This window comes from Streptomyces sp. NPDC039480 (genome assembly GCF_055597165.1).
This window is the reverse complement of record NZ_JBVITX010000004.1, coordinates 425,697-482,244: the sequence shown is the minus strand read 5'-3', so window position 1 is coordinate 482,244 and position 56,548 is coordinate 425,697. Positions and strand designations below refer to the sequence as shown.

Annotated in this window: 51 protein-coding genes (2 of these 51 only partly in view); 26 read left to right on the top strand and 25 right to left on the bottom strand. The window is 71.9% G+C overall.

Annotation, left to right across the window (positions count from 1 at the left end):
• Positions 1-782, top strand: partial view of an SDR family oxidoreductase gene (locus ACZ56E_RS16050; protein ID WP_471214569.1) — the 3' portion only. Its footprint begins 73 nt before the window's first position; 782 of the gene's 855 nt are visible here — the last part of the coding sequence; its start codon lies beyond the left edge, outside the window; its stop codon occupies positions 780-782.
• 50 nt (positions 783-832) lie between these two features.
• Here the strand turns inward: ACZ56E_RS16050 and ACZ56E_RS16045 are convergent, their stop codons facing one another.
• Positions 833-2,017, bottom strand: coding sequence for a YihY/virulence factor BrkB family protein (locus ACZ56E_RS16045; protein WP_468602310.1), 1,185 nt, complete (start codon positions 2,015-2,017; stop codon positions 833-835).
• Between the two features lie 17 nt (positions 2,018-2,034).
• On the opposite strand from ACZ56E_RS16045, the gene ACZ56E_RS16040 reads away from it, so the two are divergent.
• From ACZ56E_RS16040 to ACZ56E_RS15965, 16 genes are all read left to right on the top strand, one after another.
• Positions 2,035-3,669 carry an acyl-CoA dehydrogenase family protein gene (locus ACZ56E_RS16040; RefSeq protein WP_468602312.1) on the top strand — a complete coding sequence of 545 codons (1,635 nt, stop codon included), beginning with the start codon at positions 2,035-2,037 and terminating at the stop codon, positions 3,667-3,669.
• A gap of 312 nt (positions 3,670-3,981) precedes the next feature.
• Positions 3,982-5,280, top strand: a complete 1,299-nt coding sequence (locus ACZ56E_RS16035) for a GAF domain-containing protein (RefSeq protein ID WP_471214566.1) — start codon at positions 3,982-3,984, stop codon at positions 5,278-5,280.
• A gap of 23 nt (positions 5,281-5,303) precedes the next feature.
• Positions 5,304-5,891: a GNAT family N-acetyltransferase gene (locus ACZ56E_RS16030; RefSeq protein WP_468602316.1), complete on the top strand. Its 588-nt coding sequence runs from the start codon at positions 5,304-5,306 to the stop codon at positions 5,889-5,891.
• A 116-nt stretch (positions 5,892-6,007) separates the two neighbouring features.
• Positions 6,008-6,091, top strand: coding sequence for a putative leader peptide (locus ACZ56E_RS16025; RefSeq protein WP_317850486.1), 84 nt, complete (start codon positions 6,008-6,010; stop codon positions 6,089-6,091).
• 147 nt (positions 6,092-6,238) lie between these two features.
• Positions 6,239-7,936, top strand: coding sequence for a nitrite/sulfite reductase (locus tag ACZ56E_RS16020; protein WP_471214563.1), 1,698 nt, complete (start codon positions 6,239-6,241; stop codon positions 7,934-7,936).
• Positions 7,933-8,112, top strand: a complete 180-nt coding sequence (locus tag ACZ56E_RS16015) for a hypothetical protein (protein ID WP_362999064.1) — start codon at positions 7,933-7,935, stop codon at positions 8,110-8,112. Before ACZ56E_RS16020 ends, ACZ56E_RS16015 begins: the two co-directional genes overlap by 4 nt.
• Positions 8,109-8,822, top strand: a complete 714-nt coding sequence (locus tag ACZ56E_RS16010) for a phosphoadenylyl-sulfate reductase (protein WP_471214561.1) — start codon at positions 8,109-8,111, stop codon at positions 8,820-8,822. Before ACZ56E_RS16015 ends, ACZ56E_RS16010 begins: the two co-directional genes overlap by 4 nt.
• Complete coding sequence (gene cysC / locus ACZ56E_RS16005; protein WP_471214559.1) at positions 8,822-9,403, top strand: adenylyl-sulfate kinase; 582 nt, start codon at positions 8,822-8,824, stop codon at positions 9,401-9,403. The genes ACZ56E_RS16010 and cysC overlap by 1 nt, the downstream gene beginning before the upstream one ends.
• 91 nt (positions 9,404-9,494) lie before the next feature.
• Positions 9,495-10,433: a sulfate adenylyltransferase subunit CysD gene (gene cysD, locus ACZ56E_RS16000; RefSeq protein ID WP_471214558.1), complete on the top strand. Its 939-nt coding sequence runs from the start codon at positions 9,495-9,497 to the stop codon at positions 10,431-10,433.
• Positions 10,434-10,435: 2 nt separating this feature from the next.
• On the top strand, positions 10,436-11,809 hold the full coding sequence (locus tag ACZ56E_RS15995; protein ID WP_468602326.1) for a sulfate adenylyltransferase subunit 1: 1,374 nt from the start codon (positions 10,436-10,438) through the stop codon (positions 11,807-11,809).
• A 238-nt stretch (positions 11,810-12,047) separates the two neighbouring features.
• Positions 12,048-13,151: an aliphatic sulfonate ABC transporter substrate-binding protein gene (locus tag ACZ56E_RS15990; RefSeq protein ID WP_471214556.1), complete on the top strand. Its 1,104-nt coding sequence runs from the start codon at positions 12,048-12,050 to the stop codon at positions 13,149-13,151.
• 36 nt (positions 13,152-13,187) lie between these two features.
• Positions 13,188-13,979: an ABC transporter ATP-binding protein gene (locus ACZ56E_RS15985; RefSeq protein ID WP_468085356.1), complete on the top strand. Its 792-nt coding sequence runs from the start codon at positions 13,188-13,190 to the stop codon at positions 13,977-13,979.
• Positions 13,966-14,874, top strand: coding sequence for an ABC transporter permease (locus tag ACZ56E_RS15980; RefSeq protein ID WP_471214555.1), 909 nt, complete (start codon positions 13,966-13,968; stop codon positions 14,872-14,874). The genes ACZ56E_RS15985 and ACZ56E_RS15980 overlap by 14 nt, the downstream gene beginning before the upstream one ends.
• A complete protein-coding gene (locus tag ACZ56E_RS15975; protein ID WP_471214829.1) occupies positions 14,871-15,644 on the top strand; it encodes a sirohydrochlorin chelatase in 774 nt (257 codons plus the stop codon). Before ACZ56E_RS15980 ends, ACZ56E_RS15975 begins: the two co-directional genes overlap by 4 nt.
• A gap of 11 nt (positions 15,645-15,655) precedes the next feature.
• Complete coding sequence (locus tag ACZ56E_RS15970; protein WP_471214554.1) at positions 15,656-16,513, top strand: SCO6745 family protein; 858 nt, start codon at positions 15,656-15,658, stop codon at positions 16,511-16,513.
• Between the two features lie 55 nt (positions 16,514-16,568).
• Positions 16,569-17,084: a GNAT family N-acetyltransferase gene (locus ACZ56E_RS15965; RefSeq protein ID WP_471214553.1), complete on the top strand. Its 516-nt coding sequence runs from the start codon at positions 16,569-16,571 to the stop codon at positions 17,082-17,084.
• An 18-nt stretch (positions 17,085-17,102) separates the two neighbouring features.
• Here ACZ56E_RS15965 and ACZ56E_RS15960 read toward each other — a convergent pair whose 3' ends face one another.
• The 7 genes from ACZ56E_RS15960 to ACZ56E_RS15930 all read right to left on the bottom strand — a co-directional run bounded on the left by ACZ56E_RS15960 (position 17,103) and on the right by ACZ56E_RS15930 (position 23,156).
• A complete protein-coding gene (locus tag ACZ56E_RS15960) occupies positions 17,103-17,705 on the bottom strand; it encodes a mycothiol-dependent nitroreductase Rv2466c family protein (protein WP_471214551.1) in 603 nt (200 codons plus the stop codon).
• A gap of 78 nt (positions 17,706-17,783) precedes the next feature.
• Positions 17,784-18,152, bottom strand: coding sequence for a nuclear transport factor 2 family protein (locus ACZ56E_RS15955; RefSeq protein ID WP_471214550.1), 369 nt, complete (start codon positions 18,150-18,152; stop codon positions 17,784-17,786).
• On the bottom strand, positions 18,145-18,693 hold the full coding sequence (locus ACZ56E_RS15950) for a DUF1697 domain-containing protein (protein WP_471214827.1): 549 nt from the start codon (positions 18,691-18,693) through the stop codon (positions 18,145-18,147). The genes ACZ56E_RS15955 and ACZ56E_RS15950 overlap by 8 nt, the downstream gene beginning before the upstream one ends.
• Positions 18,694-18,769: 76 nt before the next feature.
• Positions 18,770-19,978 carry a S8 family peptidase gene (locus tag ACZ56E_RS15945; protein WP_471214548.1) on the bottom strand — a complete coding sequence of 403 codons (1,209 nt, stop codon included), beginning with the start codon at positions 19,976-19,978 and terminating at the stop codon, positions 18,770-18,772.
• A 285-nt stretch (positions 19,979-20,263) separates the two neighbouring features.
• Positions 20,264-21,256, bottom strand: coding sequence for a CDP-alcohol phosphatidyltransferase family protein (locus ACZ56E_RS15940; RefSeq protein WP_471214546.1), 993 nt, complete (start codon positions 21,254-21,256; stop codon positions 20,264-20,266).
• A 209-nt stretch (positions 21,257-21,465) separates the two neighbouring features.
• Positions 21,466-22,683: a macrolide-inactivating glycosyltransferase gene (mgt, locus tag ACZ56E_RS15935; RefSeq protein ID WP_471214544.1), complete on the bottom strand. Its 1,218-nt coding sequence runs from the start codon at positions 22,681-22,683 to the stop codon at positions 21,466-21,468.
• Between the two features lie 71 nt (positions 22,684-22,754).
• A complete protein-coding gene (locus tag ACZ56E_RS15930) occupies positions 22,755-23,156 on the bottom strand; it encodes a MarR family winged helix-turn-helix transcriptional regulator (protein ID WP_471214825.1) in 402 nt (133 codons plus the stop codon).
• 182 nt (positions 23,157-23,338) lie between these two features.
• Here ACZ56E_RS15930 and ACZ56E_RS15925 point away from each other — a divergent pair, with 182 nt between their 5' ends.
• The gene (locus ACZ56E_RS15925) at positions 23,339-24,397 is read left to right on the top strand and encodes a hypothetical protein (RefSeq protein ID WP_471214542.1); all 1,059 of its coding nucleotides are present in this window, start codon (positions 23,339-23,341) and stop codon (positions 24,395-24,397) included.
• A gap of 75 nt (positions 24,398-24,472) precedes the next feature.
• Here ACZ56E_RS15925 and ACZ56E_RS15920 read toward each other — a convergent pair whose 3' ends face one another.
• Together ACZ56E_RS15920 and ACZ56E_RS15915 are read right to left on the bottom strand one after the other, a co-directional pair.
• Positions 24,473-26,128, bottom strand: coding sequence for an alpha/beta hydrolase (locus ACZ56E_RS15920; RefSeq protein ID WP_471214541.1), 1,656 nt, complete (start codon positions 26,126-26,128; stop codon positions 24,473-24,475).
• 35 nt (positions 26,129-26,163) lie between these two features.
• A complete protein-coding gene (locus ACZ56E_RS15915; protein ID WP_471214540.1) occupies positions 26,164-28,494 on the bottom strand; it encodes an MMPL family transporter in 2,331 nt (776 codons plus the stop codon).
• A 214-nt stretch (positions 28,495-28,708) separates the two neighbouring features.
• On the opposite strand from ACZ56E_RS15915, the gene ACZ56E_RS15910 reads away from it, so the two are divergent.
• Positions 28,709-30,031, top strand: a complete 1,323-nt coding sequence (locus ACZ56E_RS15910) for a sensor histidine kinase (protein ID WP_471214538.1) — start codon at positions 28,709-28,711, stop codon at positions 30,029-30,031.
• Entirely contained in the window at positions 30,028-30,768 is a 741-nt protein-coding gene (locus ACZ56E_RS15905; protein WP_471214537.1) for a response regulator, read from the top strand. Before ACZ56E_RS15910 ends, ACZ56E_RS15905 begins: the two co-directional genes overlap by 4 nt.
• A 42-nt stretch (positions 30,769-30,810) precedes the next feature.
• On the opposite strand, the gene ACZ56E_RS15900 is transcribed toward ACZ56E_RS15905, so the two are convergent.
• Genes ACZ56E_RS15900 through ACZ56E_RS15890 form a run of 3 tightly spaced genes read right to left on the bottom strand, consistent with a single transcriptional unit; the run spans position 30,811 to position 33,865 of the window.
• Complete coding sequence (locus ACZ56E_RS15900) at positions 30,811-32,112, bottom strand: ABC transporter substrate-binding protein (protein WP_471214535.1); 1,302 nt, start codon at positions 32,110-32,112, stop codon at positions 30,811-30,813.
• Complete coding sequence (locus ACZ56E_RS15895) at positions 32,109-32,945, bottom strand: carbohydrate ABC transporter permease (protein ID WP_471214534.1); 837 nt, start codon at positions 32,943-32,945, stop codon at positions 32,109-32,111. Before ACZ56E_RS15895 ends, ACZ56E_RS15900 begins: the two co-directional genes overlap by 4 nt.
• Complete coding sequence (locus tag ACZ56E_RS15890) at positions 32,942-33,865, bottom strand: carbohydrate ABC transporter permease (protein ID WP_471214533.1); 924 nt, start codon at positions 33,863-33,865, stop codon at positions 32,942-32,944. The genes ACZ56E_RS15895 and ACZ56E_RS15890 overlap by 4 nt, the downstream gene beginning before the upstream one ends.
• Positions 33,866-34,036: 171 nt before the next feature.
• On the opposite strand from ACZ56E_RS15890, the gene ACZ56E_RS15885 reads away from it, so the two are divergent.
• Entirely contained in the window at positions 34,037-34,900 is an 864-nt protein-coding gene (locus ACZ56E_RS15885; protein ID WP_471214531.1) for a phosphotransferase enzyme family protein, read from the top strand.
• 4 nt (positions 34,901-34,904) lie between these two features.
• Here the strand turns inward: ACZ56E_RS15885 and ACZ56E_RS15880 are convergent, their stop codons facing one another.
• The 4 genes from ACZ56E_RS15880 to ACZ56E_RS15865 all read right to left on the bottom strand — a co-directional run bounded on the left by ACZ56E_RS15880 (position 34,905) and on the right by ACZ56E_RS15865 (position 39,235).
• Positions 34,905-35,615, bottom strand: coding sequence for an exonuclease domain-containing protein (locus tag ACZ56E_RS15880; protein ID WP_471214529.1), 711 nt, complete (start codon positions 35,613-35,615; stop codon positions 34,905-34,907).
• Positions 35,616-35,717: 102 nt separating this feature from the next.
• On the bottom strand, positions 35,718-36,959 hold the full coding sequence (locus ACZ56E_RS15875; protein WP_468602365.1) for an SAV2148 family HEPN domain-containing protein: 1,242 nt from the start codon (positions 36,957-36,959) through the stop codon (positions 35,718-35,720).
• A gap of 101 nt (positions 36,960-37,060) precedes the next feature.
• Positions 37,061-38,383, bottom strand: coding sequence for a copper amine oxidase (locus tag ACZ56E_RS15870; RefSeq protein WP_471214528.1), 1,323 nt, complete (start codon positions 38,381-38,383; stop codon positions 37,061-37,063).
• Between the two features lie 63 nt (positions 38,384-38,446).
• The gene (locus ACZ56E_RS15865; RefSeq protein WP_468602369.1) at positions 38,447-39,235 is read right to left on the bottom strand and encodes a Tat pathway signal sequence domain protein; all 789 of its coding nucleotides are present in this window, start codon (positions 39,233-39,235) and stop codon (positions 38,447-38,449) included.
• 157 nt (positions 39,236-39,392) lie between these two features.
• Here ACZ56E_RS15865 and glgX point away from each other — a divergent pair, with 157 nt between their 5' ends.
• Positions 39,393-41,501, top strand: coding sequence for a glycogen debranching protein GlgX (gene glgX / locus ACZ56E_RS15860; RefSeq protein WP_468602371.1), 2,109 nt, complete (start codon positions 39,393-39,395; stop codon positions 41,499-41,501).
• On the opposite strand, the gene ACZ56E_RS15855 is transcribed toward glgX, so the two are convergent.
• Positions 41,476-42,753, bottom strand: a complete 1,278-nt coding sequence (locus tag ACZ56E_RS15855) for an MFS transporter (RefSeq protein ID WP_471214526.1) — start codon at positions 42,751-42,753, stop codon at positions 41,476-41,478. The two genes, glgX and ACZ56E_RS15855, sit on opposite strands and share 26 nt — an antisense overlap.
• Before the next feature lie 90 nt (positions 42,754-42,843).
• On the opposite strand from ACZ56E_RS15855, the gene treY reads away from it, so the two are divergent.
• Complete coding sequence (treY, locus tag ACZ56E_RS15850) at positions 42,844-45,429, top strand: malto-oligosyltrehalose synthase (RefSeq protein ID WP_471214823.1); 2,586 nt, start codon at positions 42,844-42,846, stop codon at positions 45,427-45,429.
• On the opposite strand, the gene ACZ56E_RS15845 is transcribed toward treY, so the two are convergent.
• Both ACZ56E_RS15845 and ACZ56E_RS15840 read right to left on the bottom strand, forming a co-directional pair.
• Complete coding sequence (locus tag ACZ56E_RS15845; protein WP_471214525.1) at positions 45,365-46,498, bottom strand: cytochrome P450; 1,134 nt, start codon at positions 46,496-46,498, stop codon at positions 45,365-45,367. The genes treY and ACZ56E_RS15845 overlap by 65 nt on opposite strands.
• 118 nt (positions 46,499-46,616) lie before the next feature.
• Positions 46,617-47,177 (bottom strand): DUF1707 and FHA domain-containing protein, encoded by a 561-nt coding sequence (locus ACZ56E_RS15840; protein WP_362999032.1) that lies wholly within the window; start codon positions 47,175-47,177, stop codon positions 46,617-46,619.
• Positions 47,178-47,321: 144 nt separating this feature from the next.
• Between ACZ56E_RS15840 and treZ the strand changes: the two genes are divergently transcribed.
• The gene (gene treZ, locus ACZ56E_RS15835) at positions 47,322-49,067 is read left to right on the top strand and encodes a malto-oligosyltrehalose trehalohydrolase (RefSeq protein ID WP_471214524.1); all 1,746 of its coding nucleotides are present in this window, start codon (positions 47,322-47,324) and stop codon (positions 49,065-49,067) included.
• Between the two features lie 70 nt (positions 49,068-49,137).
• Positions 49,138-50,151, top strand: a complete 1,014-nt coding sequence (locus ACZ56E_RS15830; RefSeq protein ID WP_471214523.1) for an aldo/keto reductase — start codon at positions 49,138-49,140, stop codon at positions 50,149-50,151.
• Positions 50,152-50,199: 48 nt separating this feature from the next.
• Here the strand turns inward: ACZ56E_RS15830 and ACZ56E_RS15825 are convergent, their stop codons facing one another.
• From ACZ56E_RS15825 to ACZ56E_RS15815, 3 genes are all read right to left on the bottom strand, one after another.
• Positions 50,200-51,324 carry a M24 family metallopeptidase gene (locus tag ACZ56E_RS15825; protein ID WP_471214522.1) on the bottom strand — a complete coding sequence of 375 codons (1,125 nt, stop codon included), beginning with the start codon at positions 51,322-51,324 and terminating at the stop codon, positions 50,200-50,202.
• Between the two features lie 139 nt (positions 51,325-51,463).
• Positions 51,464-51,943 (bottom strand): PDZ domain-containing protein, encoded by a 480-nt coding sequence (locus ACZ56E_RS15820; RefSeq protein WP_471214520.1) that lies wholly within the window; start codon positions 51,941-51,943, stop codon positions 51,464-51,466.
• A 368-nt stretch (positions 51,944-52,311) separates the two neighbouring features.
• On the bottom strand, positions 52,312-53,181 hold the full coding sequence (locus tag ACZ56E_RS15815) for a LysR family transcriptional regulator (RefSeq protein ID WP_471214519.1): 870 nt from the start codon (positions 53,179-53,181) through the stop codon (positions 52,312-52,314).
• A 95-nt stretch (positions 53,182-53,276) separates the two neighbouring features.
• On the opposite strand from ACZ56E_RS15815, the gene ACZ56E_RS15810 reads away from it, so the two are divergent.
• On the top strand, positions 53,277-54,026 hold the full coding sequence (locus ACZ56E_RS15810) for a CTP synthase C-terminal region-related (seleno)protein (RefSeq protein WP_471214517.1): 750 nt from the start codon (positions 53,277-53,279) through the stop codon (positions 54,024-54,026).
• A 27-nt stretch (positions 54,027-54,053) separates the two neighbouring features.
• Here ACZ56E_RS15810 and phsA read toward each other — a convergent pair whose 3' ends face one another.
• Both phsA and cyc2 read right to left on the bottom strand, forming a co-directional pair.
• Positions 54,054-55,973, bottom strand: coding sequence for an O-aminophenol oxidase PhsA (gene phsA, locus ACZ56E_RS15805; RefSeq protein WP_471214515.1), 1,920 nt, complete (start codon positions 55,971-55,973; stop codon positions 54,054-54,056).
• 58 nt (positions 55,974-56,031) lie between these two features.
• Positions 56,032-56,548 carry the end of a germacradienol/geosmin synthase Cyc2 gene (cyc2, locus tag ACZ56E_RS15800; protein ID WP_471214513.1) on the bottom strand. It continues 1,718 nt past the right edge of the window, so the window shows 517 of its 2,235 coding nt (coding positions 1,719-2,235); the start codon falls outside the window, past its right edge — the gene reads right to left on this strand; its stop codon occupies positions 56,032-56,034.

Below are 56,548 nucleotides of genomic sequence, written 5' to 3'. Positions count from 1 at the left end.
GCCGCCGGGTGGTGGAGTCCGCCGAGGCCGCGGGCCTGACGGTACGGGCGGCTTCGCGGTCCGGCGCGGTCCGGTTCGACTGGGCGGACCGGTCGACGTGGGCGGACGCGCTGCGGGGCGCGGACGCGGCGCACCTCGCGTATCTGCCGGACGTCGGGGCGCCGGGTGCGGCCGACGCGGTCGGCGCGTTCGCCCGGCAGGCGGTCGACCTCGGCGTACGGCGGCTCACGCTGCTCTCGGCGCGGGGCGAGGCGCAGGCGCACGCGACGGAGCGGGCGGTGCGGGACGCGGGGGCGGAGTGGACGGTGGTGCGGGCCAGTTGGTTCGCGCAGAACCTCAGCGAGGGCCCGCTGCTCGACGGGATGCGGGGCGGGGAGCTGGTCTTCCCGGCCGGCGAGGTGCTGGAACCCTTCATCGACACCCGGGACGTCGCGGACGTGGTGGTGGCCGCGCTGACCGGCGGCGACCGGTTCACGGGCCGGACGCTCGACCTCACCGGGCCCCGGCTCCTGTCGTTCCGGCAGGCGGTCGCGGAGGTCGCGGCGGCGGCCGGGCGGGACATCGCCTATGTGCCGGTGTCCGCCCATGCGTACGGGGCGGCCCTCGCCGGGTTCGGGGTGCCCGCCGAGGAAGTGGAGTTCCTGGTCGAGCTGTTCGAGACGAACCTCGACGGCCGCAACGCGCAGCTCTCCGAGGGGGTGCGGGAGGCACTGGGCCGGGCGCCCAGGGACTTCGCCGACTTCGCCCGCGAGTGCGCGGGGGCCGGGACCTGGACGTCTTGAGCCCCGGCTCCCGGGGTGGGGTTCCGGGGCACTGCCCCGGACCCCGCTCCTCAATCGCCGGGAGGGCTCTCGTCCGAGCCGCCCGCCCCCGGCCGCTTCGCGTGCTTCCCCTGCTTCGCCGGCGTCCGCAGCCGCGACGTGACGTCGTCCGGCGGCAGGAAGCGCGACCAGCGTTCGGGGAACTCGGACGGCATCTCGGCGTCGTCCGCGTCGTCGGGGTCCTCGCCGTACCCCGCCGCCTCGCGCGCGGCCGCGCGGGCCACCACCTCCGCGGCCTGCGCCTCCCTTATGCGGTCGTTGGCGGCGCGGGCCACGGCCGTGGCGACGGACGGCCAGACCCGGTCGATCGCCGCGTTGACCGCGGCGCCGACCAGGACCGCGAACGCCGAGACACCGATCCACAGCAGCACGGCCACCGGGGCCGCGAGCGAGCCGTAGATGGTCGGGCCCTCCACCGTGCTGGTGAGGTAGATGCGGAGCAGGAAGCTGCCGAGCACCCACATGGCGAGCGCGATCAGCGCACCCGGCATGTCCTCCACCCACGGCGAACGCACCGGCACGGACACGTGGTAGAGCGTCGTCAGGAAGATCACGGAGAGGATGACGACGACGGGCCAGTAGAGGATCTGGACCACCGTCGTGGAACCGGGCAGGAGTTTCACCACCGCGTCCGGGCCCGCCACCATCAGCGGCAGCGCGACCGAGCCGATGAGCAGCGCCACCAGGAACAGGCCGAAGGCGAGTATCCGGGTCTTGACGATGCCGCGCACGCCGTCGAGGCCGTACATCACGGTGATGGTGTCGATGAAGACGTTGACGGCGCGCGAGCCGGACCACAGGGCGAAGAGGAAGCCGATGGAGATGACGTCGGGTCTGCTGACCCGCATCACGTCGTCCAGTATCGGTTCCGCGATCTGGTGGACGCCCCGGTCGGACAGGATCGTGCGGGACGCCTCCAGGATGTTGTTCTGGACGCTGGCGATGGTGTCCGCGCCGGTCCACCGGTCGACGTAGGCGAGCAGGCCGATGAGGCTCAGCAGCAACGGTGGAACGGAGAGCAGCGTGAAGAACGCAGCCTCGGCCGCGAGCCCCAGGATGCGGTACTCGATGCACGAGTTGACGGTGTCCTTGAGCAGCAGCCAGGCGGTCCTGCGCTTGGAGACGTTCCGGTAGAGAGCGCGGGCCCGGTTCCAGCGGCCCGACGGCCGCCCGGGTGTTTCTTTTGCCTGGTGCACCTCCTTACCGTAGCGGCATGGCAGCCAGCACCCACACAGTGACCAACCAGGCTCCGCCCCTGGTGGGATATGACGTATTCGCGTCCGACCGGGCCCTCGTGGAGGGCGTCGAGCGGCATCTGGACCCGGCGCTCCTCGACACCGCCCGCGACGAACTCTCCCGGCTCGGCCGCACCGCGGGTTCCGCCCAGGCACAGAGGTGGGGAGAGCAGGCAAATGAGAATCCGCCCGTTCTGCACACGCATGACCGTTACGGGAACCGGATCGACGAGGTCGACTTCCATCCGGCCTGGCACCGGCTGCTCGGCAAGGCCGTCTCCGCTGGCCTGACCACCGCCTGGTCACGGCCCGGCGGGCATGTGCGGCGGGCCGCGGGGTTCCTGGTGTGGACGCAGGCCGAAGGGGGGCACGGGTGTCCCGTCTCGATGACGCACGCCGCGGTGCCCGCGCTGCGCGCCGACCCGGCACTCGCCGCCGAGTGGGAGCCGCGCCTCTCCTCGACCGTGTACGACGAGGGGCTGCGCCCGGCGTCGCAGAAGGCCGGTGTCCTCTTCGGGATGGGCATGACGGAGAAGCAGGGCGGCAGTGACGTGCGGGCCAACACGACGCGCGCGCAGGCGCTCGCGGAGGACGGGACGTATGCGCTGACGGGGCACAAGTGGTTCTGTTCGGCGCCCATGTCGGACGGGTTCCTGGTGCTCGCGCAGGCCGAACAGGGGCTGACGTGCTTCCTGGTGCCGCGCGTCCTGGAGGACGGCACGCGGAACCCGTTCGCCATCCAGCGGCTCAAGGACAAGCTGGGCAACAAGTCCAACGCGTCGAGCGAGGTGGAGTTCGACGGGACGTGGGCCCGCCGCGTCGGCGACGAGGGACGCGGGGTGCGCACCATCATCGAGATGGTGGCGGCGACCCGGCTGGACTGCGTGATCGGTTCGGCGGCACTGATGCGGCAGGCCGTGGCGCAGGCGGTGCACCACGCCACGTACCGGGAGGCGTTCGGCGGCAAGCTCGTCGACAAGCCCCTCATGCGCAACGTACTGGCGGATCTGGCGCTGGAGTCCGAGGCGGCCACGACGCTCGCGCTACGGCTCGCGGCGGCGTACGACGACGGGGGCGAGCAGGAGCAGGCGTTCCTGCGCCTCGCGGTGCCCGCCGCGAAGTACTGGGTGACCAAGCGGTGCACGCCGCTGGTCGGCGAGGCCCTCGAATGCCTGGGCGGCAACGGCTATGTGGAGGAGTCGGGCATGCCGCGGCTGCTGCGCGAGGCGCCGCTCAACTCGATCTGGGAGGGCTCGGGGAACGTACAGGCGCTGGACGTCCTGCGGGCGCTGCAGCGCGAGCCGCGGGCCCTCGACGCGTTCCTCCAGGAGGTCGGCGCGGCGCGCGGCGCCGACCACCGCCTCGACGGTGCGATCAAGGACCTGCTGACCGAACTGGCCGACCTGGACGGCATCGAGGGCCGGGCGCGCCGGCTGGTGGAGCGGATGGCGCTGGTGCTCCAGGGGTCGCTGCTCGTGCGGTACGCGCCTTCGGAGGTGGCCGACGCGTTCTGTGCCTCACGGCTCGGCGGGGACTGGGGCGCGGCGTTCGGCACGCTGCCGCACACGCTCGATCTGGCCACCGTGGTGGCACGGTCCGCGCCGGGGGTCTAGCCGGCCGCTCCGTCAGTGGGGGGAGAGCCTGTGGCGGTCCCCGGGCCGACACGGGGGTGGTGCTGCGCCGACACGGCACCACCCCCGCCCTTCAGGCCCCTTGAGGAGCGTGAGCACCGCACGGGCGGTGTGGTGTCCAGATTCGGGCACCGGCCGGGCGTTGGCCAGAGTTGCAGGAGGTTGCAACTCACCGTGACGTCCGGAGGATTCGGCACCCCGATGCGGCCCCCGGGGACGCGCGCAGGGGGCACGATGGGTGCCTGCCCTCCGCACTGCCTCCACACTGGTCTGGCCGGAAAGGACCCCGTGGTCATGAACGCCCCGTCGACGATCGACCTCGCGCGGATCTCCGCCATGGACCTCGCGCACGCCGCGCACCTCCTGAAGGGGGTGCGCGACGCCACGCTCTCCGGGCAGCGGCCGCGGGTCCTGCCGCGTCCGGTGATCGGCGACTCGTGGGGGCGGATGCTGCTCGGCGGGGTCGACCCCGACCACGACTTCCGGTCCCGGCTGCTGACCGAGGAGGAGCTGGAGGAGCGCCGCCGCACCTCGCCGCTCCTGGAGATCCTGCCCGTCCTGCGCAACTCCCTGGTCTCCGTGGCGGACGCCGCGCAGCACATCATGGTCGTCTGCGACGCGGACGGGCGGGTGCTGTGGCGCGAGGGCAGCGCCGCGGTGCTGCGCCAGGCGGACGCGCACGGCCTGGCGCTGGGCGCGGACTGGAGCGAGAGCGTCGTCGGCACGAACGGCCTGGGGACTCCGCTGGTGGTGCGCCGTCCCGTGCAGGTCTTCTCCGCCGAGCACTTCGTGCAGACCCACCACCCGTGGACGTGCACCGGCGCCCCTGTGACCGACCCGCGCGACGGCAGGCTGCTCGGCGTGGTCGACGTGAGCGGGCCGCTGCGGACCATCCATCCGGCGACCCTCGCGCTGGTCGACTCGGTGGCCAAGCTCGCCGAGGCCCGGCTGCGGGACCGGCACGTGACGGCGCTCGACCGGCTGCGCGCGGTGGCGGCGCCGGTCCTCGCCCGGCTCGACGGGCGGGCGCTCGCCGTGGACGCGCACGGCTGGACCGCCGCGGTGACCGGCATGCCCCCGGCGGACCGCCTCGCCCTGCCCAAGTCCTTCGGCCCGGGCCGCACCTGGCTGCCCTCACTCGGCGCCTGCCTGGTGGAGCCGTTGTCCGGTGGCTGGCTGCTGCGCGTGGAGGAGCCCGGAGACGTGCCCAGGCCGGTCGGCGCGACCCGGCTCGTCCTGGACGTGAGCAGCCCGCGCCGCTGGACGCTCTCGGTGCTCGGCGGCGCCCACGACTGGACGCACGAGCTGAGTCCGCGCCACGCCGAACTCCTCTATCTCCTGTGCACCTACCGCACCGGGCGCACCGCTTCGGGCCTCGCCGAGGACATGTTCGGCGACCCGGCGCGCACGGTGACGGTCCGCGCCGAGCTCTCGCGCGTCCGGCGCTACCTGGGCGGCCTGCTCGCCCACCGGCCCTACCGCTTCCACGAGGACGTCGACGTCGACGTGATCATGCCGGAGCGCCCGGTGGACCTGCTGCCCCACTCGACGGCCCCGGCGGTCCGCGCGGCAAGACGGGTCGCGGAGCCCTGAGCGGCCATGATTCTCTGTGCCGCATGAGCATCACAGTCACCACCTGGTCCCTCGAGCAGACGTCGCCCACCGACCTGCTCCCGGCCGCCGCACCCGACGGCGACATACGGATCGTGCGCGCCGAAGTGCCCTCGCCCGAGTTCAGCAGGTTCCTGTACGCGTCCGTCGGCGGGGACATCCACTGGACCGACCGGCTCTCCCTCACCTACGCCGAGTGGCAGAAGCTGCTGGCGCGGCCGGGCGTGGAGACCTGGGTCGCGTACGAGAAGGGGACGCCCGCCGGATACGTGGAGCTGGCGGCCCGGGGCGAGAACGGGGACGCGGCGGAGGGCGTCGTCGAGATCGTCTACTTCGGTCTGCTCCCCGCCTTCCGGGGGCGCCGCATCGGCGGCCACCTCCTGTCGTACGGCGTCGCGCGCGCCTGGGACCTGGCCGGGCGGTGGCCGGGGCTCGCGCCGACCGAGCGGGTCTGGCTGCACACCTGCTCCAAGGACGGCGAGCACGCCATGGAGAACTACCAGCGGCGCGGCTTCAAGCTGTTCGACACGAAGGTCGAGCAGGAGGCGGAGATTCCGGCCCCCGGGCCCTGGCCGGGAGCCCACCGCGCCTGAATCCCGGCTGAAGCACGGAAGTGACCCACGACACCGTTGTCCACGATACGGGACAACGGTGTCCGCATTTTGGATAATGCTGGACTGGGCCGAAAGTCCCATGACACGCTTCCGGCATGGATCGCACTGGAAACGCCTTGGTGAGTCGACGTCACGTCGACCTCGGCCGCATGTCCAGCGCCATGTGTCCGGCCTGCTGATCGACTCAGCACCGCCGCACCCCATCCACTGATCCCCCTCCCTGCGCAGCGCCGCGCGCACGTCCCGATCCCTGCCCAGCAGGTCCGGGAACGTGCCATTTTCGCAGGTCAGAGTTGCTTTCCCGCTGCCCCGAAGGACGTACCAGCATGGCCGCCACGCCAGAGAAGCCCGCCCCAGCCACGCCCCGCCGCAAGGCGAGCCGTCACCGCGGCGAGGGCCAGTGGGCCGTAGGTCACTTCACGCCGCTCAACGGGAACGAGCAGTTCAAGAAGGACGACGACGGTCTCAACGTGCGGACACGTATTGAGACGATCTACTCGAAGCGCGGATTCGACTCCATCGACCCGAACGATCTCCGTGGCCGGATGCGCTGGTGGGGCCTGTACACCCAGCGCAAGCCCGGGATCGACGGCGGCAAGACCGCGATCCTGGAGCCGGAGGAGCTGGACGACGAGTACTTCATGCTCCGGGTGCGCGTCGACGGCGGGCGGCTGACCACCGAGCAGCTGCGCGTCATCGGCGAGATCTCCCAGGAGTTCGCGCGCGGCACCGCCGACCTCACCGACCGGCAGAACATCCAGTACCACTGGATCCGCATCGAGGACGTCCCCGAGATCTGGCGGCGGCTCGAAGCCGTCGGGCTCTCGACCACCGAGGCCTGCGGTGACACGCCCCGCGTGATCCTCGGCTCCCCCGTGGCGGGCGTCGCCGAGAACGAGATCATCGACGGCTCCCCCGCCATCGACGAGATCCAGCGCCGCTTCATCGGCAACCCCGACTTCTCGAACCTGCCGCGCAAGTTCAAGAGCGCGATCTCCGGCTCCCCGCAGCTCGATGTCGCCCACGAGATCAACGACATCGCGTTCGTCGGCGTCCACCACCCCGAGCACGGCCCCGGCTTCGACCTGTGGGTCGGCGGCGGCCTCTCCACCAACCCCAAGCTCGGGGTGCGGCTCGGCGCCTGGGTGCCGCTCGACGAGGTGCCGGACGTGTTCGGCGGCGTCATCGGCATCTTCCGCGACTACGGCTACCGCAGGCTGCGCAACCGCGCCCGCCTGAAGTTCCTCGTCGCCGACTGGGGCCCGGAGAAGTTCCGGCAGATCCTGGAGGACGAGTACCTGCAGCGCAAGCTCGTCGACGGGCCCGCCCCCGAGCAGCCCGCCGGCACCTGGCGCGACCACCTCGGCGTCCACCGGCAGAAGGACGGCCGCTTCTACGTCGGCTTCGCGCCCCGCGTCGGCCGCGTCGACGGCGCCACCCTCACGAAGATCGCCGAGGTCGCCGAGGCGCACGGCTCGGGCCGGCTGCGCACCACCGCCGAGCAGAAGATGATCGTGCTCGACATCGAGCAGGACCAGGTCGACTCGCTCGTCTCCGCCCTCGAAGCACTCGACCTGCGGGTCGACGCCTCGCCCTTCCGGCGCGGCACCATGGCCTGCACCGGCATCGAGTTCTGCAAGCTCGCCATCGTCGAGACGAAGGCGCGCGGCGCCTCCCTCATCGACGAACTGGAGCGCCGCATCCCGGAGTTCGACGAGCCGATCACCATCAACATCAACGGCTGCCCGAACGCCTGCGCCCGCATCCAGGTCGCCGACATCGGCCTCAAGGGCCAGCTCATGCTCGACGCCGACGGCAACCAGGTCGAGGGCTACCAGGTGCACCTCGGCGGCGCCCTCGGGCTCGACGCCGGCTTCGGCCGCAAGGTCCGCGGTCTGAAGGTCACCGCGGCCGAACTGCCCGACTACATCGAGCGGGTTCTCAAGCACTTCCAGGCGGAGCGCGAGGACGGCGAGCGCTTCGCCACATGGACCGCCCGCGCGTCCGAGGAGGCCCTCAAGTGAGCGAGCGTGCCGCCCCGTTCCACTGCCCCTACTGCGGCGACGAGGACCTGCGCCCCCACGAGGCCGGTCACGGCGCCTGGGAATGCGCGGCGTGCAACCGGGCCTTTCAGCTGAAGTTCCTCGGGCTGCTCGCCCGGGGCGTTCAGCACACCAGCAGTGGAGAGAACCAGATATGACGACCGCTCAGGACAAGAAGGCGCGCACCGACGACGAGTTGAAGGCACTCGCCGAGCAGGCCGGGCGCGACCTGGAGGACGCCTCCGCCCTCGAGGTCCTCCAGTGGGCCGCCGAGACCTTCGGGACACGCTTCTGCGTGACCTCCTCGATGGAGGACGCGGTCGTCGCCCACCTCGCCTCACGGGCGATGCCCGGCGTCGACGTCGTGTTCCTGGACACCGGCTACCACTTCCCGGAGACCATCGGGACCCGTGACGCCGTCGAGGCCGTCATGGACGTCAACGTCATCACCCTGACGCCGCGTCAGACCGTCGCCGAACAGGACTCGGTGTACGGGGCGCGACTGCACGACCGCGACCCGGACCTGTGCTGCAAGCTGCGGAAGGTGCAGCCCCTGGAGGAGGGCCTCGCGGGATACTCCGCGTGGGCCACGGGACTGCGCCGCGACGACTCGCCGGCCAGGGCCAATACCCCGGTGGTCGGCTGGGACGAGAAGCGCCGCAAGGTCAAGATCTCGCCGATCGCCCGCTGGACGCAGGACGACGTCGACGCGTACATCGCCGAGCACGGCGTCCTCACCAACCCGCTCCTCATGGACGGCTACGGCTCGGTGGGCTGCGCCCCCTGCACCCGCCGCCTCCTGGAGGGCGAGGACGCGCGGGCCGGCCGCTGGGCCGGGAACGCCAAGACCGAGTGCGGGATCCACTGATGGCCGCGCCGCAGACTCAGCAGCAACAGACCCGGGAGAACCACGTGACGACCGGAGCCACCGTCTGGCTCACCGGCCTGCCCAGCGCCGGCAAGACCACCATCGCGTACGAACTGGCGGGCCGGCTGCGCGCGGAGGGCCGCCGTGTCGAGGTGCTCGACGGCGACGAGATCCGTGAGTTCCTCTCGGCGGGCCTCGGCTTCAGCCGCGAGGACCGGCACACCAACGTGCAGCGCATCGGCTTCGTCGCCGAACTCCTCGCCCGCAACGGCGTATTGGCGCTCGTCCCGGTGATCGCGCCGTTCGCGGACAGCCGCGAGGCGGTGCGCAAGCGCCACCAGGCGGGCGACACCGCGTACGTCGAGGTGCATGTCGCGACGCCGGTCGAGGTGTGCTCCGTACGGGATGTGAAGGGTCTGTACGCCAAGCAGGCGAAGGGTGAGATCTCCGGCCTGACCGGCGTCGACGACCCGTACGAGGCACCGGACTCGCCCGACCTGCGCATCGAGTCGCAGAACCAGACCGTGCAGGAGTCGGCGGCGGCCGTCCACCAGCTGCTCACCGAGAGGGGTGTCCTGTGAGCGACGCATGCGCGGCCGCCCGGCCGCAGATGACCACGAAGCCCGCGCCTCTGCGCCGCGCAGGCGGAGAAGCGAACGAAAGGGGTGCGGCATGACCACTGTTGCCACAGTGACCGACGAGGGCACCGACAGCCCCTACGCGCTCAGCCATCTGGACGCCCTGGAGTCCGAGGCGGTGCACATCTTCCGCGAGGTGGCGGGCGAGTTCGAGCGGCCGGTGATCCTCTTCTCCGGCGGCAAGGACTCCATCGTCATGCTGCACCTGGCGCTGAAGGCGTTCGCCCCTGCGGCGGTCCCCTTCTCGCTGCTGCACGTCGACACCGGGCACAACTTCCCCGAGGTCATCGAGTACCGCGACCGGGTGGTCGCCGAGCACGGGCTGCGGCTGCACGTCGCGTCGGTGCAGGAGTACATCGACGCGGGCAAGCTGCGCGAGCGCCCCGACGGCACCCGCAACCCGCTGCAGACCGTGCCGCTCACCGAGAAGATCCAGAGCGAGAAGTTCGACGCGGTCTTCGGCGGCGGGCGCCGCGACGAGGAGAAGGCGCGGGCCAAGGAGCGGGTGTTCTCGCTGCGGGACGAGTTCTCGCAGTGGGACCCGCGCCGCCAGCGCCCCGAGCTGTGGCAGCTCTACAACGGCCGCCACGCCCCCGGCGAGCACGTCCGCGTCTTCCCGCTCTCCAACTGGACCGAGCTGGACGTGTGGCAGTACATCGCCCGCGAGAAGATCGAGCTCCCGCAGATCTACTTCGCGCACGAGCGGGACGTGTTCCGGCGCTCCGGGATGTGGCTGACCGCCGGTGAGTGGGGCGGCCCCAAGGAGGGCGAGACGGTCGAGCGGCGGCTGATCCGCTACCGCACGGTGGGCGACATGTCCTGCACCGGCGCCGTCGACTCCGACGCCACCACGCTGGACGCCGTCATCACCGAGATCGCCGCGTCGCGGCTGACCGAGCGCGGGGCGACGAGGGCCGACGACAAGCTCTCCGAGGCCGCGATGGAAGACCGCAAGCGCGAGGGGTACTTCTAACCATGAGCAAGAGCACCACTGAGCCGGTCCAGCCGCTCTCCACCGAGCAGTTGTCGGCCACCACCCTGCTGCGGTTCGCCACCGCCGGCTCCGTCGACGACGGCAAGTCCACCCTGGTGGGCCGCCTCCTCCACGACTCCAAGTCGGTCCTCACCGACCAGCTGGAGGCCGTGGAGCGCGTCTCCCTCGGCCGTGGCCAGGAGGCGCCCGACCTGGCGCTGCTCACCGACGGTCTGCGGGCCGAGCGCGAGCAGGGCATCACCATCGACGTCGCCTACCGCTACTTCGCCACGGCCCGGCGCCGGTTCATCCTCGCCGACACCCCGGGGCATGTGCAGTACACCCGGAACATGGTCACCGGCGCCTCCACGGCCGACCTCGCCGTGGTCCTCGTCGACGCCCGCAACGGCGTCATCGAGCAGACCCGCCGGCACGCCGCCGTCGCCGCGCTCCTGCGGGTGCCGCACGTGGTGCTCGCCGTGAACAAGATGGACCTCGTCGCCTACGACGAGACCGTCTTCGCGAAGATCGCCGAGGAGTTCACCGCGTACGCGGGCGAGTTGGGCGTGCCGGAGATCACCGCGATCCCGATCTCGGCGCTCGCGGGCGACAATGTCGTCGAGCCGTCCTCGAACATGGACTGGTACGGCGGCCCCACCGTCCTGGAGCACCTGGAGACGGTCCCGGTCAGCCACGACCTGACCACCTGCCACGCGCGCCTGCCCGTCCAGTACGTGATCCGCCCGCAGACGCCCGAGCACCCCGACTACCGGGGCTACGCGGGCCAGATCGCGGCCGGCGCGTTCCGGGTCGGCGAGTCCGTGACCGTGCTGCCCTCGGGGCGGACCTCGAAGGTCACCGGGATCGACCTGCTGGGCACCCCGGTGGACGTGGCGTGGACGCCGCAGTCCGTGACGCTGCTCCTCGAGGACGACATCGACATCTCGCGCGGCGACCTGCTCGTGCCCACCGGCGACGCCCCGCCGACCACGCAGGACGTCGAGGCCACCGTCTGCCACGTCGCGGACACCGCGCTCACCGTCGGCCAGCGGGTGCTGCTCAAGCACACCACCCGCACGGTCAAGGCGATCGTGAAGGAGATCCCGTCGCGGCTCACCCTCGACGACCTCTCCCAGCACCCCGAGCCCGGCCGGCTCGTCGCCAACGACATCGGCCGCGTCAAGGTCCGGACGGCCGAGCCGCTCGCCCTCGACTCGTACGCCGACTCGCGCCGCACCGGCTCGTTCCTGCTCATCGACCCGGCGGACGGTACGACGCTCGCGGCGGGCATGGCGGGCGACGCGTTCGCCGCGCCCACCGACGCCGTGCCGGAGACCGGCCCGGCCGCCGCCGACGACGAGGGCTGGGACTTCTGACCATGACCTACGTCGACGTGTTCGCGACGTTCGCGAAAGAGGGCGGGCGCATCGGCAGCGGCGCCCTCGGCAGCGGGCAGGGCGGGGTGGCGCGATGTGCTCGATGACGTACGCGCACCGCATGCGCGCCCTCTCCCGCCCCTTCCTCGTGGGCGCCCCCGTACGAAGACGAAGACCTGCCGACCTCCCGGCCACGACCTGACGGCGTGAGACCGGGCCAACGAGAGGACCACCTCCCGTGCCTGCACCACGCACCCGACTCGCCGCCCTCGCGGCCCTGCCCCTGCTCGCCCTGGCGCTCGGCGCCTGCGGCTACGGCTCCGAGGCGGCCGACGCCGACGAGAAGTCCAAGGTCGCCGAGGGCGCCGAGAAGATCGACGGCCTGGACAGCGTGAAGATCGGGTACTTCCCGAACCTCACCCACGCCACCGCCCTCGTCGGCAGCCAAGAGGGCCTGTTCCAGAAGGAGCTCGGCGGCACGGAGGCGAAGTACTCGCAGTTCAACGCGGGCCCCTCCGAGATCGAGGCGCTCAACGCGGGCTCCATCGACATCGGCTGGATCGGCCCGTCCCCCGCCATCAACGGCTACACCAAGTCGCAGGGCAAGAACCTGCGGATCATCGGCGGCTCCGCGTCCGGCGGCGTGAAGCTCGTGGTGAACCCCGCGAAGATCAAGTCCCTGGCCGACGTCAAGGGCAAGAAGATCGCGACACCGCAGCTCGGCAACACCCAGGACGTCGCCTTCCTCAACTGGATCGCCGAGCGGGGCTGGCAGGTCGACGCGCAGAGCGGCAAGGGCGACGTGTCGGTCGTCCGCACCGACAACAAGATCACCCCGGACGCCTACAAGTCCGGTTCCGTGGACGGCGCCTGGGTGCCCGAGCCGACCGCGTCCAAGCTGGTCGCCGAGGGCGGCAAGGTGCTGCTGGACGAGGCCGACCTGTGGCCGGACAAGAAGTTCGTGATCACGAACATCATCGTGCGGCAGGAGTTCCTGAAGGAGCACCCGAAGGTCGTCGAGGCCGTGCTGCGCGGCGCGGTGAAGACCAACGCGTGGATCGAGAAGAACCCGGAGAAGGCCAAGGCGGCCGCGAACGCCCGGCTGAAGGCGGACTCCGGCAAGGCGCTGCCCGCCGACGTGCTCGACCCGGCGTGGAAGTCGATCGAGACGACCGACGACCCGCTGGCCGCCACCCTCGAGGCGGAGGCGGACCACGCCGTCAAGGCCGGCCTCCTGGAGAAGCCCGACCTCAAGGGCATCTACGACCTCGGCCCGCTGAACAAGGTTCTCAAGGCCGCGGGCGAGTCCCCGGTCGACGACGCCGGTCTCGGCGTCAAGTAGCCCCGGACCACGACCCGTTCCCAGGAGGTGACGACCATGGCGACCACTCTCGCCACGGCCGCGGAGGACACCCGCACCACGGCCGGACACGCCGCGCGGATCGAGCACGTCTCGAAGTCCTTCGGCGGTCCCGCCGGACCCCAGCTGGTCCTGGACGACATCACGCTCGATGTCGCGCCGGGCGAGTTCGTCACCCTCCTGGGAGCCTCCGGCTGCGGCAAGTCGACGCTGCTCAATCTGGTCGCGGGGCTCGACGAGCCGTCCGCGGGCAGCATCGCGACGGACGGCCGCCCGGCCCTGATGTTCCAGGAGCACGCCCTCTTCCCGTGGCTGACCGCGGGCAAGAACATCGAGCTCGCCCTGAAGCTGCGCGGGGTGCCGAAGGCCGAGCGCCGCCCGAAGGCCGAGGAGCTGCTCGAACTCGTCCGGCTGCAGGGCGCGTACGGCAAGCGGGTGCACGAGCTGTCCGGCGGCATGCGCCAGCGGGTGGCGCTGGCCCGCGCGCTGGCCCAGGACAGCCGGCTGCTCCTGATGGACGAGCCGTTCGCAGCGCTCGACGCGATCACGCGCGATGTGCTGCACGACGAGCTGACCCGCATCTGGCGCGAGACGAACGTCTCCGTCCTCTTCGTCACGCACAACGTCCGCGAGGCCGTGCGCCTCGCCCAGCGCGTCGTGCTCCTCTCGTCGCGTCCCGGCCGGGTGGCGCACGAGTGGCGGGTCGACATCCCGCACCCGCGCCGCATCGAGGACACCGCCGTGGCGGAACTGTCCGTCGAGATCACCGAACAACTGCGTGGGGAGATCCGCCGCCATGGCCAGCACTGAGACGACAGGACCGGTCAAGGAGGCCGGGGACGGCCAGGACCTCGCCGGCCTGGAGGCGGGCCTCGACGCGCTGGAGACGAAGGCGGGCCCCGTCCGCACGCCGGTGCGGCAGGTGCTCGTCCAGAAGGTGGTGCCACCGCTCACCGCGGTGCTCCTCGTCCTGCTCGTGTGGCAGGCGCTGGTCTCCTTCAAGATCGTCGACGATCCGACGAAGCTGCCCTCGCCGTCCGCGGTGTGGGACGAGGTGACCGAGGCGTGGCTCCAGGGCACGCTGCTCGACTACATCTGGACCTCCGTCTCGCGCGGTCTGCTCGGCTTCCTGCTCGCCCTGACGATCGGCACACCGCTCGGCCTGGTCGTCGCGCGCGTGCGGTTCGTCCGGGCCGCGATCGGCCCGATCCTCTCCGGTCTGCAGTCGCTGCCTTCGGTGGCGTGGGTGCCGCCCGCGGTGCTGTGGCTGGGCCTGGAGAACAAGATGATGTACGCCGTCATCCTCCTCGGCGCGGTCCCCTCGATCGCCAACGGCCTCGTGTCCGGCGTCGACCAGGTGCCGCCGCTGTTCCTGCGCGCGGGCCGCACGCTCGGCGCGACGGGGCTGCGGCACACCTGGCACATCGTGCTCCCCGCGGCGCTGCCCGGCTATCTCGCGGGGCTCAAGCAGGGCTGGGCCTTCTCCTGGCGCTCGCTCATGGCCGCGGAGATCATCGCGTCCTCGCCGGAGCTCGGCGTGGGGCTCGGCCAGCTCCTGGAGAACGGGCGCAACGCCAGCTCCATGCCCATGATCTTCCTCGCCATCCTGCTCATCCTGATCGTCGGCGTCGCCATCGACCTGCTGATCTTCAGCCCGCTGGAGCGGCGCGTCCTGCGCAGCCGCGGCCTCCTCGTGAGGAGCTGAGTCCCGTGCACCGTCCCGTCCTCCTCGTCGTCGCCCACGGCAGCCGCGACCCGCGGCACGCCGCGACCGTGCACGCGCTGGTGCGCCGGGTACGGTCGCTGCGCCCCGGGCTGCGGGTGGAGACGGCCTTCCTGGACTTCAACGCCCCTTCCGTACCGGCGGTGTTGGAGCGGCTCGCGGCCGAGGGCGTACGCGACGTCGTGGCGCAGCCCCTCCTCCTGACGCGGGCGTTCCACGCCAAGGCGGACATCCCCGCGGTGCTGCGCGAGGCGCCGCCGGTGCTGCGCGTCCGGCAGGCCGCGGTGCTCGGCCCTTCCCCGCTGCTCCTCTCCGCCCTGGAGCAGCGGCTGTACGAGGCGGGGCTCGACCCCGCCGACAAGTCCTCGACCGGGGTCGTCCTGGCCTCGGCGGGGTCGTCGGACCCGGAGGCGATCGCAGTGATCGCTGATATCGCGCGGGAGTGGCGGCACACCGGTTGGTGCGCCGTGCGGCCTGCGTTCGCCTCCGCGTCCCTGCCGCGCACGGAGGACGCCGTGCGGGAGCTGCGGGCCGTCGCCGGGGTGCGGCGGGTGGCCGTCGCGCCCTACGTCCTGGCTCCCGGTTTCCTGCCGGACCGCATCGCGCGGGGCGCGGCCAACGCCGACGTCCTGGCCGACGTCCTCGGGCCGGCGCCGGCGGTCGCGCGGCTCCTGGTACGGCGCTACGACGAGGCGTATGCGCCTGGCACCTGCCCCGTTGCTCCCCTGGCGCGGACTCCCGCACTGGCCTAGCTTGTGGGTTCATGACCCCGAGCCGATCCCGCACGCTGTGGCTGCGCACCGAACCCCTGCACGCGGTGGTCTACTTCGAGGACCGCTGCCGCGGCCTCGGCAGAGCCGTGGGCCTCAAGGGCTTCTGGATGGGGTACTTCGCGGCCCGTACGGCCCCGATGGGCCGCGTCGGACCCGGGGTGGCCGCCGCGGCACTGGGTGTCTTCGCGCCCGGCATGGTGGCGCGCGCCCTGCCGTCCGCGTGGGAGTACGCGTCGCCGGACCGGGTCGTCGAGGAGCGCGCCCGCCTCACGGCCGCCGCCCTGCGCCAATTGGTGCCGTCGGTCGGCACGTTGGCGGCCGCCGTCAACGGTCCCCTGATGGCCATGGTGGAGGACGCCCCGTCGCTCGCCCGCCCGCTGTTCGCCGCCAACCGCGACCTGGCGGACCGCACCGACCCGGTCGAGCGACTCTGGCAACTGTGCACGTGCGTCCGCGAGTTCCGCGGCGACGCCCATGTCGCGGTCCTCGCCGACCGCGGCCTGGACGCCCGCGAGAGCCTCGTCCTGGCCGCCGCGACCGACCGGGTGGACGCGGCGGGAATCCGGCAGGACCGGGGCTGGACCGAGGAGGAGTGGGAGGTCTCCGTGGACCGGATGCGCGGCCTCGGCCTGCTCGACGCGCTGGGCCGGGTCACGGAACGGGGCCTGACGGAGCGGGAGTTGATCGAGGACGACACGGACCGCCTCGCGGCACGGATGCTGCGCCCGCTGCACCACAAGGAGACGGAGGCGCTCCTCACCGCGCTGGAACCGGCGGCGCGCCACGTCCTGGAATCGGACGTCCTGCCGTTCCCGAACCCCATCGGACTGCCGCGGGCGGTCGGCTGACCGTCGCACGGGAATCCGTTTGCACCCCCGTGTGCCGCCCCCTACCGTCACGCGGATGACACCCGAACTGCGGTCCGCACGCCTTGCCCTGTCGCCCTATGCCCCCTCCGACGAGGCGGACTTCGTGGCGCTGTTCCAGGACGAGGCTGTGGGGCGCTGGTTCGGCGACGGGATGCAGAGCGAGGCGGAGGACCGGGCGCTGTTCGGCCGGATCTTCAGCCATGTGTACGCGGAGGAGCGCTTCGCCGTCTGGGCGGTCCGGTACGAGGGACGCTATGTGGGGCACGCCGAGGTCAAGCCCTCACCGGAAAGCTGGCTCGACGGCCACGAGATCGTCTACGGCCTCACCAGGGAGACCTGGGGCCTAGGCCTCGGCACCGAACTGGCCCGGCTCCTCACCTCGTACGGCCACGAGACCCTGGGCCTGCCCGAACTCCACGCGACCGTCGACTCGGAGAACACCCCCTCCCTCTCCGTCCTCCAGCGCCTCGGCTACACGCAGACCCGCACGATCCCCGAGGAGACCGGCGCGACCACTCTCCAGCTGACGTCGCGGATCGCTGTGGGCTGAACGCCTGCCGTCGGGGCCTCAGGAATAGTCGAGGCCGCCGGTGCGGGTGCGCTTCAGCTCGAAGAAGTCCGGGTGGCCCGCGAGGACGCGGAAGCTGTCGAAGAGCCGAACCGCCTCCTCACCGCGCGGGATCGCGCGCAGCACGGGCCCGAACCAGACGGTGCCGTCGACGTGGATCGTCGGCGTGCCCACATAGCCGCCGGCCTCGGGATCCTTGCCCGCGTCGTGGCTGCGGCGCAGCACGTCGTCGTACGAGTCGTCGTGCGCCGCCTCGGCGAGATCGGCCGGCAGCCCCAGCTCGGCCAGTGCCTGCGCGGCGACCTCCCCGAAGTCCTCGTTCCCGTCCTGGTGGACGCGGGACCCGAAGGCGGTGTAGAGGTCGCGGAGGACCTTGTCGCCGTGCCGGTCGGCGGCGGCCGCGGCGATTCTGGTCAGGGTCAGGGAGCGGTCGACCAGGTCCCGGTACCAGTCGGGGAGTTCGTTGCCCTCGTTGTGGAAGTAGAGGCTCATCACGTGGAAGCGGACGTCGAGGTCGCGGTGGGGTTCGACCTCGAGGATCCAGCGCGAGGTGATCCAGGCGAAGGGGCAGGCCGGGTCGAAGTAGAAGTCGACAGTCGTCATGCCCCGACCCTATGCGGCGAATGGCACCTGTCCTTGGGCCATTCCCCGCACCTGAGCACGGGCCAATTCCGGGCCCGGTCAGTCGTCGGTGAACGGTGTGGCCTGGTGGAACCAGAGGCGCCAGGTGCCGTCGGTGCGGCGCCACAGGGAGCTGCGGTGGGCGCGGCGGCCGTTGTTGTCGGTGTCGAAGGTCAGGTGGACCAGGTCGTCGGCGAGTTGGACGCCCCTCATGCGGGAGGTCGTGAAGGGGCGGGTGCCGGGGTCCGGGGTCGCCGTGAGGATCCGTACGATCGACGCGCGGTCCCACTGTGCGCCGGATGCGCCGAACTCGGTGAACTCCGGGTGGAGCAGCGCCCCGAAGAGTTCGGGCGATGCGCGCACCTCGGGGTCGATGAGTCGCAGTTCGCCCTCGATGGCGGCCTGGACCGCGGCGGTGGGGTCAGTCACGGGTCATCTCCACGAGCCGGGTGACGGTGTTCCAGTTGCGGGTGGTGGCGACGACGCCCTTGGTCAGGGCGGGTCTCGCCAGCTGTTCGGCGAGCTTGGAGCGGCCGAGGCCGTCGGGGGCGTACAGGTAGAGGACGCGGTCGCCGAGTCTGAACTCCTCCGGCAGGTACGCCGGTTGGTCGAGGGACGCGAAGCGTTCGTCGGTGACCGGGGCGGAGAAGTAGGTGACGTGCAGCTGCTTGGGCTGCAGGTCGGCGGCGGGGAACGGGCAGGCGTCGGCCACCGCCTTCAGGTAGGCGCTGTCGCGCACGATGACGTCGACGGCGAAGCCGAGGCGCTCCTCGATCGCCGCCCGCACCTCGGCCGCCAGCGACTCCTCGTCGCCGTGGCCGGCGGTGAAGACGGCGTTGCCGCTCTGCAGATACGTCCGTACGCCGCCGTGGCCGAGCCCTTCCAAGAGCGCCCGGAGGTCGGCCATCGGCACCTTCTTGTGGCCGCCCACGTTGATGCCGCGCAGCAGCGCCGCGTATGTCCTGATCATCATGCGCACACGATAGAGCGGCCGCCGTGCCCCGTGGGGGTGGGCACGACGACCGCGGCTCAGTGGGCGGCGAGGGCTACTCGACGACCTTCAGGAGCTTGTTGGGCGTGCCCTCGCTCGGGTTGGAGATCTTGTCGGGCGTGGCGCCGTCGGTCAGCGCCTTGGCGACGTCCGCGGGCTTGGCGTCCGGGTGGGCGGCGACGTAGACGGCGGCGGCGCCCACGACGTGCGGGGTCGCCATCGACGTACCGGAGATCGTCTTGGTGGCGTCGTCGCCGGTGTTCCAGGAGGACGTGATGTCCGAGCCCGGGGCGTAGATGTCCACGGCGGAGCCGTAGTTGGAGAAGTCCGACTGCTCGTCGTCCTTGGTGGAGGAGGCGACCGTGATGGCCTCCTTCACGCGGGCCGGGGAGCCCTGGGAGGCGTCGGTCGACTCGTTGCCCGCGGCCACGGCGTAGGTGACGCCCGCGGCGATCGACTTCTGGACGGCCGCGTCGAGCGCTTCGTCCGCTCCGCCGCCGAGGCTCATGTTGGCGACGGAGGGGCCCTGGTGGTTCTTGGTGACCCAGTCGATGCCCGCGACGACCTGCTCGGTGGTGCCCGAGCCGTTGTCGTCGAGCACCCGGACGCCGACGATCTTCGCCTTCTTGGCGACGCCGTGCGCCTCACCGGCGATGGTGCCGGCGACGTGCGTGCCGTGGCCGTTGCCGTCGTCGGCGTTGTCGTCGTTGTCGATGGCGTCGAAGCCGGAGACCGCGCGGCCGCCGAAGTCCTTGTGGCTGACGCGGACACCGGTGTCGATGACGTACGCGGTGGCGCCCTCACCCGCGGCGTCGGGGTAGGTGTACTTCTTGTCGGCCGCGGTGTCCGCCTGGTCGATGCGGTCCAGGCCCCACGACGGCGGGTTGTCCTGGGTGGCGTCGATGGTGAACTTCTTCGACTGGACGACCTTGCCGACGGACGGGTCGGCGGCCAGGCGCTTGGCCTCGGTCTCGCTCAGGCCCTTGGCCGAGAAGCCGTTGATCGCGGAGGAGTAGTTGCGCTTCAGCTCGCCGCCGTACTCCTCGGCCAGGTCGGACTTGCCGGCCTTGTCGACCTTCTCGTCGAGCATCACGATGTAGCTGCCGGCCACGGCGCCCTTGGCGTCCAGGCCGTACACCTTGCCCTCGGCGGGGGTGGCCGCACCGGCGAAGGAGGTCGCGAAGACGGTGACACCGACCGCGGTGGCGGCGGTGGCTATCGCGGCGGTGAGCTTCATCGTGCGGGCACGCTTGTGAGTTGCCATGAAGAGGGGTCTCCTCAGTGCTGTGTGGGGGGATGTGGGGGGTTTGTTCAGCTGTTTCGCGCAGGGCCTGCCACGGCGACAAGTTCGTCGCGACGCCCCTCGAGAGCCGGAAGATCTCCGGGTGTTGGGACGAAACCCTGTCTGATTGACGCGCGCAGATCAATACCTACATACAGCTGTGACTTGTTCAACAAGGTTCCGTAATAACAAACCGGATCTGTGCTGCCGGACCGGACATCCCGGACCGGCACACCCCCAACTCCCGGTAACAGCAGGCCTTTCGCGTCACACCGCAGTCGGGACCTTCTGCTCCTCGAAGGAGTCGATCGTCCGCGTGAAGTCACGGGTCGAGAGCAGCAGCTTGTAGATGATGGCGAGCTCGAAGACCAGCAGGAGCGCGCCCGAGACGATCGTCGCGGGGATCACCGCGTCGAAGAGCGGGCCGATCATGAAGACGCCCATCTGGAACTCGATCCCGCTCACCAGGTGCGCGCGGATCCGGTGGCGCAGCAGGAAGGAACGCGCCCGCAGATACGCGGGGAACTTCCGCCGGAACTCCTGGTGCAGGTCGATCACCTGAGCCTTGGGAGCCACCGCCGCCGCCTCCCCCTCGGCGCCGGCCTCCTGGGACGGCTGCGGGGCGTAGGGCGCCTCGCCCACGGCCCGCTGCAGGTCCTGCTCGATGTCCGCCGAGGGGTTGTCCCGCAGCAGGTCCTCCATGAAGGCGAGCTCCGCGTCGTTCTGCGCGCGCCGGGCGGCCCGCATGCGCGTCTTGATCTGCTTGCGCATGGTGTGCCGGATCTTGAAGATCTCCAGCGAGTTGATGTAGCGCAGGGTGTCGAGCGCGACGACGGCGAGCGCGAGCCAGATGTAGAGGGTGTCGCCGGTGCGGTCGTACTGCCCCCACATCAGCGCGACGCCGCACACCATGACGCGGATCCGGTCGAAGACGAAGTCCAGCCAGGCACCGAAGACCGAGCCCTGCCCGGTGAGCCGGGCGACCTTGCCGTCCATGCAGTCGAGGATGAAGCTGAAGTGGTAGACCGCCGCACCGAGGGCGAGCCACTTCCAGTCGCCGAAGGCGAAACACGCCGCCGAGCCGAGCCCGAGAAGGAACGCGCCCCAGGTGATCTGGTTCGGCGTGATCCGCGTGTACTTGGCGGTGAGGCGCACGAGCGGCGTGGCGACCGGGTCGACAAGCAACACGGTCCACCACGCGTCACGCTTCTTCTCGGTGATGCGGCGCACCTCGGCGAGGGGCGGTATGTCTCGACGCATGGGGGTCAACTTCCTGGCGTTCGGCGAAAGTTCACCTCACGCTAGGAAGTAGTTCGCCCAAGGAACAAGATCTACGCTGTGCAACCTTTGACCGGGGGTAACGGTCAACCTTTCAGGGCGAGTCAATGGGCCTCCCAGCACGGTGGCGCGTTATCAGAGCGTTATCCAATAACTGGGCCGCCGAGGGAACCGCGTCACGCAGCGTTACGTCAGGGCCGCCCCGCCCGCGCCTTCGCCAGCTCCTCCTCGATGAGGTCGGCCGCCCGCTCCGTGCCGCCCTCCCCCGCCATCGACCGCTGGACCTCCGCGAGCCTGCGGGCCACTTCGGGGTCGCCGACCAGTGCGAGGACCGCCTCGCGCAGCGTCTCTGCGGTGGCCTCCGCCATCGGCACGTGCCGTGCGACGCCCAGCCCCTGGAGCATGTCCGCGTTGCCGAACTGGTCCGTGGCCAGCGGCACGGCCACCATCGGCGTCGCGGTCGCAAGACCTTCCTGACTGCCGCCCGCACCGGCGTGGGTGATGAAGGCGTCGGCCTTTTTGAGGACCGCCAACTGCGGCACCCAGGGGTGCACCTCTACGTTCGCCGGTACGTCCCCGAGCTCGCCCGCGTCGACGTGCTTGCCGACCTGGAGCACCACGTGCCAGCCCGGCAGGTCCCCGAAGGCCTTGACGCACTCGCGGTAGAAGGCGGGCTGCTTGGTGAAGGCCGAGCCGAGCGAGACGAGCAGCACCTTCTCGGCGTCCGCGGGCCGCTCCCAGCCGCCCTGCGCCGCCCGGTCGCCCTGGCAGGCGCCGACGAAGGTGTGGACGCTCTCGTCGACCCGGTCGGCGTTCGGCTGCAGGGCCTTCGGTATCAGCACGAGGGAGCGCGGCGGCCTGGCGACGAAGGGGTCCGGCTGCTGGGTGATGCCGTTCTCGGCGAGCCAGCCGATGAAGCGGTCGTAGTACGCCCGGCCGCGCTCGGTCTCCTTCAGCTCCGCGTACATCGGCTCGACGACCTCCTCCTCGTAGCCGTCCCAGGCGACGAGATTCGGCGAGAGCGAGATCTCGGGGACGCCCCAGCGGCGGGCGAGGACGCGGGCCGGATAGGAGGTGATGTCGTACAGGACCAGGTCGGGCTCGTCCCCCTCATAGGCGCGGGCCAGCTCCGGCAGGACCTGGATCGCGTCGGCGAGGAACGGCTCGATGTTGTCGATCAGCTCGGTGCCCCAGTCGTCCGGGTCGTCGTCCGGGGAGGGCAGCGTCGTGGCGTACGGCCGGGGCTCGGCGCCGGTCTCGGCGACCTTGTCCACGAAGGCGTGCGGAATGGCGTACGTGACGCGGTGGCCGCGCGCGACGAGCTCGCGGATCACTTCGAGGCTCGGGTTGACGTGCCCGTGGGCGGCGATCGAGAACATGGCGATGTGGGCAGGCCGGGAAGAGGTCATGTCCAGACCCTAAGCGAGACGAGACGTCTCGTGCAAGAAGAATCCCCGCTCAGGTGGGATCCGTGCTCCCGCTACGCCGGGTTGTCGTCGGCCGCCGCCGCCTCGTTGTAGCGGAGCAGATACTCGGCGAACCGCGCCAGGTCCTCCCCGGTCCACCCCGCGAGCCGCTCCTGGAACGCGACCCGGCGGGCGGCGCCGACCTGAGCGAGGACCTCGTTGCCCCGGTCGGTCGGATGCAGGACGTGCACCCGGTGGTCGGCCGGATCGAGCCGGCGCTCGACGAGCCCCGCCTTCTCCAGCGCACCCACCTGCCTGCTGATGGTCGACTTGTCGAGCGTGTAGTGCGCGGCCAGGTCCGTGGCCCGGCAGCCCCCCTGGTCTTCGAGATGGCTGAGCAGCGTGAAGGACACGAGCGAGAGCTCGGGGTGCATCCGCGCGGCGGTGGCGCGCGCCCGCCGGGCGAACGCCGTCATCTCCCGCTGGATGATCTCGATGGACTCGTCCCGGACGCCGGCCTGCGCGTCGGCCCCGGACCCGTCTCTATCGGTCACGATTTCTCCCTCTCCACGAATGGTTGTAGAGTACAACATAAAGAGAGTTGTATATGCCAACCATCTCGGTCGAACCCGAGCAAGCCGAGTAACCGGAGTCCCCCATGTCCGCCACCCCCGCGGAACCCGCCGCCCGACTGCGCGACGTCCTGCGCCACGTCCTCCTCCACCTGGTCACCCCCCTGCTGATGTGCCTCGGCATGGGTCTCGCCTATATGGGCGCGTTCGTCACGCCCGAGCCGAACGACATGCCGATCGCCGTCGTCGGTTCGGGACCGCAGACCCAGGTCTTCGCGCAGACCGTCAAGGACAAGGCGGGCGACGCCCTCGACGTGCGTACCCTCGGCTCGCGCGAGCAGGCCGTCGACGCGCTCGAGTCGCAGGACATAGCGGGCGCCTACGTGCCCGACGCGAAGTCGCCCGAGCTGATCGTGGCCACCGCCGGATCCGACATGAGCGCGACGGCCGCGCAGAAGATCTTCACGCCCGTCGCGGCGGAGCACGGCAAGCCCCTGAAGGTCACCGACGTGGCCGCGCCGGTCGCGGACGACCCCACGGGCCAGGGCCTCTTCTTCCTGCTCGTCGCCGTGAGCATCGGCTCGTACGCCTCGGTGGCGGTGCTCGGCGCGGCGGGCGCGGGGCTGCGGATGCGGGCCCGCGCGGGGCTCGTCGTGGGTGTCTCCTTCGCCGTCAGCCTGATCGGCGCGGCACTCGCGGGCCCGGTCTTCCACCTGGTGCACCAGGGTCTTTGGGGCGTGTGGGCCATGTGCTGGCTGTACGCCGCGGGCATCCTCTTCATCGGCGTCGGACTGCACACGTTCCTGAAGCGCTGGACGACGCTGGCGATGATGGTGCTCTTCGTGATGCTCAACTTCACGTCGTCCGGCGGGCTCTTCCGCCCCGAGCTGCAGAACGGCTTCTTCGGCTCCCTGCACGCCTTCTGGAACGGCGCGGGCTTCGTCGAGGGCATCCGCAGCCACCTCTACTTCGGCGGCCACGGGCTCGGCGGCCACGTCTGGACGCTGGCCGGCTGGCTGCTGCTCGGCCTGGTCGTGGTCGGCGTCGCGGGGCTGTGGGAGCGGCGCGGGCGCGCTGCGGTGGCCCCGGCGGCCGCTCAGGACGCGCAGCTGGAGGAGGAGATGGAGGAGTCGGTCGCGGTGTGACGTCGGGTGTTCCCCTCGACGACCGCTCCCGGGCCGGGCGGCTTCGCTGCCGCCCGGCCCGGGAGCGGTTCGCGGCTACTTGCGGCCCGCGCCGGTCGGGCAGGTGTAGTCCTTCGCCGGCAGCTCGCCGGTCAGCAGGTAGTCGTTGACCGCATCGACCCCGCAGGCGTTCGGGTAGTCGTACACCGCGTGGGTCCGCACCGGCACGGTCACCAGCTTGGAGCCGCGCATCGCCCTGTGCATGCCGAGGCCCTGCTCGTAGGTGGTGCGGGTGTCGCCGGTGGCCTGCAGCTGGAGGGCCGGCACCCGGTTGTCGACCTTCGTGCGCGGTTCGGCCGGGTCCTGCCCCCACCAGCCGCACGGCATCGGCGCGTTGAGGTAGGGGCCGAACACCGGTTGGGTCGGCCGGGCCTTCTCCACCGCCTTGCGGTACCACTCGGCGTTGCCCGGCATCCTGTTGTCCGCGCACAGAATGGCGAGCATGGAGGCGTAGTCGGGGCCGGTGCCGGTCTGGTCGGGGCCGGTGCGGAAGTACGCGTCGAGGAGCCGGGACAGCACCGGTGACGGCTCGACCCGCTTGCCCGCCGCGGCGTCGACGAGGAGCCGGAGCGTACTCGCGTAGTCCGCGTTGTCCCGGTTGTCGGTGCCCAGGACGAAGAGGACGAACGGCAGGCTCTCCGCGTCCAGCCGGTCCCCGCCGATCCGGACCGGCCGCTCGGCGGCGCCCCGCACCAGCTGCTCGACGGTGGCGCGCACGGCCGCGGGCGTCCTGCCCAGGTGGTACGTCGCGTGGCGCGGAGCGGCCCAGCGGGCCAGGTCGTCGAGTGCCTTCTCGTTGGCCGGTCCCATGGCCTGGATCATCTTGATGCCGTAGGCGTCGGGGTCCATGGCGCTGTCGAGGACCAGCCGGTCGACCCTGCGGGGGAACATCTGCGCGTAGACGGCGCCGAGATACGTGCCGTAGGACTGGCCCAGCCACGACGTCCTGCGCTCGCCGAGCGCGCCGCGTATGACGTCCACGTCGCGGGCGATGTTGCGGGTGGAGTAGTGCCGCAGCCGGGCACCGTACTTCGCGTCGCACTTGCGCGCGTCGTCGACGGCCTTCCTCGCCACCCGGTCGAACGCGGACCGGTCGAAGCCGGTCCCGCGCAACCACGACATGCTGTTCAGACCGCAGTCGAGCGCGGAACTCTCGCCGAGGCCACGGGTGTCCATGCCAATGACGTCGAACGCGGCCGCCACCTCGGGGGTCATCCTGGCCCGCAACTGCGCGGGCATCCCGAGCCCGTGGCCGCCGGGCCCGCCGGGGTTGGTCTGGAGGATGCCGCGGCGCTCGCGTGCCGTTCCGGTGGCCTTCAGCCGGGAGACGGTGACGGTCAGGGTGGGGCCCTTGGGCTCGGCGTAGTCGAGCGGGACGGTGACCTTCGCGCAGCGTGTCCCGGTCTTGGTGAGGTCGGCGTCCTCGCAGGGGCCCCAGTTCAGGTGCTGCCGGTAGAAGCGGTCGAGGCCGCGGGCCGCCTCCGCCTTCGCCGTAGGCTCGGCCTCTCCTACGGGCTTCGCCTTCCCCGCGGGTTCCGCCCGCGCCGCAGCCCCGATGGAGACCACGGTCGTGTCCTCGCCCGCGACGGAACCCTTAACTCCGGCCGGGGAACCACCGCTCGCGGCGCAGCCGGTCACCCCCGCGGACAGGGCGAGGCCGATGGCGGTCAGAGTGCGGGTGGTCGGCTTCACGGGTGTCCTTCGTCGATCGTGCGCGGGGCGGGCGGTCATCGGGTCGGCCGGTGCTGGGGGCGGGCGGGGTCGGCCGCGTACGGCTGGTACTGCGAGGGCTGTTGGTACTGCGGGTGCTGTGCGGGCTGCTGGTACGGCGAGGGGTGCGGCTGCTGGTACGGCTGCGGCCGGTACTCCTGCTGCGGGGTGTGCGGCCCGCCCGGTGCCTGCGGCTCGTCCGACCCGCGGTGGTGACCCGGCGTCCGTTCCGACCTGCGCGGCCACCACAGGCCGCGGCCGAGCATCGCGGCCAGCGCGGGCACCAGGACGAGGGAGAGGACGAGCGAGGAGAGGAGGATGCCGAGGCCGGTGGCGAAGCCGATCTCCTGGGTGGCGGGGCTCGCGGCCAGGCTGGCGAAGGACCCGGCGAGCACGATGCCGGCCGTGGCGATGGCGGGCGCGGTGTGCCGTACCGCCTCGGCCACGGCGTGCCGGGCGGACACCGGCTTCGCCATCTCCTCCCTGATCCTGTCGGTGATCAGGATGTTGTAGTCGGTGCCGAGGGCGACGACGAAGAGGAAGAGCACCAGGGGCAGCGTGAACGAGACCCCCGGCCGGTCGAGACCGTGCTGGAAGAGCAGCGTGCTCGCGCCGAGCGTGGCCAGGAACCCGAGCCCCACGGCGAGCATCAGCACGACCGGGGCGAGCAGGGAGCGAAGCAGCAGGAAGAGGATCACCGCGATGAGCAGGGCCGCGACCGGGAACACCAGGCGCAGGTCCTTCTCCACGGCCGTCGAGATGTCGGCGAAGATCGCGGCCGTCCCGGTGACGTACGCCTTGGTGCCCTCCGGAGCGGTCCGCGCGGCCGTCTCCCTGACGGGTCCCGAGACCAGGTCGCGCGCCTTCTGCGAATCGGACCTGACGCTCAGGAGGAGGTCGACCCGCGCGGCCGTGCGGTCCTTGCTGAGCACGGGCCTGCCCACCTCGCCGACACCCTCCGCCTTGGCGAGGGAGCGGGCCATGCCGGTGAGCGAACTCTCCTTGATCTCCTGGCCGTTCGTGCTGCGTACGTACACGCTGTGCGGGTCGGAGACGCCCGCGGGCAGGCTGCGGGAGATCCGCTCGGCGGTCTTGACGGCGGCGGTCTCGTGCCGGCCCTGCTGGTCGTAGCTCATCGTGATGCCGAGCGCGCCCGCGCCCAGCGCGCCGAGCAGCACCAGGCCGCCGAGCGCGTACCGCAGCGGCCGGCTGCTCACCGCGTGCCCCAGGCGTGCGGCGAAGCCGCCGGTGCGCTCCTTCTTCCAGGCGCGTCCGGGCCAGAACATGCCGCGGCCGAGCACGGCGAGGAGCGCGGGCATCAGCGTGAGGCTGGCGAGGAGCATGACGAGCACGGAGATCGCGATCGCCGGGCCGAGGACCCGGAACTGTCCGAAGCTGGCCAGGCCCAGGGTCGCGAAGGCCGCCACGATCGTCAGCGCCGCGGACGTGATCGCGCTGCCCACCCGCCCGGTCGTCTCGGCGGCGGCCGTCCGGGCGTTCTGCCCGGGGTGGTTCCGCAGCTGTTCCCGGAACCGGAACATCAGGAAGAGGAAGTAGTCGATGCCGATGCCGATGAGGACGACGCCGATCAGCGAGGGCGTCGACGCGTCGAGGTTGATGCCGAAGAGCTTCGCCGCGCCGACCACCGCACCCGAGGCGACCCCGCCGATCAGCGCCACCGCGATCAGCGGCACGAACGCGGCCGCGAGAGAGCGGAACACCAGCACGTTCAGCAGGACGATGAGGCCCATCGTCAGGGTGGAGACGATTTTCGCCGTGTCTTCCTCGGCCTCCGTGTCGTCCACCGTGGAGGCGATGCCGCCGGTGAATCCCACCCGCATGTCCGCGTCGGCGAATTCGCCCTTCGCGGTGTCGCGGAATTCCTTGTAGACGTCCTGCAGACCCGGGTCACTGGGATTTCCGGTGAGGGAAACGGTGAGGAGCCGGAAACTCTTGTCGGGCGCCACCGCCCCCGCCGAGACGCGCGGGGTCTGGGAGTGGTCCTTCATCAGCGGTTCGGGCTTCGCCGCGACGATCCGCTTCCGGCCCAGATCCGCGGCGGTGTCCGCGATGCGCCGCTGGTCACCCGCGGTGAGCCGGCCTCCGTCGTCCCTGGCGACGAGCACGGTCAGGGCGTTCGGGTCGGGCTTCGCGCCGAATTCCTCCTCGGCTATCCGGAGCGCCACCGCCGAGTCGTACTTCCTGGGCAGGAAGTCCCCGGCCTGGGAGTCGGTGACGTCGTACATCATCGAGTTCCCCACGAACGACAGGGCCGCTCCGAGGATCGTCCAGACGACGATGGTCATCCATCGGTGCCGGGTGGAGAAAGAGGTCAGCTTGCGGATCATGCCAATAGGTCATCACGCGGGGCCCCTTGAGGACGTCGGCCGCCGGAAGGGTCCGCACCCCTGACCGTGGTCCGGTGCTTCCTCGCGGGCAGTACTCCAGTACTGGTCGGAAGAACCGCCACCGTGCCGACTCGGGGCTCCGTCGCGCGGGATCTAATGGTGCGGAGAGACGGGACACCAGGGCCCGCCGGACGTACGACTCGGAGGCGCCAGGATGGCCCGCGACTTCTTCCCGACGGTACCGCCCACGCGCGGGGTGCGGCCGACGCCGGGGGACGTGGTGGTCGCCGCCCTCGCCGTGACCCTCGACCTGCTCGCCTACCTCGTCCCGGGCGAAGAGGGCCCCGACGCACCGGTCACCGTGCTCGGCGTCCTGCTCATCGCCGTCTCCGTGGTCCCGCTGCTCTTCAGGCGCCACCACCCCGTGCCGGCGCTCGGCGCGGCCCTGGCCGTGCAGCTGGCCGTCAACCTGGGGCTCGCCGTCGACCCGGGCGAGCCGGTGTCGAACACGTACGGCGCCGCCGTCACGATCGGGCTCTACACCGTGGCCAGGTACAGCGGGCGGTGGACCCTGCTGCTGGGTGTCGTCGCCACCGGTCCCGTGCAGCTCGCGCGGCACTGGCAGAACGACGTGCCCTTCATCGGCATGGGCATCACCGACCTGCTGGTGACGCCCTGTCTCATCGTCGGCGTCGGCCTGGCCGTGCGGCAGTGGCAGTCGCAGCTCGACATCAACCGGAGGCTGCTCGCCGACCGCGCGGTGACCGAGGAACGGCGTCGCATCGCGCGGGAGCTGCACGACATCGTGGCCCACCACATCACCACCATGTACCTGATGTCCGGCGGGGCCAGGTCGACCCTGGACCGCGACCCCGACACGGCCCGCGAGGCGCTGGTGACGCTGGAGGAGTCCGGCCGCACGGCGCTGCACGAGATGCGGCAGCTCCTCGGGGTGCTGCGCAGCACGGACACGCTGGAGGAGGCGCCCTCGGAACCCCAGCCCGGGGTGGACGGCATCGAGCGGCTCGTCGCCGATTCGAACGCGGCGGGCCTGCCGGCCGAACTCCACGTCACCGGGCAGCCCCGCCCGCTGCCGATGACCGTCGGCCTCACCCTCTACCGCATCGCGCAGGAGGCGTTGACCAACGCCCGCAAGCACGCGGGGCCCGCCCGTGCGACGGTGCGGCTCGCCTATCTGCCGGACCGCGTCACCGTGGAGGTGACCGATGACGGCGCCGGGGCGGGCGCCACTGCGGGCAGGGCGCCCGGCGGGGGCGTCACGGGCAGCGGATACGGTCTCCTCGGCATGCGGGAACGCATCGCTCTGCACGACGGCACCCTGCGCGTCGGCAGCCGTGCGGAAGGCGGGTTCGAGGTGGTCGCGAGCGTGCCGCTGCCGGCCGACACGCACGCGGCCGACACGTACGCGGGCGATACGCACGCGGCCGATACGTACGCGGGCGACACAGCTGACACTTCTGGTACTGCACGTACTGCCGGTACCTCTGGCACACACGACAAGGACGGGACGCGATGACCTCCACCTCCGAGGCCGAGCGCGGTGGCCAGCCCGAGCAGACCGGCGAACCCGAGCGGATCACCGTGCTCATCGCCGACGACCAGCCCCTCGTGCGCCGGGGCCTCTCGCTGATCCTGCGCTCGGACCCCGCCATCGACGTCGTCGGCGAGGTGGGCGACGGCGAACAGGCCATCGCGGCGGCCCGCGAACTGCGCCCCGACGTCATCCTGATGGACATCCGCATGCCGGTGCTCGACGGGGTCAGGGCCACCGAGATTCTGGCCGCCGAGCTGCCCCGGTGCCGGGTCCTCGCGCTCAGCACCTTCGACATGGACGAGCACGTGGTCGGCGCCCTGCGGGCGGGGGCCTCCGGCTTCCTGCCCAAGGACGTCTCCCCGGAGGAGCTGGTCGCCGCGCTGCGCACCGTCCACCGCGGCGAGGCCGTCGTCGCCCCGCGGCTGCTGACCCGGCTGCTCGCCACCTTCGTGACCCCGGCCCCGGCCCCGGCCGCGCACCCGCCGGCCGGGGGCATCTCCGGGCTCACCCCGCGCGAGGTCGAGGTGCTCCGGCTGATCGCCGCGGGCCTCGACAACAGCGAGATCGCGCAGCAGATGGCCATCGGAGTGCAGACCGTGAAGAACCACGCCACCGGCATCTTCGCCAAGCTGGGCGTCCGCGACCGCGCGCAGGCCGTCATCGCCGCGTACGAATCGGGGCTCGTGCGGGCGGGCCAGAACCACGGGCTCCGCCCCTGAACCCCGCGGCCCTGAACCCCGCGTCGAGGGCCCGCCGACGGCCTACCGCTGATACCTCTTGAGGACCAGATTCCCGTCCTCGACGAGCCGTTTCCTGAGCTCGTCGAGGTCGATCGCCCCGCTGTAGTACTCCTGGAGCGCGGGTGTCGCGACCTTGTCCTTCCACTCCGGGTAGCCGCGCACCGTCTGCGCGGGGGCCGGGCGCAGGTCCTCGGCGAGGGCGGTGCCCGCGGCCCAGTCGTCCTTCTCGGTGCGCAGGGCGGGGTCCTTCAGCGCCTCCTTGCCGGTCGGCAGCATCCAGTCGCCGCGCGCGAGCTTCACCATGTTGTCCGGCTGGAGGAAGAAGTCGATGAACTCGGCCGCCTCCTTCTTGTGCGGGCTGTCCTCGGAGACGGACAGGGTCTGCGGGCTGACGCCCTGCGCGAGCCCCTCCGCGCCCGCCGGGGCGGGCAGCACCTGCCAGTCGAAGCCCTCGGGCGCCTGCTGGACGATCTGCTGGCGGTACGAGAAGCCGAGCGGGACCATCGCGTACTTGCCGCCGAAGAAGCCGGGCAGCGTGTCGGAGCCGCCCATGCCGAGGGTCGTGCCCGACGCGCTCTTGTCGTTGTTCACCTGGTCGTGGACCGTGCGCGGCATGATCGCGTCGGCCGCGCCGAAGCGGACGTCGACCTTGCCGTCCGCGCCCCGGTGGAACATCTTTCCGCCGGCGGACAGCGAGAGGTTGAGCGTCGCGGAGACCGGCTCCTTGAGCGGCCAGGCGACGCCGTACTTCCCGTCCGTGCCGTCGCCCAGCTCCTTGGTGATCTTCCGGAACTCCGCCCAGCTCCACGGCTTCTCGGGCGTCGGGATCCGTACGCCCGACTTCTTGAGCCACTTCGCGTTGGCGATCAGGACGCGCGGCTCCTGGAGGAACGGCACGCCGTAGACCTTGCCCTGGAAGGTGGTCGTCTCCCAGCTGCGCCGCGGGATGTCGGACTTGAGCCGCTCGGGGAGCAGGTCGCCGATGTCCGCGAGATATCCGCCGTACGCGAAGTCGGCGAGGTCGTCCGACGCGTCGTGGATGATGTCCGGCGCCTCGCCGCCCTCGAAGGAGGTGAGCAGCTGGTCGTGGACGCTGTCCCAACTGCCCTGGACGTACTCGACCTTGACGTCGGGATGGGTGGCGTTCCACTCCTCGACGAGCGCCTTGTTGGCGTCGACGGACTCCTTCTGCCAGGCCAGGGACTGGAACTGGAGGGTGATCTTCCCGTCGTCGTCGCCGGAGTCGCCGCTGCAGCCGGTGAGCAGCAGGGCGAGGGCCGTGGCGGCGGCCAGCAGGCGTGGGGCCGTGCGCGTGCGTGTCATGCCTTCACCGCCCCGGCCAGCATGCCGCCCGTGATCCGCTTCTGGATGATGGCGAAGATGACCAGCGAGGGGATGGTCGCGAGGAACGCCGCCGCGGCGAGCGGCCCGAGGTCGGCGACGCCCTCCGAGCCGATGAAGCGGTTGAGGATGACCGGCAAGGTCTGCTTCTCCGGGGTCTTGAGTAGAACGAGGGCGAAGAAGAACTCGTTCCACGCGGTGATGAAGGCGAACATCGCCGTGGCCACGATGCCGGGCGCGAGCAGCGGCGCGACGACCGACACGAACGTCCGTACCCGGCTCGCGCCGTCCACCGCCGCGGCCTCCTCCAGCTCGGCGGGGACCGCGCGGACGTACCCGACGAGCATCCACAGCGCGAACGGCAGCGACCACACCACGTACACCATGATCAGACCGACCAGCGAGTTGATCAGGTGGAGGTTCTTCAGGATCAGGAACAGCGGGATGATGACCAGGACGAACGGGAACGCCTGGCTGATCACCACCCAGCCGGTGGCCGCCTTCGCGAGGCGGCTGCGGTGCCTGGCCATGACGTACGCCATCGGGGTGGCGATGACGACCGCGATCAGGGCCGCGCTGAGCGCCGCGATCAGCGAGTTGCCCGCGGCCCGCAGGAGCGGCTGCTCGTCGAAGGCCTGCCGGAAGTTCTCCAGGGTCGGATCCTCGGGGATCCAGGTGGGGTGCAGGCTGCCGAGCTCCCGGGCCGGCTTGAAGGCCGTGGAGATCAGCCAGAGGAACGGGAAGGCGAGGAAGACCAGATAGGCGGCGAGCGCCACGTACTGCGCGGCGCGCGTCGACTTCTTCGTACGCATCATGCCTCGTCGCCTCCCTTCAGGCGGCCGACGAGGTAGCAGGCGAGGATCACGGAGATCACCGCGACCATCACGCAGCCCATGGCGGCGGCGTAGCCGAACTGGCCGTAGCGGAAGGCCTCTTCGTAGGCGAAGAGCATGGGCAGGCGGGTGCGGCCGCCGGGGCCGCCCTGGGTGAGGACGTAGACCAGGGCGAACGAGTTGAAGTTCCAGATGAAATTGAGCGCCGTGATGGCCAGGGCGATGGGCTTGATCGCGGGCCAGGTGACGGTGCGGAACCGGCGCCAGGCGCCCGCGCCGTCCATCGCGGCCGCCTCGTGCAGCTCCCGCGGGGTGTTCTGCAGTCCGGCGAGCAGCGCGACGGTGGTCTGCGGCATGCCCGCCCAGATGCCGACGACGATCACGGCGAGCAGCGCCGTGGCTGTGCCGGTCAGCCAGTCCTTGCCCTCCCCCAGGCCGACATTGGAGAGGGTTTCGTTGAGCACGCCGGCGTCCGGGTGGTAGACGAGCCGCCACATGATGCCGACGACCACCTCGGGCATCGCCCACGGAACGATCGCGAGGGCCCGCGCGAGCCAGCGCATCCGCAGCGGCTGGTTGAGCAGGAGGGCGAGGCCGAGGGCGAGGAAGAACTGCGGCACGGTGACGCCGAAGGCCCACAGCAGGCCGATCCTGAACGAGTCCCAGAACAGCGTGTCGTGCAGCAGGTCCTGGAAGTTGAGCGCGCCGATCCACTGGGTGGGTTCGGTGCGGCCCGACTGGGAGTCGGTGAAGGCCAGCGCGATGCCGTAGAGGAGCGGGCCGACGCTGAGGACGAGGATCGGGATCAGTGCGGGCAGCACGAGGAACCACGCGCCGTGGTCCGCGCCCCCGCGTCCCGGCGCACCTCTCGCTGACCGCTTCGTCGCGGTCGCCAATGTCACGGAATCGGCTCCTTCGGGCGGCTCGGCTGGGGTTCGGCCGCCCGGGCGGCCTCCGTCATCGTGCTGATGTGCTCTTGATACGTCAAGGAGCTGCGCGCCCTCGCACACCGGTTGGCCTGTGCGAATGCGAGACTGTCGGGCGAACGGGGTAACAGGTGCGGGAGGCACGGGATGGACGAGGCGCGGGCGCGAGACGTACTGGACGCGGCGGAGCTGCCGATTCCGGTGAGCGGGGCCCGGCTGCTCGCGCTCGGTGAGAACGCGGTGTTCGCCGTCGGCGAGCTGGTCGCCAAGGTCGGCCGCGCCGCCCCCGAACTCCTCGCGAGGGCACGGCGCGAGCTGGCCGTCGCCGCGTGGCTGGAGAAGGCCGGCGTCCCCGCCGTGCGGGCCGCCGAGACCGAGGCGCGCCTGGTGGACGGCCATCCGGTGACGCTCTGGCACCGCCTTCCCGAGGCGGTGCGCCCCGCGGAGCCGCGCGATGTGGCGGCGCTCATCCGTCGCGTGCACGAACTGGACTCCCCCTCCTTCGAGCTCCCGCGCCGCGAACTGCTCGGCGGTGTGGAGCGGTGGCTGCGGCTCGCCGGTGACACGATCGATCCGGCCGACGCGGACTATCTGCGCGAGCGCAGGGACGGGTTCGCCGTCGCCGCGGCGGCGCTCACCCCGCACCTCGCGCCGGGGCCCGTCCACGGCGACGCGCTGCCCCGCAACGTCCTGGTCGGCCCCGGTGGGCCCGTGCTCGTGGATCTGGAGACGTTCTCCTCAGACCTCCGGGAGCACGATCTGGTCGTCATGGCGCTCTCCCGCGATCGGTACGGGCTCGCGCCGGAGGCCTACGACGGATTCGTCTCCGTCTACGGCTGGGATGTGCGGGAGTGGGAGGGGTGCGCCGTGCTGCGCGGCGCCCGGGAGACGGCCAGCTGCGCGTGGGTCGCGCAGCACGCGCCCGCCAATCCGAAGGCGCTCGTCGAGTTCCGTCGGCGGGTGGCGTCCCTTCGGGAGGGCGACGCAACCGTCCGCTGGTACCCCTTCTGAGGGCCTAGCCCTCGACCCTCAGCGGCCACACCCCGTCCACCACCGCGTCCGGATTGCCCTTCTTGCGCAGGAAGTTCTGGAAGTCCGCCGCCCATTCCGCGTACCACTCGATCTGGCGGCGGTGCAGCTCCGCCGGGCCGAGGGACGCGACCTTCGGGTGGCGGTCGGCTATCGCGCAGGCGAGGCGGGCCGCGGCCTGGGCGTCCGCCGCGGCGTCGTGGGCGGCTTCCAGGAGCACGCCGTACTCCGTGCAGACCGCTTCGAGGTTCCGCTTGCCTCTGCGGTAGCGGTCCACGGATCGGTCGATCGTGTACGGATCGATCACCGGGCCCGGGTCGATGCCGCCGAGGCGGTCGCGCAGGGACGGCAGGCCGTACCTCCGGAGCTCGGCGGAGAGCAGGCTCAGGTCGAAGACCGCGTTGTACGCCACGACCGGGACGCCCGACTGCCAGTACGAGGTGAGCACGCCGGCGAGCGCGTCCGCGACCTCGTCGGCGGGCCTGCCCTCGGCCGCCGCACGCTCGTCCGTGATGCCGTGCACGGCCACCGCCCCGGCGGGGATCGGGACCCCCGGGTCCGCGAGCCAGGTGCGGTGCCCCAGCGTCTCACCGGCCTTGACCTCGATGACGGCGCCGGTGACGATGCGCGCCTCGCTCGGGTCCGTCCCGGTCGTCTCCAGGTCGAAACCGATCAGCAGCTCCTGGTGCCAGCCCATGGCCGCCCCCTTCTTTGTGGTGCTTTCCCCCAATGACCACCACGATCCCATGCGCCACTGACAATCCGAGGGCCGCATTCCGCTTCCGGCCGCCGAGCGGGGTCAGGACACCGGCCGCGAGTCCGCCCACGCCAGCTCGAACTCCTCGCGGTATGTGGTGAAAAGCCCGCTCTCGCCCGGATCGCCCGACTTGACCACCCGGCTGCCGCCCCGCAGCACCAGAACCGGCGCCTCCATCCCACGGGTCCTGCGCAGATACGACTGGACGACGGCGATGCCGTCCGCGCCGTCCCCGTCGACCAGGTACGCGGTGAAGCGGGGCGTCTCGTCGAAGACCTGGATCTCGAAGGCGCCCGGATCCCGGAGCCGCGCCCTGACGCGGCGCATGTGCAGGATGTTCATCTCGACGGAACGGCTCAACTCGCCCTTTTTGATGCCCAGTTCGCGCTCCCTGCGCTTGACCGAGCTGCTCGCCGGGTTGAGGAAGAGCAACCGCACCCGGCAGCCCGACTCGGCGAGCCTGACCAGGCGGCGCCCGGAGAAGTTCTGCACGAGGAGGTTGAGGCCGATGCCGATCGCGTCGAGGCGGCGGGCGCCGCCGAAGATGTCCTCGGCGGGGAACTGTCGCAGGAGCCGCACCCGGTCCCCGTAGACGCCCACCACGTCCGCGTACCGGTCGCCGACCAGGTCCTCGACGGCGTCGACGGGCAGCCGGCGCGCGGAGGGCGTGTCGGTGCCCGAGCCGAGCATGTCCAGGAGTCTGGCCGAGGCGCGCTCCGCCTGGGCGAGGACCGCCTCGGAGAGGGCGCGGTTGCGGGAGACGACGTTCCGGGTGACCTCCAGCTCGTCGAGGGCGAGCTCGACGTCGCGCCGGTCGTCGAAGTACGGCTCGAAGCAGGGCCAGTGCTGCACCATCAGCTCGCGCAGCTGCGGCAGCGTGAGGAAGCTGAGGACGTTGTCGTCGGCCGGGTCGAGCAGGTACCCCTTGCGGCGGCTCACCTCGCGCACGGCGACGGCCCGCTGCACCCACTCCTGCCCGGCGGGGCCCGCCGCGGCGACGACCCAGTCGTCGGCGTGGACGGGTTCGTAGACGGGACGCAGAACAGCGGCCACGACCGCGCGCAGCCGCTGCTCCACCAGATTCAGCCAGATGTAGGCCCGCCCGGCGCGCTGGGCGCGCGTACGGACCTCGCGCCAGGCGTCGGCGTCCCAGTCCAGTTCGGGTCCGATCTGGGATCCCGTATCCATCGGCCGGGCCAGGGACACCGCTCCGGCGGGTACGTCCGCGGAGCTCCCCTCGTGACCCTCGTCACCAGGGGGCAGCCCCCGACCACCCGAGCTCACCCGCGCACCGCCTTCCGCTCCCGGACTCTCCCCCGGTCAACGATCAAGGAAGGGTACTCCGGGAGCGGCAGGAGGTGCAGCCCGATGGGCAGGGTGGTTTCTCAACCACCGATCGGCGGCTGGCCGTTCTGGTTCGCCAGGTCCTGCGGAGTGAGCGGGCTCATAGCGGTGACGTCACGGGCGGCCAGCGAGAAGCCCTGCCAGTGGACCGGCATGGGCTGCTGGTCCTCGTCACGCGCGATGTGGTGGTAGCCGATGTGCACCCAGGAGATCGGGTGGTCCAAGGTCTGGCCGTTCACCCACTTGTCCACGCTGTCCGGAGTGCCGTTGGGGCAGCCCGGGTTGTTGCTCGCGTACTGCTCGCACTTCTTGTACTGGGTGAAGTACACGTCGTGCTTGGTGAAGGGCCGGCCCGCGTGCTTGCTGCTCGCCCCGGGCACGAACTCGTACGACCGCGGGTGGCCGTCCTTGTTCTTGCCGGCCCCGCTGACCACGCGCCACCAGCGCATGTCCTTGCGGTCGCCCGCGATCTCCTTGGTGACCTTGGTGCGGGTGGTCTTCGTGGTGGGGCTGCCGTCGCCCGTGGGCGGGGTGACCTTGGAGTCGTACTGCTCGACCTTGGCCTTCGGGGAGCCGTCCAGGCCGAAGTTGAGCCGCCAGAAGACGTTGTGGGCGTGGCTCTCCGCCTTGGCCTGCTGGCCCTTGCCGATGGGCCAGCCGCGGTCGTCGCCGCCGTCGTAGTCGTACGGCGAGAGGCTGCCGGTGGCGCCCACGTTGGACGTGATGGTGCCGTCCGAGGAGAACCGCCACTCGGTGATGTACTCGTACCAGGAGGCCTTGTTCACGGTGTAGACGAGCAGGTCCTTGCCCTGGGCGGAGTAGACCTTGCCGTTGCCGCCGGTGCTCGCGTCGTCGTTGAGGCGGTACGCGTGCCCACGCGCGCGCGTGGTGGTGCACAGGCCCTTCACGTTGCCGCGGTTCGGGACCTTGACGGTCTTGATGGTGCCGCCGGGGCATTCACCCGCGTTGAGGTTCTGCAGGGCCTGCCCGAAGTCGGTGCCGGTCACGTCGTCGTACTCGGCCTGGCCGTCGTCGTAGGGGACGTGCACCTGGGCGAGCCGGGCGCTGGTCAGGACGGGTATCGGCTTGGGCTCGCCCTTCGGCTGGTAGCTGATCTTGTCGAGGATCAGGCCGGAGAGCGTGTTGTAGTGCCAGCACATGCGCCAGGTCGTGCCGCCGTCGACGGTCTGCTCGATCTTGTAGGCGTCGCTGCAGTCGGCCGCGGGCGCGGGTGCCTTGGCGGGAGCCGTGGCCGGGGCCGCCGACGCGGGGGCGGCGACGCCGACGGCGCCGCCGAGGAGCGCGGAGACCGCGAGGGCCATCGTGGCCCCCTTGCGGGCGCGCGAAAGTCTGTTGACGTGCATGGTGGAGTGCACTCCCTCGTACGAGGAGAAGTTGGTGTGTGGTGTCGTGCGCGGGCGGCCGGGTCAGCCGAGGCGGCCCACGGTGCGGGTGCTCAGGTCGACGACGAGGGCCCGGGTGTCGATCCACGGACCGTTCTTGACCTTGGTGACGACCTGGAGGCACCGGTGCTTGCCGCACTCGGTGAGGTCGGACGGCACGCGCTTGACGGTCTCCTTGCGGAAGACCATGCCGCTCAGCTGGAGCTGCTGCGGGCCGGTCAGGGCCTTGCCCGTGGCGTGCTTGAAGTCCTTCTTCAGGCCCTTGCCGAGCGGGTCGGCGATCAGCAGCCGGGCGCCCTCGGCGAGCTCTTCCTGGCTGGGCGGCGGCTGGACGTTCCGCGTGGTGACCGTGTCCTCGACCTTGCCGGTCTCCACGTTGACCGTCTTGGTGATGACGGTGTCCTTCTTGTAGTCGTAGTAGACGACTTCGGCGCGGCGCGGCGCGCTGCCGGTGTCGGCCGGGTCCGGCTCGCTGAGGTTGGTGGACAGCAGCTGCGGGCCGCGGTCCCCCTCGACGTCCCGGGCGCTGGAGCGCAGCTGGCCGGAGGCCGAGGCCTTCTCCGCGCGCTCCATCTCCTCGTCGGTCAGCGGGTCGCTGCCGATGCCCTTCGCGCCCTCCTCGGGCGCGGCCTCGATCACGCCGTCCTTGGCGATGGCGTCCTGCTTCGCCGCTGCCGCGTTGGCCTGGCGGTCCCCCGACCCACCTGCCCCCGAGCCCGACATGTTGACGCCCACCAGCACGGCGGTGGCGGTCGCCGCGACCGCCGTCGCCGCCACCACCTTCCCGAGGTGGCGTCTGACTATCTCTCGCACTACTCCCCCTACTCCCCTGGCGCCCCATTCGTGGGCAAGCCGAGTATGTGGTCAGACGGTTAGACGGGTACAACTCCTGGGTGGTTGCCCCACTTTCCGGGCGACTGTGGCCGAAGTGGCCCCATCTTGCGGGGGCGTGAGTGGAAGAGTCGTATTCATGCAGGTCTGGCCTGGGCAGGCGTATCCCTTAGGTGCCACATATGACGGAGCCGGCACGAATTTCGCGGTCTTCTCCGAGGCCGCAGAGCGCGTGGAGCTGTGTCTGCTGCACGACGACGGCTCGGAGACAGCCGTCGAGCTGCGCGAGTCCGACGCCTTCGTGCGGCACGCGTACCTGCCCGGCATCATGCCGGGACAGCGCTACGGCTTCCGGGCGCACGGTCCCTACGCGCCGGAGCAGGGGCACCGCTGCAACTCCGCGAAGCTGCTGCTCGACCCCTACGCGCGCGCGGTGAGCGGGCGCGTCGAGTGGGGCGAGGAGGTGTACGGCTACCACTTCGACGAACCGGACGAGCGCAACGACCTCGACTCGGCGCCGCACATGATGACGTCGGTCGTGGTGAACCCGTACTTCGACTGGGGCGACGACCGCCCGCCGCGCACCCCGTACCACGAGACGGTGCTCTACGAGGCCCATGTGAAGGGCCTGACGATGCTGCACCCGGACCTGCCCGAGGAGCTCCGGGGGTCGTACGCGGCGCTGGGGCACCCGGCGATCATCGAGCACCTCACCGGTCTCGGCGTCACCGCGCTGGAGCTGATGCCGGTGCACCAGTTCGTGAACGACCACCGTCTGGTCGACATGGGCCTGAACAACTACTGGGGCTACAACACCATCGGCTTCTTCGCCCCGCACAACGCGTACGCCTCGTGGGGCGACCGCGGCGAACAGGTCCTGGAGTTCAAGCAGGCCGTGAAGGCGCTGCACGAGGCGGGCATCGAGGTGATCCTCGACGTCGTCTACAACCACACGGCCGAGGGCAACCACCTGGGCCCGACGCTCTCCTACAAGGGGCTCGACAACGCCTCGTACTACCGCCTCATGGACGATCCCCGCTACTACATGGACACCACGGGGACCGGCAACTCGCTCCTGATGCGCTCGCCGCACGTACTCCAAATGATCATGGATTCGCTGCGGCACTGGGTCACGGACATGCATGTGGACGGGTTCCGCTTCGATCTCGCGGCGACGCTGGCCCGGCAGTTCCACGAGGTGGACCGGCTCTCGTCCTTCTTCGACCTCGTGCAGCAGGACCCGGTGGTCAGCCAGGTGAAGCTGATCGCCGAGCCCTGGGACGTCGGCGAGGGCGGCTATCAGGTGGGCAACTTCCCGCCCCTGTGGACCGAGTGGAACGGCATGTACCGCGACACGGTGCGCGATCTGTGGCGCGGCGAGCCGCGCGCCCTCGCGGAGTTCGCCTCCCGGCTCACCGGCTCGTCCGACCTCTACCAGGACGACGGGCGGCGCCCGCTGGCGTCGATCAACTTCACCACCTGCCACGACGGCTTCACGCTGCACGACCTCGTCGCGTACAACGACAAGCACAACCACGCCAACGGCGAGGACAACCAGGACGGCGAGAGCCACAACCGGTCCTGGAACTGCGGCGCCGAGGGCGAGACGGACGATCCGGACATCCTGGCGCTGCGGGCCCGGCAGATGCGGAACTTCACCGCCACCCTGATGCTCTCGCAGGGCGTGCCGATGCTCAGCCACGGCGACGAGTTCGCGCGCACGCAGAGCGGCAACAACAACGCCTACTGCCAGGACAACGAACTGGCGTGGGTGCACTGGCCGGACGGCGAGAACTCGCTGCTCGCCTTCACCCGCACGATGGCGATGCTCCGGCGCGACCACCCGGTCTTCCGCCGGCGCCGGTTCTTCCACGGCCGGCCGGTCCAGGGCACGCACGACGAACTGTCGGACATCGCCTGGTTCACCCCGGAGGGCGAGGAGATGGAGGAACAGGACTGGGAGGCCTCGCACGCCAGGGCGCTGAGCGTGTTCCTGAACGGCAACGCCATCTCGGAGCCGGGGCCGCGCGGCGAGCGGATCTCCGACGACTCGTTCCTGCTGATGTTCAACGCGTCGCCCGAGCCCATCGAGTTCGTGGTGCCGGTCAACCACGGCCGTCAGTGGCAGCTCGTGATCGACACGGCGCACGAGGACGGGGTGCCGCCGGAGCCGGGGCCGAAGGTGCGGGCAGGCGACCGGCTCACGCTGGCCGACCGGAGCCTCACGGTGCTGCAGCGTCCGGCGTGACGGTGGCGCGGGGCGGCCGGTGGGGCTCGTGAGGGGCCGGGTCGGGGCGGTGGGGTTCGTGACGGGCGATCAGGGCGATCACGAACGCCACCGCCGCGGCCGCGCTGCCGAGGGCGAACGCGGCCCCCGCGCCGTGCGACTCCGCGAGGCGCCCGGCCACCGCGAGCGTCACCGCCTGGCCGCCGACGAAGGCGCTCGCCGCGAAGGTCATGCCCTCGGCGAGCCGCCGCGGCGGCACGGCACGCTCGGTGAGCGCGAAGCCGGTGATGAGGTTCGGGGCGTAGATCGCGCCGAAGAAAGTGACCACTACGTAGAGGCCCACCAGGCTGTCGGTCCACACCAGGGGCAGTGACAGGAGCGCCGCGGCCGCCGTCGCCACGCGCCACCGGGCGAGCAACCCGAAGCGCTCGGGCAGGGCGGCCATGGAGAGCCCCACCACCGCGCTCATCACGCCCATCGCCGCGTACACGAGCCCGGCCTGCCCCGGCCGGCCCAGCTCCTCGGTCAGCGCGGTGATGCCCGCGCCGCAGGCGCCGAGCAGCACGCCGAGGAAGAGGAGCCCGACCCGCACCACGTACACGGAGCGCGGCAGCGGCGGGCGTGCGCCACGCGCGCGTGCCGGTCCGGAGGTGTCCGCCTTGGGGGTACGTCCCGTGGGGTGCAGCGCGAAGGCCGTGCCACAGACGGCGACGAGCAGCGCGGCCGCCCCGAAGGCGTACGCCGGGTGGCCCGCCACGGCCGCGAGGCCCACGAAGGCGGGGCCGAGCACGAAGGAGAGCTCGTCCATGGTGCTCTCCAGGGACAGCACGGTGCTCGCCAGCCGGTCGTCGCCGCCCTTGACGCGCACCAGCGGGACGACGCGGGCCCTGGCCAGCGGGCCGATACCCGGGATCGTCGCGCCCGCCAGTGCGCCGAGGGCGACGAGGCCCGGCGTGGGCAGGTCCGCGAGGGCGCCCAGGGTGTATGCCGCGATCGCCACGGCGTTGACGAGGGAGAGGACCAGCACCACGGCGCGCTGCCCGTGCCGGTCCGCGAGCCGCCCGACGAACGGCCCGAGGGACACCTGGCCGAGCGCGAGCGCACAGGCGACGATCCCGCCGGTGGCCAGCGACCCACTGGTCTCGGTCACCAGCAGCACGCTGCCGAACTGGATCATCGCCACGGGGAGCCTGCCGAGGAACGAGACGACGGGGAGCGCCGCCCCCGTCATCCGGATCACCGTGCGGTACGCGTCGCGGGTGCTGTGAGCCATCGTCCGACGCTAACGACGGCGTAGGGCGGACACGCATGAGTCGATGACACGAAAGCCTCCAGACCGGGTACGTACGTTCGCATGACGCGCATGACACCGGAGCGCCCCGGCTCCGCGGTACCACCGCCGCCCACCGCCACGTACCGGCTCCAGCTGCAGCCGGACTTCCCCTTCTCGGCCGCCGAGGCGGCCGTCCCCCATCTGGCCTCGCTCGGTGTCTCGCATCTGCACCTGTCACCGGTCCTCGAGGCGGTCCCCGGATCGACGCACGGCTACGACGTGGTGGACCACGCGCGCGTGCGGGACGAGCTGGGCGGCGAGGAGGGGCTGCGGTCCCTGTCCCGCACCGCCCGGCAGTCCGGGCTCGGCCTGGTGGTGGACATCGTGCCGAACCACATGGCGGCGGTCCCCCGGCACAACCACGCGCTGTGGGAGGTGCTGCGCGAGGGCCCACGGTCGCCGTACGCGCGCTGGTTCGACATCGACTGGGACGCGGGCGGCGGACGCGTGCTGCTGCCCTTCCTCGGCGGCCGGCTCGGCGACGAGCTCGGGCAGCTGCGGGTCGACGGCGCCGTGCTGCGCTACCACGAACACGCGTTCCCCATTCGGGAGGGCACCGCGGAGCTGCCGCTGCCGGAGCTCCTGGACGCGCAGTGGTACCGCCTGTCCTGGTGGCGGCTCGCCCGCACGGAGCTCAACTACCGGCGCTTCTTCACCATCTCCGATCTCATCGGCGTGCGCGTCGAGGACCCGGACGTCTTCGACGCGACGCACGGGAAGATCCTGCAGCTGCTCCGCGAAGGCGTCGTCGAAGGGCTGCGGATCGACCACCCGGACGGCCTCGCGGACCCGGGGACGTACCTCCAGCGGCTGCACGAGGCGACCGGCGGGCGCTGGACGGTCGTCGAGAAGATCCTCGCCGACGGCGAGCGCCTGCCCGCCGCCTGGCCGGTCGCCGGCACCACCGGCTACGACGCGCTGCGGCACATCGACGGCGTCCTCACCGACCCGGCGGGCGCCGGCGAACTCCTCGGCCAGTACCGCCGCTTCGCCGCGCCGCCCGCCGACCGGGGCGGCGACTGGGACGCGACGGTGCGCAGGGCCGCGTACAAGGTCGTCACGCGCGAGCTTGCGGCCGAGGTCGACCGGCTCACGCGCGCGGCGGGCGCCATCTGCGCGGCCGTCCCCGCGCTGCGCGACCACGCGCCGTGGATGCTGCGCACCGCGCTGCGGGAACTGCTGGTGCGGCTGCCCGTCTACCGGCCGTACGTCTCCGGGGGCGACGCGCCCGAGACGGTGCTCACCGCCCGCGCCGCCGAGGAGGCCAGGACGGCCTTCAGCGTGCCCGAGGAGGCCCGGACGGTCGATGTCGTACGGGACTTGGCGCTGGGGCGGCTGCGGGCGGCAGAGGCACGCTCAGAGGGTTCGGCCCCGACTCCTGACGTCCTGTCGGCCGTGGCGGAATTCCGGGCGCGGTTCGCTCAGACCGCGTCGGCGCTGCGCGCCAAGGCCGTCGAGGACACCGCGTTCTACCGGCACGCGCCGCTCCTCTCGGCGGCGGAGGTGGGCGGGGCGCCCGAGCGGCCCGCGGTGCCGGTGGAGGAGTTCCACGCGTACTGCGCGCGCGTGCAGCGCGACTGGCCCTACTCGGGCACCGTCCTGACGACCCACGACACCAAGCGGAGCGCCGACGTCCGGGCCGGCGTCTCCGTCCTGACCCAGTGTCCGGACCGGTGGGCCGACCTCCTCGTCGAGGTCACCGAGCAGACCTCGCGCGTGGGCGGCACCTGCGCACCCGACCCCCAGCTGGCCTGGGCCGCCTGGCAGACGGCGGTCGGCTTCGGCTTCCCCTACGACATGCGGCTGCAGAACGCCCTCCTGAAGCACGTGCGCGAGGCGGGGCTGCACACCAGCTGGACCGAGCCCAACGAGGCGTACGAGAAGGCCGTGGGCGCCTTCGTGGAGGCGGGGCCGTGCGGGCCGCCGCTGTACGCGGTGGCGGCATTCGCGCGTGAGCTCGGCGACCACGTGCGGGCCAACGTCCTGGGGGCGGCGCTGCTGCACCTGACGATGCCCGGGGTGCCCGACCTCTACCAGGGCACGGAGGGCGAGTACCGCGCCCTGGTCGACCCGGACAACCGGCAGCCCGCCCGCTTCCAGCCGCACGTCCTTGAGCGGCTCGACGCCCAGCGGGAGCCGTGGGACCTCTCGGAGGAGAAGCTGGCCCTCACCGCGACGGCGCTGCGGCTGCGCGGGCGGCGGCCGGAGCTGTTCGGGGGCACGGGCACGTACGAGCCGCTGGCCGCCGAGGGGCCCGGCGCCGCGCACTGTTTGGCGTTCGTCCGCTCCGGAGAGGTCGTGGTGGCGACGACGCGGCTGTCCCTGCGGCTCGCGGACGCGGGCGGCTGGCGGGAGACGGAGCTGGTGCTCCCGGCGGGCCGGTGGGCCGATCTGCTCGCTCCGGAGCGGGAGTTCGAGGGCCACGCGCGCGTGGCGGAGCTCTTCGCCGTGTCGCCGGTGGCGCTCCTGGAGCGGATCACCGACGCGGGCGTCACCGAGGACGTGACTGGGGGCGTCACCAAAGGCGTCACCGAGGGCCAGACTGAGGACGTCACCGAGGGCGTACGAGGAGAGTCCGCGGGCCGCGCGTCAGGAGCCCCCGGGGAGCCGGTCTGAAGCCCGGCGCCCAGCGCAGTCCCGGCAGGGCGTCCAGCAGGGCGTGCAGGCCGTATCCGGCGGTGCGGGCGGCGAGCTCGGCGCCCGGGCAGGCGTGGCGGCCCGCGCCGAACGCGAGGCGGCCCGGGTCCGCCCGGTTCATGTCGTAGCGGTCGGGGTCGGCGAACCGGGCGGGGTCCCGGTTCGCGGCGCCGACCAGGCACGCCACGACGGCTCCCGCGGGCAGCGCGGTGCCGGCCACGACGACCGGGCGGACCGCGCGGCGCAGCACGACGGGGGCGGGCGGGTCGCGGCGCAGGGACTCCGCCCAGGCGGCAGGTATCAGCTCTGGTCGCTCACGGACCAGGGCCACCTGGGCCGGGTCGTCGAGGAGGTTGGCGAGGAACGAGGCGAGCGCGAGCGCGGTGGCCTCGCCTCCGCCGCCGAGCAGCGAGCCGACGAGACCGGCGACGGTTCCGTCCGAGAGGGGCCGCCCGTCGACCTCGGCGGCGCAGAGCACGGAGAGCAGGTCGTCGCCGGGCCGGGACCGCCGCAGCGCCAGGTGGGGGCGGAGCCGGGCGTCCAGTTCGTGGTGGCCGCCCCCGAGGTGGCCGAGGCCGTCGCGGCACCACCGCTGGACGCGTGCGGTGTCCTCGTGGGGCAGGCCCAGCGCCGCCACGACCGCGGCGGTCGGCAGCCACCGGCAGAACTCGGTGACGAGGTCGGTCTCGGGGCGTGCGGCGATCCGGCGGGCCAGTACGTAGGCGGTGCGGGAGGCGCCCGCGGCCAGGGCGGCGACGGCGCGGCCCCGCAGCGCGGGTTCGACCAGGGCGCGGTGCGCGCGGTGTGTGTCGCCCTCCATGTGCGCGAGGGTCCGCCCCGGCGGCAGCGCGACGAGCTCGTCCCGCGCGAGGGCCTCGCACACGTCTCCGTACCGGCTCACCAGCCACGCGCCGAGAAACTCGTCCCGTACCAGGGGGAAGCTCTCCCGCAGTACGCGGAACGCGGGGTACGGGTCCCGCGCGACGGCGGGCGACAGGAGACCGGGCGGCGACATCGGGACGTCCGGTGGGACGCGGAGGCTGCGCACCTCGGGGCTCCCGCCTGTGCGTCGGCGCGGCGAGCGGCCGCGCGGGTGTCTCCAGATCACCACCGCGCGGCGGGCACCGCAGCCCGCGTACGGCCGTGCGGGTGACGCGGGTGAGCCGTCAGTTCACCGCGAGCCGGAACGCCATCCGGCCGAAGCTCACGGAGTCGCCGTCCCGGACGATGGCCGCCCCGGTCACCCTGCGTCCGTTCACCGAAGTGCCGTTGGTCGAGCCGAGGTCGCGCAGCACCCACATGCCGCCCTGCCACCGCAGCTCGGCGTGGACCCGGGAGACCGTGTCGTGGCTGAGCCGCAGGCCGTTGGCCGGGTCGCGGCCTATCCGCAGCGGGTGGTGGCTGTCGGGCGACGGCAGGAGCAGCTTCGGCAGGCGCTCGGCCTCCCAGGCCCTGCGCAGCTTCATCGTGAACCCGGAGACGGCTTCGACACCGCCGAGCACCATGCGCGACCAGCGGCCCTCGGTGCGCAGGTCGTCGGTGAGTGCGGCCAGCTCGTCGGGCCTGCGGGCGGCGAGCACGAGCTCCATGCGCCGCAGGAACGTGTCGTGCGAGAGCCTGCCGACGGCCGCGCCCTCCTTGAGTGCGTCCAGCGCCCGGTCGCGCTCGGCGTCCGTCACCCGCGCGGGGGCCGCCGGGAACGTGGAGAACTCGAAAGAGGATGTCACCGGGCAATTGTCGTGCACCCGCGCCCCGGGTGTCCAGAACGGGCGGACCGACGGCCGATCGACCGCTTCCTCCCACGGCGCGACGGCTTCTGACGCACCATGGGACGCACGGTGTGACGGACAGCGGACGAGGGAGAACCGTCGGTGAGGTTCGAAGTGTGGGCGCCGGAGGCCGAGCGGGTCGTACTGGAGTGTGCGGGCACCACGCTCGCGATGGAGCGCGACGCGGACCGCGGGGGGTGGTGGACGGCACAGGCGGCGGCCGACGACGGCACGCGGTACGGCTTCTCGGTGGACGGGGGCCCGGTCCTGCCCGACCCGCGCTCGCGGCGCCAGCCGGACGGCCCCGACGGGCTCAGCGCCGTCGTCGACCACGACCGGTACGCGTGGCGCACGCCCTGGGCGGGGCGCGGCGTGCGGGAAGCGGTCCTGTACGAGCTGCACGTCGGGACGTACACCCGCGAGGGAACGCTGGACGCGGCGGCGGACCGGCTCGGCCACCTGGCGGAGCTCGGCGTCACGCACGTGGAGCTGATGCCGCTGTGCCCCTTCCCCGGGCGGCACGGCTGGGGGTACGAGGGAGTGTCGCTGTGGGCGGTGCACGAGCCGTACGGCGGCCCCGAGGCGCTGAAACGGTTCGTCGACGCGGCGCACACGCACGGTCTCGGCGTCGTCCTTGACGTCGTCCACAACCACTTCGGCCCGTCCGGCAACTACCTGCCCGCCTTCGGGCCCTACTTCACCGAGACGCATCAGACGCCCTGGGGTGCCGCGGTCAACCTGGACGCGCCCGGCTCGGACGAGGTGCGCGCGTATCTGATCGGCAGCGCCCTCGCCTGGCTGCGCGACTACCGGATCGACGGCCTGCGGCTCGACGCCGTGCACGCGCTGCGGGACACGCGCGCGTGCCACTTCCTGGAGGAACTCTCCGCGGCGGTCGACTCCCTGGCCGCGGAGCTCGGCAGGCCGCTGTCCCTGATCGCCGAGTCGGACCTGGGCGACCCGCGGCTCGTCACCCCGCGCGCGAGCGGCGGCCTCGGCATGCACGCGCAGTGGAACGACGACTTCCACCACGCGCTGCACACCGCGCTCACCGGTGAGTCGCAGGGCTACTACGAAGACTTCGCGCGGGCCCCGCTGGCCGCGCTCGGCAAGACGCTGACGCGCGGCTTCTTCCACGACGGCACGTACTCGACGTTCCGGGGCCGCGCCCACGGCCGCCCCGTGGACCGCGCGCGGACGCCCGCGTACCGCTTCCTGGCGTACACGCAGACCCACGACCAGATCGGCAACCGCGCGCAGGGTGACCGCCTGTCGGCCTCCCTCTCCCCCGGTCTGCTCGCCTGCGCGGCCGCGATCACCCTGACGAGCCCGTTCACACCGATGCTGTTCATGGGCGAGGAGTGGGGGGCCTCGACGCCCTGGCAGTTCTTCACCGACCACACGGACGCCGAGCTCGCCGAGGCCGTGCGCCGGGGCAGGCGGCGGGAGTTCGCGGCACACGGGTGGGCCGAGGAGGACATTCCGGATCCGCAGGACCACGGGACCCGCGACCGGTCCTGTCTCGACTGGTCGGAACCCGCTGAGGGCCACCACGCCCGGCTGCTCGCCTGGCACCGCGAGCTCATCGCCCTGCGGCGCTCCCGGGGCGATCTGACCGACCCCGACCTGGCGGCGGTGCGGGTGGCGTACGACGAGGCGGCCCACTGGTTCGCGTTCCGGCGCGGCGATCTGCGGATCGCCGTGAACTTCGGCGGGCAGCCCGTCGTCGTACCGCTGGACGGGCGCCACGCGCGCGTGGTCGCCGCGTGGGAGCCGGTCGAGGCGCCGGGGCCCGACGGGGTGGTGCGGCTGCCCGCCGAGTCGTGCGTGATCCTGGCCACCGCGTGACGCACCGCGCGGTTCCCCCGGCGTGCGGCGCCTCGCCTATGTTGAGGGGCCTCACCAGGGGAGGCGAACCATGAAGCAACGATTTCTGGGCCGGACCGGGCTGCGCGTCAGCGAGTTGTGCCTGGGCACGATGATGTTCGGCAGCGCCGCGGACGAGGCGACGTCGCACCGCATGCTGGACGCGTTCGCGGAGGCCGGCGGCACGTTCATCGACACGGCCGACATGTACGGGCGCGGTGTGTCGGAGGAGATCCTCGGCCGCTGGCTCAAGGGCCGCCGCAGGGACGAACTCGTCGTCGCCACCAAGGTGTTCGCGACGATGGGCGACGCGCCGAACGCCGGCGGGCTGAGCCGCAAGCACATCCTGTCGGCGGTCGAAGCGAGCCTGCGGCGGCTCGGCACCGACTACATCGACCTCTACCAGACCCACGTGTGGGACGCGACGACGCCCGTCGAGGAGACCCTGTCCACCCTGGACACCCTCGTGAAGGCGGGCAAGGTCCGCTACCTGGGAGCGAGCAACCACTCCGGGGCGCAGCTCCAGAAGGCCCTCGACGTGGCGCGGGCGCACGACTGGGAGCCGTACTCCTGTCTGCAGCCCTACTACAACCTCCTCGGGCGCGAGATCGAGTGGGAGCTGCTGCCCCTCAGCGCGGCGGAGGGCGTCGGTGTCATCCCGTACAGCCCGCTGCAGGGCGGCTGGCTCTCCGGGAAGTTCCGGCGCGACATGACGGCACCGCCCGAGGGGACGCGGGGAGCGGCCTCCTGGAAGGAGCGCGCCACCGAGGAGACCTGGCGGGTCGTCGACGCCGTCCTTGAGGTCGCCGAGGAGGCCGGGCGCACTCCGGCCCAGGTGGCGCTGCGCTGGCTCCTCCAGCAGCCGGGGGTGACCGCGCCCATCGTCGGGGCGCGGTCCGTGGAACAGCTGGCCGACAACCTCGGCTGCGTGGGCTGGGAGTTGACGCCCGAGCAGCACGAGCGGCTGACGACGGCGAGCGCGCGGCCGCTGCCGTACCCGTACGACGTCCTCGCGTACTACCCGGGCCGCGAGCCGCGCACCGGCCCCCGCACGGACTTCAGTTGACGGCCCTCGGCTGACAGCCTTCGACTGACGGCCCTCGACTGACGGCTCTCAGTTGACGATCGCCATGTCGCGGGCGGTGGCGTTGAGCCGCCGCCCGCCCTCCTCGGTGACCGTCACGATGTCCTCGATACGGACTCCGAAGCGACCCGGCAGATAGATTCCGGGCTCTACGGAGAAGCACATTCCCGGCACCAGCGGCTGCTCCTCGCCCTCGATCATGTAGGGCGGTTCGTGGGTGGTGACGCCGATGCCGTGCCCGGTGCGGTGGATGAAGTACTCGCCGTAGCCGAACTCGGTGATCACGTCGCGGGCCGCGCGGTCGATGTCCTGGCAGGCGGCGCCGGGCCGCACCGCCGCACAGCCCGCCGCCTGCGCCTCGCGCACCACGTCGTGGACGCGCTGCTCCTCGGCGGTGGGCTCGCCGACGTGGACCGTGCGAGAGGTGTCCGAGCCGTAGCCGTCCAGCAGGCCGCCGAAGTCGAGGACGACCATGTCGCCGCGCTCGATGACGCGGTCGCCCGCCTCGTGGTGGGGGTTGGCGCCGTTGGGGCCCGAGCCGACGACGGTGAAGTCCACCTGGGAGTGGCCGAACCGCCGCAGCAGGTCGGCGAGGTCGGCGGCGACGTCCGTCTCCCTGCGGCCCGCGAAGGGCACCTTCTGGATCTCATCGTACGCCGCGTCGGCCGCCGCACCCGCCGCCGCGAGGCGCTCCAGCTCCGCGGCGTCCTTGACGGCGCGGAGCATCGGGAGCGCCTGGGTGAGGGAGACGTACGAAGTGCCGGGCAGCGCCTGCTGGAAGCCGAGGAGGTGCATCGCCCAGGCGTTGTCGCTCACTCCGAAGCGGCCCGACACGTCCAGAAGGGGCGCGGTGACGGCGTACGGGTCCTTGCCGTCGGTCCAGTCGCGCAGGGTGAGCGCGGAGGCGCCGGCGGCCCGTGCGGCGTCCGGGGCCTCCAGGGTCGGCACGACGAGGACGGGGTCCTGTCCCGCGGCGAGCACGAGGACCGTCAGGCGTTCGGTGGCCGCGGTCGGCCGGTATCCGGTGAGCCACACGAGATCGGGTCCCGGGGCGACGAGGACGCCCGCGAGGCCGGCGTCCGCGGCCGCCGCGGCGGCGCGGTCCATGCGGGCTCGGTAGTCGTCGGCGGTGAAGGGCGCGGGCGCGCTGCTCATGAGGACCTCCTGTTGGCTACGTCAGGAATCCTGCCCCCGGCGACGCGCGACCGCGAACCCGGGTCCCGTCACGGGGTCACGGCACGGGTTCCGGGACGGGCGCACGTCACGGGGTCAGGTCACGGGTTCCGGGACGGGCTCACGTCACGACGCCCGGCCTGACCGACAGGGCCTGACGGGCGCCGCCCGCGTGCCGCACCGTCAGCGTGACCTGCCTGCCGGGGGGCGCGGCACCGACGACCGCTGCGAGCTCGGCCGCCGAGTCGATACGGGTCCTGCCGAACGCCAGCAGGGTGTCGCCGCGCACCAGTCCGGCCGTGTGGCCGGGGCCGGGGATGTGGACGCCGACCAGTACGGCGCCCGGGCCGCGCAGGGCGTCGACGGCCTCGATGCCGAGGGTGGCGGTGCGGGGATGGCGGGCGGCGGGTGGACGCGGGGGCTTCTGCGGGGAGACGGGTGGCTTCGCGGGGGCGGCGGCCGAACCGGGGGCGGAGTCGGCCCCCGGGCCCGGAGCGGAGTCAGCCCCCGAGCCGGGCGCGGAGTCAGCACTGGCGCCGGGAGCGGCGGGGCCGGGTGCCGTCTGCCCCAACTCGCTCCGCATCTCGGCGAGCTTGCTCATGCCGACGACCGTGGCGCCCACCGTGCCTAGGCCGATGCCCGTGAGCACCAGGACCGCCGCGCCCAGCAGTGCGAACAGCAGGGTCGTCAGGCGCCTGCCGCGGCGCCTCGCGGCGTGCGGCCGGTGGCTCTTCCCGGACCGGGCAGGCTTTCCCGGCCCGGGAGACCCAGATGGCCCGGGAGGTCCGGAAGGCCCGGGAGGCCCGGGAGGCTTTCCGGGCCGGGGCAGCTTCCCGAGGCGCCTCCCTGGGGCCGGGCCCTGGCTGTGGCCGGGGTGCCTGCCCGGCATCGGCTTGGGACGCAACGTGGTCTGATCCATGGCCTCGCCTCCGGCCACAGCTCTACCCGGCGCGACCCCACGGCGACGCCTCACGAACGAGTGACGTCCAGCTGTGCGGCCAGTGCCGCCGCAGGGCCGCGCAGGGCGCCCGCGTGGAGCAGCTCCGTGCGGTGGACGACACGGGGCGCCGTCAGCGGCACGGCGACCGTGTCCGGCGCCTCGTCCGCCACCGGCCGCGGCAGCAGGGCGAGGCCGTGGCCCGCGGCGACCAGCGCGGCGAGGGTGCGCAGGTCCGTGCCGTCGTAGCGGAGCGCGGGCCGGAAGCCCGAGGTGCCGCAGGCGGTGCGGAGCCGGGCCAGCGGCAGGCCGGTGCCGGGGGCGTCGAGCCAGCGGGCGTCGACGAGGTCGGCCAGCCGCAGACCGGCGCGGCGGGCCAGCGGGTGCCCCTCGGGGAGCAGCACGGCGACGGGCTCCTGCGCGATGCCGCGCGCGGTCAACGGCGCCACGTCCGGAAGGCGCAGGGGGTCGTTCGGGGCGGCGAGGCCGTCGACGAGGCCGAGGTCGGCGGCGCCGGTCGCGACGGCCGCGGGTATCTCTTCGCGGGGCAGTACGGACAGGGTGACCCCCGTGAGGGGCAGGGCCCGCAGCGTGCGCCGGGTCAGCGCGGTCGGCGTGGCCGCGAGCGTCAGGCCCTGCTCGGGGGCGGCCGCCATGCGGACGATCTCGGCGCGGGCCGCGTCCAGCCGCAGCAGCAGGGGGTCGGCGTGCTCCAGAAGGCGCGCGCCCGCCGGGGTGGGGGCCACCGGGCGGCGGGTCAGCAGGGCCGCGCCGAGGTCCTGCTCCAGGGCGGCGATGTGCTGGGAGACGGCGGACTGGGTGTAGCCGAGCCGGCGGGCGGCCTCGGAGAACGAGGCGAGGCGGGCCACTGTCACGAAGGTGCGCAGGAGGTGCGGGTCCATGCCCTCAATGATCGCGGAGGGCATCAGCAGTGCTTATGGAGCGTGCAGTTTTCATCGTTGGACGTGAACGACGGGCCGCGCCCAGGATGTTCGACATGACCACAGCAACGCACGTCCCGGCCCCCGGCGCCCCCACGGCCCGCGCCGCCCGCATCGCCCTCGTCGGCGACCGCTCCCCCAATGTCACCGCCCACACCCGGATCCCGCTCCTCCTGGACTCCCTCGCCGCCACGGACCACCTCGCGCTCGACCCGTACTGGATATCCACTGAGGACGCCGAGGACCCGGACGCCGTGCGCGGCTTCGACGCGGTGTGGGTGCTGCCGGGCAGCCCCTACCGCAGCGAGGCGGGCGCGCTCACCGCGATCCGCACGGCGCGCGAGAGCGGCATCCCCTTCCTCGGCACCTGCGGCGGCTTCCAGCACACGCTCCTCGAATACGCGCGGAACGTGTGCGGCCTGACCGATGTCGCGCACGCCGAGAACGACCCCGACGCGGACGACTTCCTCATCGCTCCGCTCGCCTGTTCGCTGGTGGGCCACGAGGGCACGGTGACCATCGCCCCGGGCTCGCTCGCCGAGTCGGTCGTCGGTGCCCGCACGTCGCTCGAGCGCTACCACTGCTCCTACGGCCCCGACGCCCACCTCGACACGCTCCGCGAGCACGGGCTGCGCTTCACGGGCGAGGACGAGGAGGGTCGGCCCCGCATCGCCGAACTCCCGGACCACCCTTTCTTCCTGATCACCCTCTTCCAGCCGGAGCTGGGCGGCGACGGCTCGCGGCCGCACCCGATCGTGCGGGCGCTGGCGCGAGCCGCCGTACGCCATGCGGGCGTGCCCGCCTAAGGCTCGTGCGCGGCTTCCGTGCAGGCCCTATCCGGAGTGGTCCCCGTGGCCGCCGCCGTGGCCCGCGCCGTGGTCGAACTTCAGGGCCTCCTTCGGCATGACGACGAAGGGCCGCATCATGCCCATGTCCTCGTGCTCCAGGAAGTGGCAGTGGTACATGAACCTGCCGTACGCCCCGTCGAACTTGCCCATGACGCGCAGCATCTGTCCGCCGGGGACCCGGAAGACGTCCTTCCAGCCGCGCTCGTTCGGCGCCAGGGGGATCGGTCGCCTCGGGTCGGCGGCGACCGGTGCGCGGGTGCCGCCGATGGTGACGTCGAAGCCCGAGACGTCGTACGTGTCCCGGCCGAGGAGCTGGAAGTCCGCCAGGTGGATGTGCATCGGGTGGAGCACCGGCGGGTTCGCGGCGAGGTTCAGGAAGCTCCACTGCTCGTGGCTGCCTTCGGCGATGGTGATGCCGAGGCCATCGTTGAACGTGCGGGCGATCCGGCGGTACGTCTTGACCTTGCCGTCATCGCCGCGCACCTGGATGATCCCCTCGGTCGGGATCTGGATGTCGCCCGGCTGCTTGACCTCGGCCATCTCCCATATCTCGGGGTGCCCGCCGCCGCCCTTGGTGGCGGGCGGGGTCAGCACGATCAGCCGGTGGCCGTGCTGGATGTCGTGCGTGAGCGGGCGGAACGAACCCGAGAGGACCTCCGGCAGCTCGAAGGTGTCCGGCTCGGCGCACTCGCCGACGCGGAACTCCATGACCTGCGGATAGCGCACGTCGTTCGCCACGTCGGGCACGCCGGGGGCCTGGCCGCGCCCCTTGTTCACCAGGCGGAGCCGCTGTCCGGCCAGTCCCCTGAAGTCGACGAGGAGGTCCATGCGCTCGGCCGGCGCGACGGTGAGCGTCGGCAGGGCCCCTTCGAAGTCGATCGGCACGGGGCGCGGCAGGAGCCCGCCGTCGCTGCCGATCTGGTGCAGGACGCCCTGCACGGGGTTGTCGTCCTCGTCGATCAGGACCAGGTCGTAGATACGGGCGTTCGACGCGTTGACCAGGCGGAAGCGGTACCAGGCCGCGTCCACGTCGGCGTACGGCCAGATGCGGCCGTTGACCGTGGTGTACGGGCCGGTGAAGGGCAGGGAGACCGGCTTGCCCGTCTCGGCGTTCTTCGGGTCGACGATGGTGGTCTTGTGCAGGAGGCGGCCGTTCAGCCGGTTGTCGCCCTCGTCCGTGTCCAGGTTCCGGTCGGCGATGAGGAGGGGGATCTCCCGGTCCCCGCAGGGGAGTTGGAGCGCGTCCTCCTCGTCGTCCCGGACGAGATAGGTGCCGTAGAGGCCGGCCATGACATTCCACCGTGTGATGTTCATGGCGTGGTCGTGGTACCACCACTGGACTGCCTGGTGGTCGTTCGGATACTCGGAGAGCTGGGCGTCGCCGTACCCCACGGCGTTGTCCGCCCAGCCGTCGTTGCCGCCGCCTGTCTGGGCGCCGTGCAGGTGCGTCACCGACCAGGCGGGGAGCGCCGCCACGTCCTTGTTCGGCTCGACGCCGGCGCGGCCGGGCAGTGTGCTGGGCGGCGGGTCGGCGCGCGGGACCTCGACGGCCGTGACGGGATACTCGCCCTGCGGAATGCGGTTGGTCCAGGCGATGCGGATCCGCTGCCCGCGCCGCACCTCGATGGTGGGGCCCGGCACCGATCCTTCGTACCCCCACATCAGGGTCGGTGGCAGTTGCGGGTGCAGGCGCACCCAGGTCGGCCGCAGCGCGATCTCGGTCTCCTCGCGCACATCCGCCGAGTCGGGCCGCAGAACCGGCGGGACGGTCAACGGCGCCACGAACGGCGTCAGTTCGCCGCCGTCGGGCGCCTTGGCATCTGCTCCGACTTGCGCGTGGTCATCCGCCGCCGGCCGGTCCGCGATGTGCCCGTGATCAGTGCTGCGCTCGATGATGTCGGTCATGGTGGAACACCCCCGTGTTCATCCCCCGTTGCGCGGCCGCTCGAAGGCCGCCTTCACTTCAGAAGACTCCCGGCGTCCCAGGGAAGTTCCACGAACCCTGCATTCCGGATGAAACCATCCGAAGGGGGTCCCCGATCGAGGGCATCCGCGGCATCTGTGGCACCTGGTCGGGCACGAAGCCGTGTGCGCGCCTGGCCAGGTCCTCCGCGCCGTAGCGCCGGCAGTCGCGGTGCCAGTGCACGATGCCGGCCAGCCAGTTCCGCAGATCCGCCACATAGCCGTCCATGGCCGCCCGTGCCGTCCGCGACAGCGCGAAGTCGTCGTACAGGACGGGGAATTCGTGCGCCGCGACGTGTTCGAACTGCCGCATGCGCTGGGTCGTCAGGTCGTGGACGATGCGCAGGGCGGTCGGGTAGTCGCAGCCGAAGAAGTTCTGCACGACCAGGATGCCGTTGTGGATCTCGCCCTCGTACTCGATCTCCTTCTGGTACGAGAAGATGTCGTTCACGAGCATGGCGTAGTCCATGGCGGCGTTCTCCAGGGAGCGGACGGGTCCGCTGCGGTAGATCTCCGGC

Coding starts and splice junctions, on each gene's coding strand:
- ACZ56E_RS15910 (WP_471214538.1), top strand. CDS start 28,709: ATGGCCCGCGACTTCTTCCCGACGGTACCGCCCACGCGCGGGGTGCGG.
- ACZ56E_RS15885 (WP_471214531.1), top strand. CDS start 34,037: ATGGACGAGGCGCGGGCGCGAGACGTACTGGACGCGGCGGAGCTGCCG.
- ACZ56E_RS15855 (WP_471214526.1), bottom strand. CDS start 42,753: ATGGCTCACAGCACCCGCGACGCGTACCGCACGGTGATCCGGATGACG.
- ACZ56E_RS15820 (WP_471214520.1), bottom strand. CDS start 51,943: ATGAGCAAGCTCGCCGAGATGCGGAGCGAGTTGGGGCAGACGGCACCC.
- ACZ56E_RS15930 (WP_471214825.1), bottom strand. CDS start 23,156: ATGACGGCGTTCGCCCGGCGGGCGCGCGCCACCGCCGCGCGGATGCAC.
- ACZ56E_RS15830 (WP_471214523.1), top strand. CDS start 49,138: ATGAAGCAACGATTTCTGGGCCGGACCGGGCTGCGCGTCAGCGAGTTG.
- ACZ56E_RS15880 (WP_471214529.1), bottom strand. CDS start 35,615: ATGGGCTGGCACCAGGAGCTGCTGATCGGTTTCGACCTGGAGACGACC.
- ACZ56E_RS15895 (WP_471214534.1), bottom strand. CDS start 32,945: ATGATGCGTACGAAGAAGTCGACGCGCGCCGCGCAGTACGTGGCGCTC.
- ACZ56E_RS15995 (WP_468602326.1), top strand. CDS start 10,436: ATGAGCAAGAGCACCACTGAGCCGGTCCAGCCGCTCTCCACCGAGCAG.
- ACZ56E_RS16025 (WP_317850486.1), top strand. CDS start 6,008: ATGGATCGCACTGGAAACGCCTTGGTGAGTCGACGTCACGTCGACCTC.
- ACZ56E_RS15915 (WP_471214540.1), bottom strand. CDS start 28,494: ATGATCCGCAAGCTGACCTCTTTCTCCACCCGGCACCGATGGATGACC.
- glgX (WP_468602371.1), top strand. CDS start 39,393: ATGCAGGTCTGGCCTGGGCAGGCGTATCCCTTAGGTGCCACATATGAC.
- cysD (WP_471214558.1), top strand. CDS start 9,495: ATGACCACTGTTGCCACAGTGACCGACGAGGGCACCGACAGCCCCTAC.
- ACZ56E_RS16020 (WP_471214563.1), top strand. CDS start 6,239: ATGGCCGCCACGCCAGAGAAGCCCGCCCCAGCCACGCCCCGCCGCAAG.
- ACZ56E_RS15900 (WP_471214535.1), bottom strand. CDS start 32,112: ATGACACGCACGCGCACGGCCCCACGCCTGCTGGCCGCCGCCACGGCC.
- ACZ56E_RS15945 (WP_471214548.1), bottom strand. CDS start 19,978: ATGGCAACTCACAAGCGTGCCCGCACGATGAAGCTCACCGCCGCGATA.
- phsA (WP_471214515.1), bottom strand. CDS start 55,973: ATGACCGACATCATCGAGCGCAGCACTGATCACGGGCACATCGCGGAC.
- treY (WP_471214823.1), top strand. CDS start 42,844: ATGACACCGGAGCGCCCCGGCTCCGCGGTACCACCGCCGCCCACCGCC.
- ACZ56E_RS16040 (WP_468602312.1), top strand. CDS start 2,035: ATGGCAGCCAGCACCCACACAGTGACCAACCAGGCTCCGCCCCTGGTG.
- ACZ56E_RS15980 (WP_471214555.1), top strand. CDS start 13,966: ATGGCCAGCACTGAGACGACAGGACCGGTCAAGGAGGCCGGGGACGGC.
- ACZ56E_RS15950 (WP_471214827.1), bottom strand. CDS start 18,693: ATGATCAGGACATACGCGGCGCTGCTGCGCGGCATCAACGTGGGCGGC.
- ACZ56E_RS15810 (WP_471214517.1), top strand. CDS start 53,277: ATGACCACAGCAACGCACGTCCCGGCCCCCGGCGCCCCCACGGCCCGC.
- ACZ56E_RS15905 (WP_471214537.1), top strand. CDS start 30,028: ATGACCTCCACCTCCGAGGCCGAGCGCGGTGGCCAGCCCGAGCAGACC.
- ACZ56E_RS15815 (WP_471214519.1), bottom strand. CDS start 53,181: ATGGACCCGCACCTCCTGCGCACCTTCGTGACAGTGGCCCGCCTCGCC.
- ACZ56E_RS16030 (WP_468602316.1), top strand. CDS start 5,304: ATGAGCATCACAGTCACCACCTGGTCCCTCGAGCAGACGTCGCCCACC.
- ACZ56E_RS16035 (WP_471214566.1), top strand. CDS start 3,982: ATGAACGCCCCGTCGACGATCGACCTCGCGCGGATCTCCGCCATGGAC.
- cysC (WP_471214559.1), top strand. CDS start 8,822: ATGGCCGCGCCGCAGACTCAGCAGCAACAGACCCGGGAGAACCACGTG.
- ACZ56E_RS15960 (WP_471214551.1), bottom strand. CDS start 17,705: ATGACGACTGTCGACTTCTACTTCGACCCGGCCTGCCCCTTCGCCTGG.
- ACZ56E_RS15825 (WP_471214522.1), bottom strand. CDS start 51,324: ATGAGCAGCGCGCCCGCGCCCTTCACCGCCGACGACTACCGAGCCCGC.
- ACZ56E_RS15870 (WP_471214528.1), bottom strand. CDS start 38,383: ATGCACGTCAACAGACTTTCGCGCGCCCGCAAGGGGGCCACGATGGCC.
- ACZ56E_RS15925 (WP_471214542.1), top strand. CDS start 23,339: ATGTCCGCCACCCCCGCGGAACCCGCCGCCCGACTGCGCGACGTCCTG.
- mgt (WP_471214544.1), bottom strand. CDS start 22,683: ATGACCTCTTCCCGGCCTGCCCACATCGCCATGTTCTCGATCGCCGCC.
- ACZ56E_RS16010 (WP_471214561.1), top strand. CDS start 8,109: ATGACGACCGCTCAGGACAAGAAGGCGCGCACCGACGACGAGTTGAAG.
- ACZ56E_RS15970 (WP_471214554.1), top strand. CDS start 15,656: ATGACCCCGAGCCGATCCCGCACGCTGTGGCTGCGCACCGAACCCCTG.
- ACZ56E_RS15965 (WP_471214553.1), top strand. CDS start 16,569: ATGACACCCGAACTGCGGTCCGCACGCCTTGCCCTGTCGCCCTATGCC.
- ACZ56E_RS15985 (WP_468085356.1), top strand. CDS start 13,188: ATGGCGACCACTCTCGCCACGGCCGCGGAGGACACCCGCACCACGGCC.
- ACZ56E_RS15940 (WP_471214546.1), bottom strand. CDS start 21,256: ATGCGTCGAGACATACCGCCCCTCGCCGAGGTGCGCCGCATCACCGAG.